General features: G+C 34.7%; 51 protein-coding genes and 1 pseudogene (1 of these 52 running past the window's edge). 33 read left to right on the top strand and 19 right to left on the bottom strand.

Going from position 1 to position 57,671, the window contains the following annotated elements:
* Positions 1 to 378 precede the first annotated feature (378 nt).
* The 7 genes from PSA_RS13425 to cyoA are packed head-to-tail and all read right to left on the bottom strand — an operon-like array spanning position 379 to position 6,221.
* Positions 379 to 879, bottom strand: coding sequence for a hypothetical protein (locus PSA_RS13425; protein ID WP_052380203.1), 501 nt, complete (start codon positions 877 to 879; stop codon positions 379 to 381).
* A complete protein-coding gene (locus PSA_RS13420) occupies positions 876 to 1,475 on the bottom strand; it encodes an SCO family protein (RefSeq protein WP_042150885.1) in 600 nt (199 codons plus the stop codon). The genes PSA_RS13425 and PSA_RS13420 overlap by 4 nt, the downstream gene beginning before the upstream one ends.
* 3 nt (positions 1,476 to 1,478) lie before the next feature.
* Positions 1,479 to 2,360, bottom strand: coding sequence for a heme o synthase (cyoE, locus tag PSA_RS13415; RefSeq protein ID WP_042150883.1), 882 nt, complete (start codon positions 2,358 to 2,360; stop codon positions 1,479 to 1,481).
* 1 nt (position 2,361) lies between these two features.
* Positions 2,362 to 2,709, bottom strand: a complete 348-nt coding sequence (gene cyoD / locus PSA_RS13410) for a cytochrome o ubiquinol oxidase subunit IV (protein WP_042150881.1) — start codon at positions 2,707 to 2,709, stop codon at positions 2,362 to 2,364.
* Complete coding sequence (cyoC, locus tag PSA_RS13405) at positions 2,709 to 3,323, bottom strand: cytochrome o ubiquinol oxidase subunit III (protein ID WP_042150879.1); 615 nt, start codon at positions 3,321 to 3,323, stop codon at positions 2,709 to 2,711. The genes cyoD and cyoC overlap by 1 nt, the downstream gene beginning before the upstream one ends.
* 17 nt (positions 3,324 to 3,340) lie before the next feature.
* A complete protein-coding gene (cyoB, locus tag PSA_RS13400; RefSeq protein ID WP_042150877.1) occupies positions 3,341 to 5,383 on the bottom strand; it encodes a cytochrome o ubiquinol oxidase subunit I in 2,043 nt (680 codons plus the stop codon).
* The gene (gene cyoA / locus PSA_RS13395; RefSeq protein ID WP_042150875.1) at positions 5,373 to 6,221 is read right to left on the bottom strand and encodes a ubiquinol oxidase subunit II; all 849 of its coding nucleotides are present in this window, start codon (positions 6,219 to 6,221) and stop codon (positions 5,373 to 5,375) included. The genes cyoB and cyoA overlap by 11 nt, the downstream gene beginning before the upstream one ends.
* Before the next feature lie 374 nt (positions 6,222 to 6,595).
* On the opposite strand from cyoA, the gene PSA_RS13390 reads away from it, so the two are divergent.
* Entirely contained in the window at positions 6,596 to 7,111 is a 516-nt protein-coding gene (locus tag PSA_RS13390; RefSeq protein ID WP_042150873.1) for a hypothetical protein, read from the top strand.
* Positions 7,112 to 7,495: 384 nt separating this feature from the next.
* Here the strand turns inward: PSA_RS13390 and PSA_RS13385 are convergent, their stop codons facing one another.
* The 3 genes from PSA_RS13385 to PSA_RS13375 all read right to left on the bottom strand — a co-directional run bounded on the left by PSA_RS13385 (position 7,496) and on the right by PSA_RS13375 (position 8,857).
* A complete protein-coding gene (locus tag PSA_RS13385; RefSeq protein WP_042150871.1) occupies positions 7,496 to 7,678 on the bottom strand; it encodes a hypothetical protein in 183 nt (60 codons plus the stop codon).
* 376 nt (positions 7,679 to 8,054) lie between these two features.
* Positions 8,055 to 8,390 (bottom strand): hypothetical protein, encoded by a 336-nt coding sequence (locus tag PSA_RS13380; protein WP_042150870.1) that lies wholly within the window; start codon positions 8,388 to 8,390, stop codon positions 8,055 to 8,057.
* A 191-nt stretch (positions 8,391 to 8,581) separates the two neighbouring features.
* Positions 8,582 to 8,857 (bottom strand): hypothetical protein, encoded by a 276-nt coding sequence (locus PSA_RS13375; RefSeq protein ID WP_042150868.1) that lies wholly within the window; start codon positions 8,855 to 8,857, stop codon positions 8,582 to 8,584.
* 262 nt (positions 8,858 to 9,119) lie between these two features.
* Between PSA_RS13375 and PSA_RS13370 the strand changes: the two genes are divergently transcribed.
* A complete protein-coding gene (locus tag PSA_RS13370) occupies positions 9,120 to 9,518 on the top strand; it encodes a cytochrome c peroxidase (protein WP_042150866.1) in 399 nt (132 codons plus the stop codon).
* Positions 9,519 to 9,946: 428 nt separating this feature from the next.
* Positions 9,947 to 11,080 (top strand): CsgG/HfaB family protein, encoded by a 1,134-nt coding sequence (locus PSA_RS13365; RefSeq protein ID WP_042150864.1) that lies wholly within the window; start codon positions 9,947 to 9,949, stop codon positions 11,078 to 11,080.
* Positions 11,081 to 11,134: 54 nt separating this feature from the next.
* Here PSA_RS13365 and PSA_RS13360 read toward each other — a convergent pair whose 3' ends face one another.
* Entirely contained in the window at positions 11,135 to 12,301 is a 1,167-nt protein-coding gene (locus PSA_RS13360) for an acyltransferase family protein (protein WP_042150862.1), read from the bottom strand.
* Positions 12,302 to 12,484: 183 nt separating this feature from the next.
* Between PSA_RS13360 and PSA_RS13355 the strand changes: the two genes are divergently transcribed.
* The 3 genes from PSA_RS13355 to PSA_RS26365 are packed head-to-tail and all read left to right on the top strand — an operon-like array spanning position 12,485 to position 14,238.
* Positions 12,485 to 13,627 (top strand): sensor histidine kinase, encoded by a 1,143-nt coding sequence (locus PSA_RS13355; protein WP_042150860.1) that lies wholly within the window; start codon positions 12,485 to 12,487, stop codon positions 13,625 to 13,627.
* Entirely contained in the window at positions 13,624 to 14,070 is a 447-nt protein-coding gene (locus PSA_RS13350) for a response regulator transcription factor (protein ID WP_231665256.1), read from the top strand. The genes PSA_RS13355 and PSA_RS13350 overlap by 4 nt, the downstream gene beginning before the upstream one ends.
* 3 nt (positions 14,071 to 14,073) lie before the next feature.
* Complete coding sequence (locus tag PSA_RS26365; RefSeq protein WP_231665255.1) at positions 14,074 to 14,238, top strand: response regulator transcription factor; 165 nt, start codon at positions 14,074 to 14,076, stop codon at positions 14,236 to 14,238.
* 45 nt (positions 14,239 to 14,283) lie between these two features.
* Here the strand turns inward: PSA_RS26365 and PSA_RS25295 are convergent, their stop codons facing one another.
* Complete coding sequence (locus PSA_RS25295; protein WP_157575781.1) at positions 14,284 to 14,424, bottom strand: hypothetical protein; 141 nt, start codon at positions 14,422 to 14,424, stop codon at positions 14,284 to 14,286.
* A gap of 549 nt (positions 14,425 to 14,973) precedes the next feature.
* On the opposite strand from PSA_RS25295, the gene PSA_RS24625 reads away from it, so the two are divergent.
* From PSA_RS24625 to PSA_RS25290, 3 genes are all read left to right on the top strand, one after another.
* Positions 14,974 to 15,216: an ATP-binding protein gene (locus PSA_RS24625; protein ID WP_082305729.1), complete on the top strand. Its 243-nt coding sequence runs from the start codon at positions 14,974 to 14,976 to the stop codon at positions 15,214 to 15,216.
* Between the two features lie 83 nt (positions 15,217 to 15,299).
* The gene (locus PSA_RS13345; protein WP_042150858.1) at positions 15,300 to 16,169 is read left to right on the top strand and encodes a DMT family transporter; all 870 of its coding nucleotides are present in this window, start codon (positions 15,300 to 15,302) and stop codon (positions 16,167 to 16,169) included.
* 161 nt (positions 16,170 to 16,330) lie between these two features.
* A complete protein-coding gene (locus tag PSA_RS25290) occupies positions 16,331 to 16,519 on the top strand; it encodes a hypothetical protein (protein WP_157575780.1) in 189 nt (62 codons plus the stop codon).
* Between the two features lie 159 nt (positions 16,520 to 16,678).
* Here PSA_RS25290 and PSA_RS13335 read toward each other — a convergent pair whose 3' ends face one another.
* On the bottom strand, positions 16,679 to 16,858 hold the full coding sequence (locus PSA_RS13335) for a hypothetical protein (protein ID WP_052380202.1): 180 nt from the start codon (positions 16,856 to 16,858) through the stop codon (positions 16,679 to 16,681).
* Between the two features lie 228 nt (positions 16,859 to 17,086).
* Positions 17,087 to 17,518 (bottom strand): CBS domain-containing protein, encoded by a 432-nt coding sequence (locus PSA_RS13330; protein WP_042150855.1) that lies wholly within the window; start codon positions 17,516 to 17,518, stop codon positions 17,087 to 17,089.
* 430 nt (positions 17,519 to 17,948) lie between these two features.
* Here PSA_RS13330 and nagK point away from each other — a divergent pair, with 430 nt between their 5' ends.
* From nagK to PSA_RS13295, 7 genes are all read left to right on the top strand, one after another.
* Complete coding sequence (gene nagK / locus PSA_RS13325) at positions 17,949 to 18,845, top strand: N-acetylglucosamine kinase (RefSeq protein WP_042150852.1); 897 nt, start codon at positions 17,949 to 17,951, stop codon at positions 18,843 to 18,845.
* A gap of 95 nt (positions 18,846 to 18,940) precedes the next feature.
* Entirely contained in the window at positions 18,941 to 20,071 is a 1,131-nt protein-coding gene (gene nagA / locus PSA_RS13320) for an N-acetylglucosamine-6-phosphate deacetylase (RefSeq protein ID WP_042150850.1), read from the top strand.
* A 99-nt stretch (positions 20,072 to 20,170) separates the two neighbouring features.
* Positions 20,171 to 21,298 (top strand): transmembrane glucosamine N-acetyltransferase NagX, encoded by a 1,128-nt coding sequence (gene nagX, locus PSA_RS13315; protein ID WP_042150848.1) that lies wholly within the window; start codon positions 20,171 to 20,173, stop codon positions 21,296 to 21,298.
* Between the two features lie 282 nt (positions 21,299 to 21,580).
* Positions 21,581 to 22,378, top strand: coding sequence for a glucosamine-6-phosphate deaminase (nagB, locus tag PSA_RS13310; protein WP_042150846.1), 798 nt, complete (start codon positions 21,581 to 21,583; stop codon positions 22,376 to 22,378).
* Positions 22,379 to 22,868: 490 nt separating this feature from the next.
* Positions 22,869 to 23,225, top strand: a complete 357-nt coding sequence (locus PSA_RS13305) for a helix-turn-helix domain-containing protein (protein WP_042150835.1) — start codon at positions 22,869 to 22,871, stop codon at positions 23,223 to 23,225.
* Positions 23,218 to 24,153, top strand: coding sequence for an NAD(+) diphosphatase (gene nudC, locus PSA_RS13300; protein ID WP_042150833.1), 936 nt, complete (start codon positions 23,218 to 23,220; stop codon positions 24,151 to 24,153). Before PSA_RS13305 ends, nudC begins: the two co-directional genes overlap by 8 nt.
* Before the next feature lie 172 nt (positions 24,154 to 24,325).
* Positions 24,326 to 25,495 carry a cystathionine beta-lyase gene (locus tag PSA_RS13295; RefSeq protein WP_042150831.1) on the top strand — a complete coding sequence of 390 codons (1,170 nt, stop codon included), beginning with the start codon at positions 24,326 to 24,328 and terminating at the stop codon, positions 25,493 to 25,495.
* Between the two features lie 46 nt (positions 25,496 to 25,541).
* On the opposite strand, the gene PSA_RS13290 is transcribed toward PSA_RS13295, so the two are convergent.
* Complete coding sequence (locus PSA_RS13290; protein WP_042150829.1) at positions 25,542 to 26,567, bottom strand: LacI family DNA-binding transcriptional regulator; 1,026 nt, start codon at positions 26,565 to 26,567, stop codon at positions 25,542 to 25,544.
* Between the two features lie 304 nt (positions 26,568 to 26,871).
* On the opposite strand from PSA_RS13290, the gene glk reads away from it, so the two are divergent.
* Together glk and PSA_RS13280 are read left to right on the top strand one after the other, a co-directional pair.
* Positions 26,872 to 27,855 carry a glucokinase gene (gene glk / locus PSA_RS13285; protein WP_042150827.1) on the top strand — a complete coding sequence of 328 codons (984 nt, stop codon included), beginning with the start codon at positions 26,872 to 26,874 and terminating at the stop codon, positions 27,853 to 27,855.
* A 30-nt stretch (positions 27,856 to 27,885) separates the two neighbouring features.
* Positions 27,886 to 28,908, top strand: coding sequence for a LacI family DNA-binding transcriptional regulator (locus PSA_RS13280; RefSeq protein ID WP_042150825.1), 1,023 nt, complete (start codon positions 27,886 to 27,888; stop codon positions 28,906 to 28,908).
* A 78-nt stretch (positions 28,909 to 28,986) separates the two neighbouring features.
* Here the strand turns inward: PSA_RS13280 and PSA_RS13275 are convergent, their stop codons facing one another.
* Positions 28,987 to 29,163 (bottom strand): DUF465 domain-containing protein, encoded by a 177-nt coding sequence (locus tag PSA_RS13275; RefSeq protein WP_082305727.1) that lies wholly within the window; start codon positions 29,161 to 29,163, stop codon positions 28,987 to 28,989.
* A 389-nt stretch (positions 29,164 to 29,552) separates the two neighbouring features.
* Between PSA_RS13275 and hrpA the strand changes: the two genes are divergently transcribed.
* Both hrpA and PSA_RS13260 read left to right on the top strand, forming a co-directional pair.
* Positions 29,553 to 33,491 (top strand): ATP-dependent RNA helicase HrpA, encoded by a 3,939-nt coding sequence (gene hrpA / locus PSA_RS13265; RefSeq protein WP_042150818.1) that lies wholly within the window; start codon positions 29,553 to 29,555, stop codon positions 33,489 to 33,491.
* A gap of 229 nt (positions 33,492 to 33,720) precedes the next feature.
* Positions 33,721 to 34,017 carry a PilZ domain-containing protein gene (locus PSA_RS13260; RefSeq protein WP_042150817.1) on the top strand — a complete coding sequence of 99 codons (297 nt, stop codon included), beginning with the start codon at positions 33,721 to 33,723 and terminating at the stop codon, positions 34,015 to 34,017.
* 159 nt (positions 34,018 to 34,176) lie between these two features.
* On the opposite strand, the gene PSA_RS13255 is transcribed toward PSA_RS13260, so the two are convergent.
* Positions 34,177 to 35,367 carry a class I SAM-dependent methyltransferase gene (locus PSA_RS13255; RefSeq protein WP_042150815.1) on the bottom strand — a complete coding sequence of 397 codons (1,191 nt, stop codon included), beginning with the start codon at positions 35,365 to 35,367 and terminating at the stop codon, positions 34,177 to 34,179.
* Positions 35,368 to 35,495: 128 nt separating this feature from the next.
* Between PSA_RS13255 and PSA_RS13250 the strand changes: the two genes are divergently transcribed.
* The 4 genes and pseudogenes from PSA_RS13250 (at position 35,496) to PSA_RS13235 (ending at position 38,764) form a co-directional block, all read left to right on the top strand.
* Positions 35,496 to 35,765, top strand: a complete 270-nt coding sequence (locus tag PSA_RS13250; protein WP_042150813.1) for an acylphosphatase — start codon at positions 35,496 to 35,498, stop codon at positions 35,763 to 35,765.
* Positions 35,766 to 35,930: 165 nt separating this feature from the next.
* A pseudogene (locus PSA_RS13245) lies at positions 35,931 to 36,170 on the top strand (YtfJ family protein); the annotation flags it as partial.
* A gap of 115 nt (positions 36,171 to 36,285) precedes the next feature.
* Positions 36,286 to 37,239 (top strand): ABC transporter substrate-binding protein, encoded by a 954-nt coding sequence (locus PSA_RS13240; protein WP_042150842.1) that lies wholly within the window; start codon positions 36,286 to 36,288, stop codon positions 37,237 to 37,239.
* Positions 37,232 to 38,764, top strand: a complete 1,533-nt coding sequence (locus PSA_RS13235) for an ATP-binding protein (protein WP_042150810.1) — start codon at positions 37,232 to 37,234, stop codon at positions 38,762 to 38,764. Before PSA_RS13240 ends, PSA_RS13235 begins: the two co-directional genes overlap by 8 nt.
* 49 nt (positions 38,765 to 38,813) lie before the next feature.
* Here the strand turns inward: PSA_RS13235 and PSA_RS13230 are convergent, their stop codons facing one another.
* On the bottom strand, positions 38,814 to 39,692 hold the full coding sequence (locus PSA_RS13230; RefSeq protein WP_042150808.1) for a LysR family transcriptional regulator: 879 nt from the start codon (positions 39,690 to 39,692) through the stop codon (positions 38,814 to 38,816).
* 99 nt (positions 39,693 to 39,791) lie between these two features.
* On the opposite strand from PSA_RS13230, the gene PSA_RS13225 reads away from it, so the two are divergent.
* The 5 genes from PSA_RS13225 to PSA_RS26360 all read left to right on the top strand — a co-directional run bounded on the left by PSA_RS13225 (position 39,792) and on the right by PSA_RS26360 (position 43,709).
* A complete protein-coding gene (locus PSA_RS13225; RefSeq protein ID WP_042150807.1) occupies positions 39,792 to 40,979 on the top strand; it encodes an MFS transporter in 1,188 nt (395 codons plus the stop codon).
* An 18-nt stretch (positions 40,980 to 40,997) separates the two neighbouring features.
* Complete coding sequence (locus PSA_RS13220; protein WP_052380200.1) at positions 40,998 to 41,537, top strand: GNAT family N-acetyltransferase; 540 nt, start codon at positions 40,998 to 41,000, stop codon at positions 41,535 to 41,537.
* Between the two features lie 24 nt (positions 41,538 to 41,561).
* The gene (locus PSA_RS13215) at positions 41,562 to 42,698 is read left to right on the top strand and encodes a hypothetical protein (protein WP_042150805.1); all 1,137 of its coding nucleotides are present in this window, start codon (positions 41,562 to 41,564) and stop codon (positions 42,696 to 42,698) included.
* 297 nt (positions 42,699 to 42,995) lie between these two features.
* Positions 42,996 to 43,439 (top strand): hypothetical protein, encoded by a 444-nt coding sequence (locus tag PSA_RS13210; RefSeq protein ID WP_042150804.1) that lies wholly within the window; start codon positions 42,996 to 42,998, stop codon positions 43,437 to 43,439.
* Positions 43,440 to 43,508: 69 nt separating this feature from the next.
* Positions 43,509 to 43,709, top strand: a complete 201-nt coding sequence (locus tag PSA_RS26360; protein ID WP_042150801.1) for a hypothetical protein — start codon at positions 43,509 to 43,511, stop codon at positions 43,707 to 43,709.
* A gap of 12 nt (positions 43,710 to 43,721) precedes the next feature.
* Here PSA_RS26360 and PSA_RS13200 read toward each other — a convergent pair whose 3' ends face one another.
* Positions 43,722 to 44,543, bottom strand: coding sequence for a 4'-phosphopantetheinyl transferase superfamily protein (locus tag PSA_RS13200; protein ID WP_042150799.1), 822 nt, complete (start codon positions 44,541 to 44,543; stop codon positions 43,722 to 43,724).
* Between the two features lie 388 nt (positions 44,544 to 44,931).
* On the opposite strand from PSA_RS13200, the gene PSA_RS13195 reads away from it, so the two are divergent.
* The 4 genes in view from PSA_RS13195 to PSA_RS13180 are tightly spaced (at most 16 nt apart) and all read left to right on the top strand, a layout consistent with a single transcriptional unit that may run on beyond the window.
* Positions 44,932 to 45,723, top strand: coding sequence for a transcriptional regulator (locus PSA_RS13195; RefSeq protein WP_042150797.1), 792 nt, complete (start codon positions 44,932 to 44,934; stop codon positions 45,721 to 45,723).
* 16 nt (positions 45,724 to 45,739) lie between these two features.
* Positions 45,740 to 53,746 carry a type I polyketide synthase gene (locus PSA_RS13190; RefSeq protein ID WP_042150795.1) on the top strand — a complete coding sequence of 2,669 codons (8,007 nt, stop codon included), beginning with the start codon at positions 45,740 to 45,742 and terminating at the stop codon, positions 53,744 to 53,746.
* Positions 53,739 to 56,138: a PfaB family protein gene (locus PSA_RS13185; RefSeq protein WP_042150793.1), complete on the top strand. Its 2,400-nt coding sequence runs from the start codon at positions 53,739 to 53,741 to the stop codon at positions 56,136 to 56,138. The genes PSA_RS13190 and PSA_RS13185 overlap by 8 nt, the downstream gene beginning before the upstream one ends.
* 10 nt (positions 56,139 to 56,148) lie before the next feature.
* Positions 56,149 to 57,671 carry the 5' portion of a beta-ketoacyl synthase N-terminal-like domain-containing protein gene (locus tag PSA_RS13180; RefSeq protein ID WP_042150791.1) on the top strand. Its footprint extends 4,288 nt past the window's final position, so only the first 1,523 of its 5,811 coding nucleotides appear in the window; its start codon is at positions 56,149 to 56,151; its stop codon lies beyond the right edge, outside the window.

Here is a 57,671-nt window from a genome sequence, read left to right as displayed (position 1 = left end):
GTCTTGACTTGCGTTCCAATCTAAATGATAATCATTATCAATAAAGGGCTGTACTCCACGATAGAACTTTATTAAGCAGTTAATCCCCTAAAAAGGAAAATCTGTGAAACATTAATACTTGCTACTTTGCTCATATCGGTTGATATGGATGCTCCAAAAAGCCCTTTACACCCTTAGAGGGCTTTTTTATCGATTTGTCTCATCCTGAAATGTGTTTACATAATTCATCTTTAGCTATCTTATTAATTCGAACTTTAAGATTGGCTGATTGTACTGTTATATATTAGAAGCTAATAATAAAATAATAAGAAGTATCCTTGACGAATGCTAAGAATACTTCGATTGATAGGGCGTCTAATAATAAAATGAATAGAAGATTTAAATATATATACTCTTTTTAATACTTACTAAACAATAAGCACTATCTGTAGCATTAGTTAAATAAGCCAACTTTTTATGATCTTTTTTGTTAACAAAAACCTGAGTATTGTTATTTAATTTACCTTTAAATGGCCACTTTTTAAAAACTTCCTCCCTTACTAGTATACAAGGTGATGCAAAAACAAAGCTTTCATTATAGCTGACATCGCATCCTGTGGAGTCTTTACCTGATGGACTAGCACTAAATACAATATGGCTTTGTCTGTCGCGATAATTTATAACCCCAGTTATTGTAACTAATCTGTGATTGGCTTGATTAGTTGCAAATACCGGGAGAAGTCTGTGCTCTTTAGTACCAATGACTTCTTCTGCAATTGTTGTAAGCTGATTAGCACATTGATTAAATTGGTATTTATTAACAATCAAATCCATTGAAGTACCAGCAAAGCATAAAAAAGATGTCAATAATAAAGGAGCAATTAATAATAATCGAATCATAATAACTCCTTAATCTGAGCTGCTAACTCATTAGGTGTTGTACTATGGCTCATTGCTGTGACTAATTCTCCTTGCTTATTGATGATATAAAAGCGAGAAGCATGATCTACAGAATAATCCATTATAGAGCCTTCTAATTCATCTGTATTATAATAAACACCAAATTTCTCACTAACGTTCGCTATTTGCTCTTTACTTCCTGTAACCCCAAGAATTTTTTTATGAAAATATCGCGTAAACTTTTCGATATCAATAGTATTGTCTCTATCTGGGTCAACACTTATGAAAATTGCCTGAGTATGTTTAATTTGACTCTCTGTTAACTTACTAAGTGCATTACTTATCACCGACATAGAAGTAGGGCATACATCAGCACATGACAAGTAACCAAAATATAAAACCACAACATGATTTGAATAATCACTTAAAGAGATATTACCTTGGTGACTTTCTAGTGTGAAATCACCACCTAGATCAGAGAAAGCTCTTTTTGACTGACCTAGATCTTTTGTCGTTGTAGATACATAAAAGATAATCAACACTGTGAGAATAAGCATACCAATAGTAGGAATAATCCATTTAAGAGCTGAGTGCATAAGTTACCTCATAACCATCAAATTGAGTGTATTTACATTAAAATCGAATGAGATTAAAACACTTAAAATAGTAATTGTTAAAATGGAGAATACAAATAAACGTTTTGCCCACATTTGGTTACTTAAACGATTAAAGTCAGCGATTGCTATGTACAGCCAATAAGCTCCCAATATACTCATAACAACAGCATAAATAATCCCAACGTAAGCTTGTTGAGATAGTAATAAAGAGACTAATGTGAATGCGGTAATATAAGCAATGATATGCATTCTGGCGGTCTTTATATCTTTACAAACAGGTAAAACAGGAATTTTTGCAGCTTGGTAATCTGTCATTCTATATATTGCAATTGCATATGAATGAGGTATCTGCCATAAGCAAAATGCGATTAAAATAATTGCAGCACCAATATCGAAATTACCTGTAATTGCACAATAGCCAATAACTGGAGGACAGGCACCAGATAAACTACCTACTAAAGTGCCATATATTGATTTACGTTTAAAATACAAACTGTAAAAGCCTACATATACGATAAAGCCTAATGCGCCAAAAAATAAAGAGGTAATATTAGTAAATACAAATAAAACTGTAAAACCAGCTAATCCAAGTATAAATGCATACACTAACGCACTATTTAGTGATATTAACTTTTTAACTAATACGCGATTACACGTTCTTTGCATTAATCCATCGATATCTCTATCAATGTAATTATTGAAAACACAACCAGATGCAATAATTAAGATTACACCACTACACATAGCTAAAAATAAAAACCAATCAATATTTCCCTGTGCAGCCAAAAAAAAACCAGCTGCAGCTGCGATTAAGTTACCAATAATAATGCCAGGTTTTGTTAACTGTAAAAAACTTTTTATCATATTAGTGACCCATCAGCATATTGTGGTTTAGGTGTTCCATAATCCAAATAGAACCTACTACCAAAATAGCGACTATTAAAACGATAAAAACAGCAGATGTTGTATTCCATAGCTGTTCTGATGATGAGTTCATATGTAAAAAGAAAATTAACTGAACAAATATCTGTGCTACAGCACAAAGCAGTATGATCATTAATGTAACTGGTCCAGTGAATAACTCGAACATTAATGACGCAAATGGCAGAGCTGTTAAAGCAATGGATAATAATAATCCAATTACGTACTCTCTTACGCTGCCATGAGCAGCGCCTCCATGACTGTGTTGTGTTTCTAAAACATGCGTGCTCATTACATGACTCCCATTAAGTAAACTACTGAAAATACACATACCCAGATAACATCTAAGAAATGCCAAAATAGACTTAAACAAGCAAGCCTAACTAGATTATCTTCATTTATCCCATCTCGTTTAAAGTGGGCGAATAACACTAGCATCCATATTAATCCTGCAAATACATGTAAGCCATGAGTTGCAATTAAGGCATAAAAAGCAGACCAATAAGCACTTGTTTGAGGTGTCGCTCCTTCGTTACTAAAATGATAGAACTCGTAAACTTCCATCACTAAAAAAGCAGAACCAAGTAAAAATGTGATAGAAAGCCATATAATCATGCCTTTCATTTGTTTTTTGTTGGCGTATAACATTGCCATACCAAAAGTGAAGCTACTTAATAAAAGTAATGCTGTTTCTCCTAAAACGAAGTTCAAATCAAATAGTTCTTTAGGTGTTATTTGACCAGCAAAACTTGTACTTAATACTGCATAAGTTGCAAAGAGTGTCGCAAATAATATGCAATCACTCATGATATAAATCCAAAAACCAAATACTGTATCGCCACCTGAATCGTGGTGATCATTGTCGTGATGCGTTTCTATCAACGCATCATGATGTGTAGCAGTCATTTTTTACTCCTGTGCAATTAAGATGACGTTTTAGAAATAGGGTGATGTTTAGCAATATCAGCTAAATGCACCGATTCTATTTGTTTTATTTCTGGTACTTGAACGTAATAATCTTTACTGCGCTCAAAAGAGTAAATAATCCAAGATGCAATCGCGCCAACAAAACCAAATATCGCCATCCACCAAATATGCCAAATAAAAGCAAACCCCATAACAAGAGAGAAACCACTTATTACAATGCCTGCCCAGGTGTTTTTAGGCATATGAATAGGGACATATTTCTCAGGTTTCTCATAAGCAATTTCATGCTCTTTTTTATAATAATGCTCATCTCGATCGTGGATCTTTGGCATAGTGGCAAAATTATAAAATGGAGGAGGAGATGATGTAGACCATTCAAGCGTGCGACCATTCCAAGGATCACCGGTTAAATCTTTATTTTTATGGCGATCACGTATGCTGATAAATATTTGATAAAGCTGTACTAAGATACCGCCAAGGATCACTATTGCACCAAAAGCAGCAATCCATAACATAGGTGCCCAATCAGGGTTATCGTAATAATTTAATCGACGTGTCATGCCATTAAAGCCAAGAATATATAAAGGCATAAATGCGATAAAGAAACCGATAGTCCAAAGCGCACAAGCAATTTTTCCGAGTTTTTCGTCTAAAGTGAAGCCCGTTGCTTTTGAGAACCAATAAGTAATGCCTGCAAAATATCCAAATACGGCACCACCTATGATTACATTGTGAAAATGAGCTATTAAAAATAAGCTGTTATGTAATACAAAATCTGCTGCTGGGATAGCGAGCATTACGCCAGTCATACCACCTATGGTAAAGGTGAATAAGAAACTACATGTCCACCACATGGATGCTGTAAATTCAACTCGACCTTTATACATAGTAAACAGCCAGTTAAATATTTTAACCCCTGTGGGTATTGAAATAATCATAGTTGCGATACCAAAGAAGGCATTTACACTGGCACCGGCACCCATAGTAAAGAAGTGGTGTAACCAAACAACCATAGCCAGTACCATAATAGCGGCTGTAGCCCATACTAAAGAGGTATAACCAAACAGGCGTTTACGTGAAAAAGTAGACGTTATTTCAGAGAAAATACCAAATGCAGGTAAGATTAAAATGTATACTTCTGGATGACCCCATGCCCAAATTAAATTGACATACATCATCTGATTACCACCTAAATCATTAGTAAAAAAATGAGTACCAAGATAACGATCTAGGGTTAACAAAGTTAAAGTAACGGTTAAAATTGGAAAAGAGGCAATGATTAATACATTTGCACACAATGAAGTCCATGTGAAAACCGGCATTTGCATTAATTTCATACCAGGAGCACGCATTCTTAAAATGGTCACAAAGAAGTTAACCCCAGTTAATAAGGTTCCTATACCTGATATTTGTAATGCCCAGAGCCAATAATCTACTCCTACCCAGGGACTGTATTCAATACCAGATAAAGGCGGGTAGGCAAGCCAGCCAGTTGCTGCAAATTCACCTAAAAATAGAGAAATATTTATTAAAATAGCACCAACTACAAATAACCAAAAACTGAGTGAATTTAGAAATGGGAAAGCAACATCTCTTGCACCAATTTGTAAGGGGACTATGATATTCATTAATCCTACTACGAGTGGCATAGCAACAAAGAAAATCATTATAACGCCATGAGCAGTGAAAATTTGATCATAGTGTTCAGGAGGTAAATAGCCTGCACCAACACTGTCTGCTGTTGCAAAAGCTTGTTGGGCACGCATCATAAGTGCATCAGAAAAGCCTCGTATTAGCATCACTATGGCAGCAATGATATACATAATCCCTATTTTTTTATGATCAACAGAGGTAAACCATTCATCCCATAAATATTGCCACTTTCCCATTTTAGTAATGACTATCAATAAGGCTAAACCACCTAATATCACAGCTATCATCACGGGCAGAATGACAGGGTCGTGTAATGGAATAGAATCCCAAGTGAGCTTACCTGTGAATGGATCCGGATCGGTAATAATTGTCGCTTTATTTGCCACTTTGTACTCCCGTATATTTTTCTATTGTCTTTTTAAAATGCAATGGATCAACATCATGGAAATGTTGCACAGCGTGGTCTTTAGTTTTCTTTGAAAGCATTTTATACATTTTTTCATCTAGTTTAAGTGGGGAGCGTTTAACTTTACTTATCCATTGCTCAAAACCGGCTTGGTCTAAAGCATGAGTTTTAAATTTCATACCCGAAAAACCAAAACCACTATAATTTGCCGACATACCGCGAAAAACACCTTGCTCACTCGCCATTAAATTCAAGCGGTTTTCCATTCCTGCCATAGCGTATATTTGGCTACCTAAGCGAGGAATAAAAAAAGAGTTCATTACAGTGTCAGATGTAATTAAAAATTCGATAGGTTTATTAACAGGTATGGCAATTTCGTTTACAGTCGCAATTTGTTGTTCTGGATATATAAATAACCACTTCCAATCCATTGCAACTACCTGAATTGTGACCGTATCTTCATTTTTTCCTAATGGTTTTCTGGGATCGAGTGAGTGTGAGGTTTGGTAAGTCACTGTAGCCAATACAATAATAATTAAACAAGGTATTAACCAAACAATGAGCTCGATTTTTGTTGAATGCTCCCAATGCGGCTTATACTCAGCATTTTTATTAGTCGACCTATATTTATAAGGAAAATAAAAAGTCATAAAAATTACAGGAATGATTACAATCAGCATTAAGCCGACGGAGATAAAAATAAGTAATTTTGCTTGCTCTCCAACAGGACCTTTTGGATCGAATAAAGCAAGTTCACAACCACTTAAAGAAATCATCAGAGTACAAAGTAGAGCTGTTTTAATGATTTTGTTTAACATTTAAAAACCTTTTAGGTAACGACCTGCAATGGCGTTTTATTTATCTAAATAACCAAACCAGATCAAAACCGATTAAACACAACGACAATTTATAAATTAATTACAAAGTTGAAAAATTCACATTAGATTTTAAGTTCAGAAAAGCATAGGTTAAAATTTGAACGTTAATGCGAATGATTATCATAATTAATAGCGCGCGAATATTAAATGTAATTACTTCTGATGACAAGAGAAAACTAAAGGAATTTCAAAAAAGGGATAGATAGAGCTATTAGTTTATGGTTTTTATAACCATATAATTACTATGGATTTGTAAATTTTTAAATAATCAAACTACACTAAGAGAATAAATAGAATTATTTGGCAGGTGTTGCATGAAGAGATTGTTTTATATTACCAATGATTTAGATGACGCGGAGCAAATTTCAAATGAAGTACATAATAATGGCATTGATGACCATCATTTTTATGTATTAAGTCGTGATAGCGAAGGAATAAAGACTCACCATTTACACGGAAGTCCCCAGTTAGAAAAAACTAATATAATTTCAGCTTCTAAGAGAGCAAATCTTTTATCTGCGTTATTATTAATTTTAATCGTTTTAGGATTAAATATATTTACAGATATATTCAATAGCTTATCGCATATGCCAATTTTACTGATAGTTTTAGTTGTCAGTTTCTCATTACTGTTATTAAAAATGACTGGAGGTTCATTTGATAGCTATTTTACTGATCTATTTGAGCAACATTTAGATGCCGGTGAAGTAGTTATTGTAATTGACGTAAGTAAAAAACAAATTAGTGAAGTAGAAAATATAATGAATTCTCATCCTAAAGCTAAATTTATTGCCGATAGTTCAAACTTAGCATCACCTATTCCAGAGTAATGTTAAATTGATTCACTGTCTTTGGAATTGATAGATCAATTGTGATAATGCAATAGGAAGTAAATGATCGAAAGCTGTTCATCATAGATGAATGGCATTCGATTTTAAATGATATCCTTGAATGATTGATGTGTATAGTCACTATAGTACGTTGAAATTGTCATAAATTATTTATCTGTAATATCAAACAACACCATATCACCTTTATATTATTTTTCTCCACAAATTCTCCTAACTTAGTCTTTAAACTGAAGCAGTACCTTAAAAGTTAAGAAGAGCGGTTTTTTCTTTACGCATATTTGAATTTAGGTACTTATAGGTAGGCTGCTATTATCAATAGAACAACATAAACAAACTTTAACTTAATTCATATTCACAGTGGCGCTATTGCCAGTCCCTACTTACATTTATTGAGTTGCGGTATCCGGTAAATGTATTGACATTACTTTCACCTGTTTGGTGAACTTCAGCATGTGATTGAAATGAATTGACATCTTGGTTCACATTAACATGATTATTTAAATTATCCTGATTAATCCAAGTATTATTCATCGTGCCTGATTGCATAATATAAGCGTGGTTTTCTCCAAGTTGATTGACCAGGGCACTGTTATCAACACCTGGTTGGTCAATTGTAACATCTTGAGCTGATACACTTGTTGTATATCCTAAAGTAGCAGTTAATAAAGCTGCTAGAATAGTTTTACGATTTAAAAAATAAAAACTTTAATTTTAATTACCTGAACTCATTTTATTGAATGTTAATTTCTTATTATTGCTGCCATATGGCTTCCCATTTGAGTAATACGATTAATCTGAGTGTTGCCCTGAATGTTTATAATGACTTGGTTGTAATTTCCAAATTGTTCAACAGTTGTAAGGGAGTCATTACTTTGTTGATGTATGTTTATATTATTTCCTTCACCAATCTGTTTTGTCTGGATTATATTTTTTTGCCAAAGATATTAATGTCAGCAATGTTGTTCGTTCCGGTTTGATAAATATCTATGGTGTTTTTAAAAGAGTAATGATTTAAGTGGGTTTGGTTGACAGAGGCACCTTGTTGAATATCTATCTCTGTGTTTGATGTAGAGAGTTCAGAGTGAGAAGTTTGGTTAAAATATTCAGCAAATTCGCTTTGGCTAATTAACAAGTCTAGCTCGTTATTTAATAAATCTTTGCAATAGGAAAAAGCAGTTAAAAATAGCAAAAATATAAATGTGATTGAACGCACATTTTGTTTGTTAAAAATGCCACTTGAATGCATTTGCATAAACATTATTAATCCTTTAATGAGTATTAAATGAGTTCCATTTATTGAATTTTGAGTCTAGTACTTGATTTGGCTAAATCAAAAAAACAATGATAATTTATTAGTTTTTTATATTGAATAATAGTCGGAGCTAAAGGGTAAGGAACATAGTGGAAAAGAGAGCTGAATATTAACTCTCTTATTTTTAAAAGAATTTACTAAGCAGTCTCTTCAGAAGAAGCGCTTTTTATTTTGCTTTTTAAAGATTTAGCAATAGAGCAGCCAAATAACTTAGCGCCGGCAGTTGTTAATTGAAAACAGCTTTTGTTATTACAAAAAATGAGATCTTGGTTCTGTAAAATACTTAAAACATCATTTCTGTCATCGCCTTCACCTGGTAGGTCTGATGCACCTAAAAATGTTGGAAAACTTTCAGCAAGTTTATTAAGTACAGGTAGTGCAAGTTCTTCAAAATTATTAAGATTAATGCTCATTCGAAATTGTTCCTTTTCGTGTTTTAACTGACATTACAGTAACAAGCCATAGGTAAAAATACAAACCTTCAATGCTTTATAGTGACATTTTTAAATATACGCCCAATGAAATAATTACAATTAATTTTATATTGGTGTCAACCAAATGCAGTTTAATACGTTCATCACAAAGATGTAGTGATACTTTTTGAGGTTAAGTATGAAAAATAGCAGTACAAATAAAATGAAATTTCAAATGTGTAATATCGTATTAATTTGAGCATTGAGTGTTTTTAATGCCGTTGCAAAGGAAAAGCCTAAACCTGGTGAAGGAGATGATAATAGACCAGTAAGACCAAATAGACCGCTATTAAATGAACTAGACAATACCCAGCAAAGATTAAAAGAATTATTGATCTCCCTTGAAATAACTTCAATAAATGAAACAGAGTTAAACTTACCAAAAATTGCGGATCAAATATCACAACTGGGTAAAAAATTATTTTTTGCAAAAAACTTAGGCGGTGAACAAAGTGTTGCCTGTGTTAGTTGTCATCATCCTATGCTAGGTGGTGGCGATGATGTTTCATTATCTGTTGGCGTATCTGCTGTTAATGAAATAGACCAAGCCAGCCATGACTTACTTGGACATGGCAGGTTTAATGGGCTGAACGATGTGTAAAAGATAGAAACTGTTTATCGCCTTGAATACTAGATGAAAATGAACAACTAGCTTTTCCAGATAACAACCCATTAAAGGCTCATGATAGGAATGTGAGTAGTTTATAGTTTTTAATTTGATATAAATAAAAGTACTAAAATTATTATTTAATTATTTAATTATTTAATTATTTAATTATTTAATTATTTAATTATTTAGTACTTTATCTTCATTTATTGAACTTAAATCAATTTCTTTGAACAAAAAAATTATTTACTTATAAATATCTGTACTTAAAATTCAAATTATGTATTGTTTTTAACCAGGTGATTTATATATACTATGAAGGAATAAGGAATTAATTTTAAATGCTTTAATATGTATTATTTGATTTATCAAATCAGTAAATACGATTCTAAGTATTTAATTATAATAAATATAGGATCAATATATTAACTCACACTCCAAAGCTGCTTATTTCAGCTTTAATCGCAGTAAACCTCTTAGCTTGTCAAACTACTTCAACAAAAGTGACATCTAATCAAAATGCAGCCAATATAAATGAGGTTGCAAAGCAAGATTACAATGGGCCTAAAGCACGTATTGCGGTTGCGCGTTTTACTGATAAATCGAATGATGCTCATTGGTGGCGTAAAGAGATTGGCGAAGGTATGGCCGATCAGCTAACAACTGCATTAGTAGGTACAAATCGGTTTATTGTTCTTGAACGCCAAGCTCTTGATGCTGTTTTATCTGAGCAAGACTTAGCTGTATCAGGTCGAGTGAGTGCAGATTCTGGGGCTGCATATGGTCAAATTGAAGGTGCAGAAATGGTTGTTGTTGCTTCAGTAACTGAATTTGATGATGATAGTTCAGGCACCAATGTTGGTGGCTCAGGTTTAATTGGTGATGTATTTAGTTCTGTTTCAGCAGGGTTTTCAAGTTCTCATATGGCAATCGATTTGCGTTTAATTGATACTCGCACTTCACGTATTTTGGCTGCTACAAGTATTGAAGGGGGCAGCAAAGACTTTGATTTTACAAGTGCTGCAACTAACTTTGGTGGTGCTTTAGTTGGCGGTAATATCAGCGGTTGGTCTAATACACCAAAAGAAAAAGCATTACGTGAAGTGATCATAAAAGCAGTGTCTTACTTAGAGACTAAAGTTCCTAAAACGTATTATCGCTACAATTCTGATAATTCTCTAGCTCAGGGTCATAAAGCACCTGCACCTTTGAAAGTAAGTACTAATACGACTAAAAAAACAGTAGCAGCACAACCAGTTAAAGTTGAAGTACCAAATAATCGCTTAACACATTATGAAAAAATGGATATTGCGATGTCGCGAATGAGCCTTATTTGCTTAGGGTATTTGAAGACGAAACCTGAATATGAAGAATTTGAAATCGCAGATCTGAAATACGATCAAAATACTGTAGTAGCATTACGAGAGTATCAAGGTGAAAATAAACTTAAAGTAACTGGTTTAGCTGATCCTGAAACAAAAAAATCACTCGGAGATACTGAATGCATTGCTAAAACCAATCGTTCAGCTTTAGAAAGCTTAGGTCGTATCTTTTAAAAATAAGAAATTACTAAAAAAACAGGCAAATTTGCCTGTTTTTTTGTTTTAAGCTTACACTGTTTGTGGTGTACGATTATGCTTTATGCCATTTAATAATTTACCAATAAAACTAAATCTTATAAATATGTGATAGCTTGCAAAACTTACGATTAATGTGATTGTTACCCCAATGATAAACTTTAAAAATATTGAGATATCAAGACTTAAGAGTGGCATTTGAATATAAAGTAAAACAGGCACATGAACTAAATAAACCCAATAGGAGGAATCAGTAATATAACGGGTGAATTTATTAGCATGATCTAAATATCTACTTGCAAATATTAAGGCTAATAAAGACCAATAAACAACAGAAATACTTTGAGCTAATACGTGCATTAAATGTTTAACGCCATATACTTTAATCGCACCATCTTGTGAGAACTTTATTACTTGTTCAATAGTTAGCGCTGGTGGCATAAGTTGCCAAAAAATAATGTAGCTGATAATTGCAGTTGCTAATAAATAGCGTGTAAAAGGAAAGAGTTGTTTTATTACAGTTTGGTTAATAAATATTCCCGCGCCGACTAAAAATAATATGCCATAAAATCCATAAGACCAAAATTGAGGTATAAATTTGTCAGGTGCAGGAAATGGTGCAAACTGACTATATAAAGCGGGTGTAATTAATAAGGGCAGAATGAACAATAAAAACCATTTGTTTGTTAAAGTTTTTAATACACTCAGCATAACCCTTCTAAAAAACATTAAAAAAGATAATAAAACACTGAAACCAAATAAATTCCATAAAAACCACAAATGCATGGTACTTGGCGGTAAATCTTTTACTTGTTCAAATAAGGTGAAAATAGGGGGTAAGGTTTCTGGAAATTGTGAACCCCATTTTAAAGCATGTAAAAATAGGCCTGCTAAAAGAGGAAAAAAAACAATGAAAGGTAATAAAACACGTTTTGTTCTGTGTTTTAAAAATGATTTAAGACCTTTATTTTCTATTAATAGATATGCAAAAAACCCCGCAATTATAAAAAATACCGGCATTCTGAATAAATGTAACCAGTGACCTAAAATATCAAAAATTGCGTTGTTATTTTGATCGGCAGTAAACCATAAGTTTGCCATAAAAGGGCTATAAGCCAAAGATGCATGGTAAATAACGCCAAGAATTAGTGCAACAGCCCTTAAATTATCCATATAGTGAAAACGTTCACGGGTTTTCATATTTTGTCCTTCTGATCTTGTTTCTAAATAAATTTGAAATTAGATTAAAGGCTTAACAATTTTCATAATAGTGTCATCACTCATAGCTTGAGGTATGACATATGTCACTGTTTTAATAATAGGATGTTTGTCATAATTACTTTTTACTATTTAAAATCAATAAAAAAGGCTGCTACCGAGTAAATGGAACATACAATAAGACATACAACAGATTGGACTTACTCGACCATTGCTTCTTGGTTAGGGGTCACAATTGCAAGCCTCTATTATGCAAATTCTAAGATGTTACTTATTGCTCAAATACCTGTGCATCTAACGATATTGGTTGTGTTGTGGTTTGTGTTAAAACGTCCAAATGATCATGTGAATTTTGTTTCAGTGAGCTATTTTTTATTAATATCTTGTTTGATTCAATTGACATCAACTACGTTAGTATTCATTCATTTAATTATGTTTACAGCAATATTTAGTGCCCATTTTAAGCCATTAAAGATGATTGTTTCTGTTATTGCTATTTTGGCTGTTTATTCGATTACAAACTTTGAAAGATGGCAAGGAGATATTCCTTGGATCACGCTTATTGTTTGGGCGTTCTTTTGCATGATGAATTGGTTTGTAAGCAGAAAAATAATTGAAAGTCTCAATGTGCATTATCAGTCACGACAAAACTATAAAGAGCTTAAAGCAACGCAAAGTATGATGAATGCAATGAGTGCAGAGCAAGAAAGATTAAATTTATCTCGAGAGTTACACGATACTTTAGGCCACAAATTAACAGCCTTAAGCATTAATCTTGATTTTGCAAAAAGAAAAGCGACACCTGAACTTGAAGAAACACTCTCTACTTGTCACAGCTTAAGTCAAGAGTTATTAGAAGAAGTAAGGTTTATAGTCTCAAATCAAAGGTCGGATCCATCATTATTAAAAACAAGTTTAGAGCAAGTATTTTTAGCGACGCCACAGCTCAAATGCCAATTGAATCTAAATGAGCAATTAAAGATGCTAAATCAGGATGATAGCTTATGCATAATACGTTTTTGCCAAGAAATGATAAGCAATACTTTAAAACATACGCAAGCTACAGAAATAACATTTGACGTATGCCTTCAATCTAAATTGATTGAAGTTGAAAGTCAGGTAATTGTCACAGCGATACATAATCAAAGTGAAGACGCTATCCCAAAACCTGGTAATGGCTTAACTGGGTTAAAAGAGCGTATGGCGTTAATTAAAGGGCAATTTAAACAAGATATAAAAGAACACAGACTGGTAAATGAAATCTCTTTTCCTATAAAAACAATGACAAATAACATGGTTATATCATGATCAAATGTTTATTAGCTGAAGATCAAACCCTTGTTCGTTTAGGCCTAAAAAACTTACTCGAATTAGATGATGAAATTGCTGAAGTTCACAGTGCTGAAAATGGTGCTGTGTGTTTAGATTTATTAGAACAACATAGCTTTGATTTAGTGCTGCTAGATATGCGCATGCCTGAAAAAACAGGTTTAGAAGTTTTACGAACGATGCAACAAGGTAAAGATACAACACCTGTATTGATTATTACCACATTTGAAGACTGTGATGTTTTAGTCAAAGCAATGAATTTGGGTGCGCGTGGTTATATTTTAAAAGATGCCCAATTAGAATGTTTAATTGACGCAATTAAAACAGTATATAAAGGACATCAAGTATTACAGCCGGCTTTGACTAATTACCTGCTATCTCACACTCAAATAAAAACTGAAAAGCTAACAGCTAAAGAATAAGAAGTGTTAAAATGTTTGTCTTTAGGTTTATCAAATAAAGCGATAGCCAAAACTTTAAATAACTCTGAAGGCACTATTCGAAATCATGTTTCTCAAGTTTTAGCTAAATTAAATGTCTCAGATAGAACACAGGCTGTAGTTAAAGCGATAAATGAATGTTTGATTTAATAATAGAAATGCCTAAAGTTTATAAAATCAACCTGTAAGCATTTCTTACGGTATGATCCGATAAATCGTAAATTTAGAGGCCATAGAATTTAATTGGCTTGCCATATTATAAACCTCAATACTCGCTGTTCTTGCTTGTTTAGTTATTTCTTTGGTTTCATCTAGTTTATCTTTAATAGCGGACATATTATCGGTTATTTCTGCTATTTCTGCTATTTCAGCGCTATTATTAGATTCTACGATTACCTATTTTACACAAGCATTAAAAATAGATATAAAACTTGGGGATCCTAGACATATAGCAAGTAACCATAGTAAATTAGCGTAAGTTAATTTGTCTTTAAATAAGCTTGAAATTGCTTATGAACATGCTAATAAAGCAGTGAAAATAGCGAATAAAACAGGCGCGCCTAGTGAAGTGAGTTGGGCACAAACTAATTTAGCAAAATAGATCAGCTCAACAACCTTATCGAAGATCTTTATCAGTCATCACAGTTTGATAAACAAGAACTTGTTTTAAATAAAGTAAATATTAACCTCGATCATCTTATATCAATGGCTTGTAATGACTCTACGGCATTAGCAGAGTCTAAAGGCATCACTATCAGTTTTAAAAAAACTAACTAAAGGTAAAATTACTTACGATATCGATGCTTAGCGGACTAATCAAGTTATTGGTAACTTAATTAAAAATAGTATTAATTACACTGATCCCGGTGGCGCCATAATAGCTTCATTAAAGCAAGCCGACGAAGTAATATATATGTATATGATACTAGCCCAAGCATAGAGTCAGATGAATTTGAAAAAGTATTTGATCGTCATTATCGTGGTGATAAAAGCATGACTCAAGATAAAACAGGTTCAGGTTTAACTATTTGCCAACAAATCATTTCCGCATATGGTGCTGAGATCAGTGTATCTAAAAGTGAACTGGGTGGCGTGAGGGTTAAAATCATTTTTCCTTTACAAACTTAATATTGAATTTTAAATTATAAAAATATGTTTTAGCTATTATCTTTTGTTTACAATAAACCAAAATAATTAAAGTCGTGTGTTTAATGCCATATCTTATTTCGGTCACTGTATTATGGGCCTTTTCGTTTAGTTTAATTGGAGTGTACTTAGCTGGGCAGGTTGATGCTTGGTTTTCAGTATTTATTAGAATTGGTTTAGCGATGTTAGTGTTTTTACCTTTTATAAAGTTATCGCATATACCTAAATCGACGGCTTTAAAACTTATGGGCATAGGCGCGATTCAATTAGGTTTGATGTATGTCTTTTATTATCAGTCATTTTTGTACTTGTCGGTGCCTGAAGTTTTATTGTTTACTGTGATGACGCCTATTTATATCACGCTGTTAAATGATGCTTTTGAACAAAAATTTCATCTGAATTTTATGCTAACAGCGCTTTTAGCTACTTCTGGGGCAATCTCTATACGTTATAACGGTATCAATGCTAACTTCATATTCGGCTTTGTGTTAGTCCAAGGCGCTAATGTATGTTTTGCCACAGGGCAAGTATGTTACAAGCGTCTGATGGCAGCGCAGGAGCATAATAAAAGCTTAGATCAAAAAGCGATATTTGGTTGGTTTTTCATAGGCGCATTTTGTGTCGCAAGTGTGTGTTATGTAATATTTGGCGATACAACAAAACTACCGACTTCAAATTTACAATGGGGAGTTTTAGCTTACTTAGGCATAGTGGCATCAGGTTTAGGATATTTTGCTTGGAATAAAGGGGCAACTTTAGTGAATGTAGGCGCTTTAGCTATTATTAATAACTTACTGATCCCAGCAGGAATTATCGTTAATTTGGTGATTTGGAATCGTGACGCTGATGTTCTTCGCTTAGTATTTGGAGGCTTGTTGATTGTTATATCATTAGTGCTCAATCAGTGGCTAGAAAAACGTAGAAAGATTGTTTGATTAGCTACTCTGTGATCTTAAATATGAGATTCCCGATAAAACACTTCGGGAATGACTGGGGTAGTTAAGTGTTAGCTAAGCTGTTACCACGATCCCAAATAAACCAACAATATTCACAGCTGTCAGATCCCGCATTTACAAAGCGTGGTCTGGGAATAATAATGGGGGTTTTATTTGCTGCAGGCAATTTCACTTTATTAAAGATAGCGTCAGTACCACGACATGGCTCTAAAAAAATATCATTAGGTTTAAAAGTTAAACTCTCCAGTAGGCTATTTACTACGAGATCTGCTGTCGGATATAGTTCTCTGGCTAAAGTTTTTCCATTGGTTGAACTTATAGTACTTTAGATGTTTCCTAAATGTCATAAGCATTGAAAAGGGCGATGGTGTAAGGTAATTAAAGACAAGGATATAGGTTTTATTGTTTTAATTAGTGGCTTTGTGTAGAGCAGCAAACTCGTTAAGGATCTTACATAAATGACGAATCACCTTTACAGCTAGGTTTAATTAAATATCATTTATTTCAAAAGGGATCCCCCACTGCTGAGATGTTTTAATATCTTTAATTTCATCACCAGAAAACTCTACAATAGCGCCATTTTGTCGATATTTTTCTGTTAGGTTAGTGGGTAAAAACTTTAAATTATTATCAGTTACTATGCCATAGAATCCTCCTTCAAATGACATAAATTTAATCGTGCCTTTATATCGGGTAATTATACTCAATATGATTTTCTCCATTTTTGTTTATCATTAATTTTATCTTGCTAGAAATATTAGAGTACCTCTATGCTAAAGTTTAAAGATAGTTTAACTTTTACAGACAAATTATCGGTGACAAATTTTATGAATAATGTAATAAAAAAGCGATGAAGAATGATTTGTTATATAGTTTCAATCGCTTGGTTACTGATATTAAACTATGCGATCATGACCGTTTTCGTAAAATGAACGCAGATGAATATCGATTGCTTTTAAAATGTCACTGCGTGTAATAATGCCTAATAAACGTTTGTTTTTGTCTACAACAGGATAGATTTTGGGTTTGTTTCCTTGTATTTGTTGTGCTAAATCAAGAATAGAATCATCCATACTGACAGTTAAAACATCCTCTTGCATCATAGTTGCTACGGTCGTATGAGGGTCACTTAAATAAGTATCTTCTAACAGTCCCGATAGGCACTCTTGTTCTGATACGAAACCGATAACATGCATATAAACATCTACTACAGGACCTCCTATTTGATGGGAACGAATTAATTTTTCAGAGGCTTCAGCAACTGTCATATCAACATTAAAGGTGACAGGGCGTTTGTTCATATAATCCGCAACTCGAATGGATTTCATTTATTTCTCCTGAGCTATTTTTATTTTATTGAAGCTAGTGTTTATATTAATAAGCGTAGTTATGTTTTAATATTTTGCACTAAATACTGTAAAATTAAACTATTACAACGAAACTGAAATTGTGATTTAAATACCTTATATTTATTGCTAATATTCCTAATTAACTATAATTTCATGTAGTGATAATTAACTTTAATATAATTAACTTTAATATAATTAACTTTAATATAATTAACTTTAATATAATTAACTTTAATATTATTAACTTATAAAGTTATATTGTTTTTTTGTAGCTTTTTTAAAAAAATTAATGACAACGCTGTCATTAATTGTGTAACATTAATTCAACATGAGTTGGGAATTAAATACTTGTTAACCGTTAAACCACAAGTAAATAAAGAGAAAAAAATAAAAGACTAAGGGTCATTTGATGATTGAGATCAGTGAAAAAGAAAATCAGTTATATATAGGAATTGACGGCGGTGGTACTAAATGTCGCGCAACTGTGTTTTCTACTAAAGATGGAGTAGTAGGTACTGGATTAGGTGGTCCTGCAAATCCACTTCATGGTCTTGAACGCACCTTAGAGTCGATTATGGTCTCAACTCAACTTGCAATGACAGATGCAGGTCTTGGCTCAAATGATGTTAAGCAAGTCGTTGCTGGATTAGGCTTAGCTGGTGTTAATCTTCCTGGTTTATATCAAAAAATAAATGAATGGCATCATCCATTTAAGGAAATGTTCCTAACAACAGATTTACATACTGCATGTATTGGCGCCCATAAAGGCGAAGACGGTGCAGTGATTATTACTGGCACTGGATCGTGCGGATTCTCTGTGGTTAACGGTCAAAGTACTATTTTAGGTGGGCATGGCTTTTCACAAGGTGATAAAGGCAGTGGCTCTTGGATGGGTTTAGAAGCCGTAAAAGCATGTTTACTTGATTTAGATGGATTAGGTCCACAAACTATGATGTCACAGTTAATGTTAAAGCATTTTGAAGTTAAAGATGCCATGAGTATAGCTGAAAAAATGGCAGGAAAACCTTCAAGTGCCTATGCACAATTAGCACGTATTGTATTTTCTTGTTCAGATAAAGGTGATTTAATTGCTTCAGTGATAGTACGCGATGGTGCGTCTTATATTAGTGATTTAGCACGTAAATTATTAGAGCAAAATCCACCGCGTTTATCTATGATAGGTGGATTAGTAGAACCTTTACATAAATGGTTAGATAAAGACATTGCCGGTATTGTAAAGCCTCCGATTCAGCCACCAGAAATGGGCGCTGTTTATTATGCACAACAATCGCTATTAAGTAATTAATTTGATACCTGGATAAGTTCGTTTATCCTTAGCTTAGTTTATATATTTAGTAATTGATTTTTTTAATATTATTTCGTAATTAAGGCAAAATAAAAATGGCACAGTTTTTTCAGGTAGAACGCGTTTTTACAGGTACCGAATTTCTTGAGAACGTGACTTTAAAAATTGAGCAAGGAAAAATTACCGAACTTGGTCATGATATCGTTGAGTCAGCACATAAATTAAATGGCTTATTAGTACCAGGTTTTATTGATGTACAAGTTAACGGGGGTGGTGGTGCATTTTTTAATGCACAACAGTCGCCAGAGTGTTTGCATAAAATAGCGTATTCACATTGTCAATTTGGTACGACTGTGGTTATGCCTACTTTAATTACGGATAGCATTGATGTAATGAATAAAGCTGCAGATGCTGTCGCTCAAGCAATTAATGACAAGGTACCTGGTGTTTTGGGTGTTCATTTTGAAGGCCCACACTTATCATTACCAAAGAAAGGTACTCACAGTGAAAAATTCATTCGTGGTATTTCTGAAGCTGAATTTGCAGTGTATGCCCGCCAAGATTTAGGCCTTAAAATGGTGACCTTAGCACCTGAAAATGTATCAATAGATGATATTAAGCGCTTAGTCGATTATGGTGTAAAAGTATGTTTAGGTCATACTAATGCTGACTTTGATACTGCTATGGCTGCACTTGAGGCTGGTGCCGATGGTTTTACACATTTGTTTAATGCAATGTCTGCTTTCACATCAAGAGAGCCTGGTGTTGTCGGTGCTGCGCTTTGGCATCAAACCAGTTGGTGTGGATTAATTGTTGATGGTCATCATGTTCATCCAGCTTCTGCAAAACTAGCAATTAGCACTAAGCCTAAAGGTAAAATCATGTTAGTGACAGATGCGATGCCACCGGTCGGTACAGATGATACCGAATTTGATTTTTTTGATGGACGTACTGTTATCCGTACAGGAGATCGACTCAACTCTTCAACAGGCGAATTAGCGGGAAGCGTATTAGATATGGCTTCTGCAGTTCGAAATACAGTGAATACATTAGATATTAGCTTAGATGAAGCACTTAGAATGGCTTCTACTTATCCGGCTGAATATCTAGGGTTAGAAAAATCTAAAGGGAAAATAGACGTTGGTTTTGATGCTGACTTTGTATTGTTGGATAATAATCAAAATGCATTAGCAACTTATGTTTTAGGTAATAATATTACTGACTAAAAAATTATTTAAGTAAGCCCTGGACAAAACTCGCTCCTACAAGCGGGTTTTTTTTTAGTTTTTAGACTTATTTAAATTTTGCAGTTAAAAGGGTAAAAAATGACAATAAATGATAAAAAAAAGCGGTTAGCTTCATTAGATGCACTGCGTGGTATGGATATGTTTTGGATTTTAGGTGGTGAAAAATTATTCGCTGCCTTATTTTTTTTAACAGGTTGGGCAGGTTGGCAAGTAGCGCATGCACAAACATTGCATAGCCAATGGCATGGGTTTACCTTTTATGATTTAATTTTCCCTTTATTTATCTTTCTTTCCGGTGTGGTAATGGGGTTATCACCAAAAAGAATCGATCATTTACCTTTATCAGAACGTTTACCTTTATATAAAAAAGCGTTTAAAAGATTACTATTATTATGTGTTTTAGGCATATTTTACAATCATGGTTGGGGCACAGGTATTCCGGCCAGTTTAGATGAAATCAGATACGCCAGTGTATTAGGGCGAATCGCTGTCGCTTGGTTTTTTGCAGTGATGTTAATTTGGCATACCTCTTTAAGATTTCAAATGCTCACAGCGTTTAGTATCTTAATTGGTTACTGGATTTGGTTAAGTTTTATTCCAGTACCAGGCGGTAGTGCAGGAGTATTAACGATGCAAGGAAGTTGGAATGCTTGGATAGACCAACACCTTTTACCAGGTATTACTTATCAAAATCGCGAGACAGATCCAGAAGGGTTATTATCTAACTTACCTGCAATCGTAAATGCTATTTTAGGTATATTTGCTGGTCGTTTAATTGCCAAAGCGCCAGACTTAGGCGAATGGAAAACTGTGGGTATTTTATTTGCTTCAGGGCTGATTTTTTTAGCACTCGGTTGGACTTGGAATCTAGTATTTCCTGTTAATAAAGATTTATGGACTAGCTCATTTGTACTCGTCACATCTGGCTGGAGTGCCATTTTATTAGCGGTATTTTATGCATTTGTGGATGTATTAAACTTTAGAAAAGCGGTTTACCCATTTGTTATAATTGGCGCAAACTCAATTATGATTTATTTAGCATCTAGTTTATTAAACTGGGAATATACAGCAAAAAGCGTCTTTGGTGGTTTATTGGTTGCGGGTTCTGAAAGTTGGCAACCTCTTTTGAGTGTATTTGCACTATTAGGTGTACAACTACTTGTTTTACATTGGATGTATAAACGAAAAATATTAGTGAGCGTTTAGAGTTAATTATACATTAGGCTGCTTTATACCAATTGTTGATATTAAAATGATCAGTTAATTAGCCCAAATAGTATAAGTAATAACAATAATTACTTAAAATAATTCACTTTTACTTTACAAGTTAAAAATTAAGAGTAATAATGACAGCGTTGTCAGTTATGGTTTAAACCTAAAATTTGTCGTATCCCGATTAGGTTTTTTGACCTATGGTTATAATATCTTGCACGGGTTGTTAGCCATAGGTCCCATTTTCTTTTTCTTCTTTTTATAAGAGTTTTTCATATGCAAATCGTTATTTTAAAAGATGCCGCTCAAGTTGCCGAATATGGTGCTAATATATTTATTGAGCAAATTAAAAATAAAGCGAACTCTGTAATTGGTTTGGCAACAGGTTCAACTCCGGTTGCACTTTATCAAGAACTTATTAAAAAAAATCATCAAAATAAAGTGTCTTTTGCTGATGTAACTAGCTTTAACTTAGATGAATATTTAGGTTTGAAAGGGGATCACCCACAAAGCTACCGTCACTTTATGGGTGAGCAATTATTTAATCATATTGATATCGATGTAAATAATACACATGTTCCTCCAGGTGATGCTAAAAATCCATTAACTGCATGTAATGACTATGAAGATAAAATTACTAAAGCAGGTGGTATTGATGTACAGCTGCTAGGTATAGGTAGAAATGCTCATATCGGTTTTAATGAGCCTTCATCAGGTTTAACATCTCGTACGCGTGTAAAAACATTAACACAAGCAACGATTGACGATAATGCACGTTTTTTTGCTGAAGACGAATATCAGCCACATCTATCTATCACTATGGGGATCGGCACTATTTTAGATTCTAAGAAAGTAGTGCTACTTGCAACAGGCGAAGGTAAAGCTGATGCAATTAAAGATATGGTCGAAGGTCCTCTTGCTGCAATTTGTCCTGCATCAGCACTACAATTACACCGTGATGCAGTGATCGTAATCGATGAAGCAGCAGCCTCAAAATTAGCAGATACAGAATTTTATAAGCATATCGAAGAAGAAAATCAAAAATTAATCGCGCACTTAGCTAATTTAAAGTAATTAATCTCTGAAAAAGGTTAATGAACAAGAATATTGCTTTAATAAATTTCACATACTTTGTTCAAAAAGACTCTTAATCGGGTCTTTTTTTGTTTAAGGTGCTACATATTGTGTAGCGTTAGTGTTATGGTCAACTTAGATGTAAAAACAATCGCTTTTTTAATGATAAGTTATGACACTGCCAATTCCAGGTTCTCCGGTTCGAGGGTCATCATTAGGAAAACTGAATTATTGCGCTTTATTTGATTTTACAATTATATAATTTTTAAGGATAAGTTATGGCACTGCCAATTCCAGGTTCTCCGGTTCGAGGGTCATCATTAGGAAAACTGAATTATTGCGCTTTATTTGATTTTACAATTATATAATTTTTAAGGATAAGTTATGGCACTGCCAATTCTAGGTTCTCCGGTTCGAGGGTCATCATTAGGAAAACTGAATTATTGCGCTTTATTTGATTTTACAATTATATAATTTTTAAGGATAAGTTATGACACTGCCAATTCCAGGTTCTCCGGTTCGAGGGTCATCAAGTGGAAAACCGATCATGGCCCTTTTTGATTTATTAGGTCGCACTTGGTGTTTAGGCATAGTGTGGCAATTAAGTTTTGGTGATACCACTTTTAGAGAATTGCAAAGACGATGTGAAGATATCTCTCCGACGTTATTAAACAATAGGTTAAAAGAGTTAATGCAACTGAATATAGTTGAGAAAAATTCACAAGGTTATGGTTTAACCATTCAGGCAAAAGAATTGGCTAACTTAATAAAACCTATGGGTGATTGGTCACAAACTTGGGCTGAAAACTATTTAAATAATAATGATGTAAGTGATGATAATGCTTAGATACTGTGAAATGAACTTAGATCGCGCATCAAATTTTAGAAAAGATAATACTTGGCTAGAAACTAAAAAAAATAACAATAGCAGATGGCTGGTCATGTTTGATGATAAAAACTTATTTTGTGACGATAAAAACGAGCCAATATTTTTATCATTTGATGAACTCTCATCTCTAAATATGGATGCACTCGAAAATGCTATTTTTTTAGGGCTAGAAGGAGAGGTATCATATTTTGCGCTAGATCTGACAAAGTCAAATGAGCAAATATTAAATAATGCGAACCAAATGGGAGAGTTTTATGATGTTCGTCAGTTTTGTCCTAATATTGAAAACCAAGTTGCTTCAATATTAATATTAGCGCGCGCTTTATGCCATTGGCATAGAACACATAAATTTTGTGGGCGATGCGGTAGCGTTAATAAATTAGTAGAAGCAGGACATAGCCGAACTTGTACTAATCTTGATTGTTCGCATCAAACATTTCCAAGAACAGATCCCGCAGTGATTATGTTAGTTGAAAAAACATTCCCAGATGGCATTGAACGCTGTTTATTGGGACGTCAATCAAGTTGGCCACAAGGTGTGTATTCAACTTTAGCCGGGTTTGTAGATCCTGGTGAAACACTTGAAAAAGCAGTGCAAAGGGAAGTGTTAGAAGAGGCGGGTATTGAAGTTGAAAATGTAGAATATATAGCCTCTCAGCCTTGGCCTTTTCCATCATCTATTATGCTAGGATTTACTTCAACGGCAGTCAGTAGCTCAATTGAAGTTGATCAAGATGAATTAGAGCAAGCAAAATGGTTTACTAGAGAAGAGCTGAAAACTTTTTCTAATTGGGGAGATGAAGATGAGGGACTTAAATTACCACGCAAAGATTCTATTTCGCGATTCTTGATTGATTATTGGATAGAAACATCAAAACAACCGTAAACGCAGATATTATGATTATATATTTATAAAGATGATGAAAATTACTCAACAGGAATATATGCCAAATTCTGTCACAATAGCGATATGAGGTTATTCAAACTTTATTGTGAAGCCTTTTAATGAAAATGCTTTAATTTCACAATAATAGATAATTTGTATGGAATAAATTAAAATGAAAAATGACACTAAAATTGTAGCCGCAGGAAGAAAAAAAGAATTTACACAAGGCGTTGTAAACCCAGTTGTTCAAAGAGCATCAACAGTGGTATTTGATTCAGTTGCAGATATGAAACATGCAGTTAAAAATCGTGCTAATGAAACTTTATTTTATGGTCGTCGCGGCACCACTACCCATTTTGCCTTTCAAGATGCTATTACACAATTAGAAAATGGCGCTGGATGTGCGTTATACCCTTGTGGTGCTGCAGCAATTACACAGGCAATTTTGTCTTTTGTAAAAACAGGCGATCATATTTTAATGGTGGATAATGCGTATGAACCAACACGTGATTTTTGCGATAAAATTTTAATTAATATGGGCGTTGAAACGACGTATTATGATCCTATGATAGGTGCAGGTATTGAAGATTTAATTCAAGACAATACCAGTATTTTATTTTTAGAGTCCCCAGGTTCTTTAACCATGGAAGTACAAGATGTACCTACATTAGCCAAAATTGCGCATCAACATAATATGATTGTCATGTTAGATAATACTTGGGGAAATGGTTTTCATTATAAACCACTTGATTTTGGCGTGGATATTTCTATCCAAGCTGCCACTAAATATATCGTTGGTCATTCAGATGTTATGATGGGCGTTGCTATCGCCAACGAAAAACATTGGGATCAGTTAAGAGAACATTCCTATTTATTAGGCCAATGTACTTCACCCGATGATGCTTACCTAGCGCTACGTGGTTTAAGAACCATGCCAGTTAGATTAAAACAACATGAAACAAGTGCGATTAAAGTAGCAAAGTGGCTAGAAAAACATCCCTTAGTAGATCATATTCGTCATCCAGCTTTTGAGTCATGTCCTGGGCATGAGTTTTTCCAACGTGATTTTTCAGGCAGTAATGGTTTGTTTTCATTTGTAATGAAAGCAGGTAATCAAAAAGCCATTACAGCGATGCTTGATGGTATGCATCATTTTAAAATGGGATTCTCATGGGGCGGATTTGAGAGTTTAATTACGGCGAGTCTTTCAATTAAACATTTACGTTCTGCCACTGGTTGGGATAAAGGTGCATTAATTCGTTTACATGTCGGTCTTGAAGATGTTGAAGATTTATTAGAAGATTTAGAAGCGGGGCTTAACAGATATCAAGCCCAACTTTAAAGAATTATTAAAAACCCCAAAATAGGCAATTTGGGGTTTTTAATGTTTAGTGTGTTTTTGTAGAACCTCGAACAATGAGCTCGGGTAATAACGAGTTTACAGTTATATCTTCATCGTTAATCATTTTAAGCAAATTAGTCACTAACATTTCACCCGCTTTAGAGGTATCTTGTTGCACAGTTGTTAAAGGTGGATTAGTAAAGCTTGAAATTGGAATATCATCAAAGCCAACTACAGCAACATCTTCAGGTACTTGTATCCCAGCCTCAGTTAATGCTTTTATCGCACCTATCGCAATTAAATCACTGGCAGCAAATAAAGCATCAAATTTTATATTATTACTGATCAAAGATTTTGTAGCTTGAAAACCAGATTCATCTGTAGAAATCGCATTCGCTATTTTTCTAGAATCAATACTGAGATTCTTTTTGGTAAATTCGTCATTAAATCCATTAAAACGTGCAAAAAATTCAGGGCTATGTTCTGAAGCATCACCAATAAAAGCACAGTTTGTTCGCTGTATATCAATTAAATGTTTAGCGGCGAGTTGTCCACCATGATAATTATCGCAGCTAATAGATAAATTAGGGCTTTGTGTAACCTTTGCACCCCAACATACAAACTTAGTGCCTTGAGCTAGCAACTTATCTAGCTTTTCTTGATAATCAATAAAGTCACCATAACCAAGTAAAATAATGCCATCAGCTCTATGGCTATCTTCATAATCGGCATGCCAATCCTTGCTTGCTTGTTGAAACGAAATAAGTAAATCATATCCAACATTGGCACAGGCACGTGTAATAGAGCCTAACATAGCTAGAAAAAAAGGATTTATTTGGGAGTCATCTTTGGTTGGATCTTCAAATAACAATAACGCTAAGGTATTACTTTGTTGAGTTCGTAAATTACTGGCGTTTTTATCTACTTTATAATTAAGTTCTTTAGCAACTTCATGTACCTTTTTTCGTGTTTCTTCATTCACTAATGGGCTATTTCTTAAAGCACGAGAAACTGTAGATTGAGATACTCCCGCATAATGCGCGATATCAAATGACGTTGCTTTGCCTTTCATTTTTATTCCCGTGAACGTTTTTTATAGATACTTTTGTTCTAACAGAATAAATGTTTTTTAAGATTATTATCAAACTATTTTTAAAGATATGTCTTTTTTATAGTAAAAATGACATGACACCGGTGTCACAATGAAGGTATGATAATGTTTAGAAATTTTTTGGCGTATTTTACATTGCTTACAAAAGATATAAACAAAAACTTAAAGCATGTTAACAATAACCATTAAATTATCGAGGAATGAGGCTATTAACTGTGATTAACCAAATATGGTTTTTCAGAAAATATATAAAAGAGAGAATGATATGCATCACAACAATGCATTTGAACCTATTGTAGTTGCTGATATTGGTGGTACTAACGCACGATTTGCATTAGTAACTGACTTTGATGAAAGCACAATGAAATTTAAAATTGAGCAATCACAAACATATCCAAGTGCTAATTATTCCTCTTTAGAAAGTGTTTTGACCCAGTACTTGGAATTTGTATCATCTTTTGCACCAAAATATGCCTGCTTAGCAGTGGCAGGTCCAATTAAAGGTGAGTCAGTAAGATTGACAAACTTAGGCTGGAATTTTGTTGTTAGCGATATTAAACGCGAATTTGGTTTTGAAAAACTAAGTGTTATCAATGATTTTGCCGCTTTTGCTTATGCTTCACCTTATTTAGATAAAAATGATAATGTGAAAATTAAAAATGGGGTTAGCGCAGAGAAAAATAATATCGCTGTGATTGGACCGGGTACTGGTTTTGGTGCTGCAGCTTTAGTTATAAATAACTGCCAACAAGCTGTATTAAGTTGTGAAGCTGGTCATATTAGTTTGGCTGCAGTTACACCACTGCAAATATCTTTATTGGCAGAATTAAAAGCTGAATTTGACCATGTTTCAGTTGAAACTGTATTTTCTGGCATAGGTTTAACCCGTTTATATAAAGCGATGGCATTAGTTAATAAAGTTGATGCTGAAAATTTAGACCCTGCACAAATCACACAAAAAGCATTGGATGGCAGTTGTGATATTTGTATGAAAACATTAGCAGAGTTTTGTTCTTGGCTTGGCTGTGTTGCGGGCGACTTAGCCCTTACATTTGGTGCCAGAGGCGGAGTATTTATAGGTGGTGGCATTTTACCTAGAATGCAACAGGTATTATTAGAGAGTCACTTTGCAGATAACTTCAATAAAAAAGGCATTATGACTAATTTTGTACAAGATATTCCGGTGACATTAGTTGTACAAGATAATATCCCTTTAATTGGTGCAGCGGCCTGTATCGTAAATCAATAATTATGATTAAAAATTTAAAAAGAGAATTAAATGAGTAAAGCAACGATAAACAGTGTTGCAAAATATGCAGGTGTATCTAAAAAAACGGTATCTCGCGTATTAAATGAAGAGCCGAACGTGAGTAGTGCGACTCGAGAAAAAGTGCAACAGGCATTTAAAGATTTGGATTATAGACCAAATCCAATCGCACGTGGCCTTGCCCATAATAGAAGTTTTATCATTGGCTGTATCTACGATAATCCAAGTAAAAGCTATATTACACGTGTTCAAACGGGTGCATTATCTGCCTGTCACGAGAAAAATTACAACCTATTAATACATCCATGCGAATTAAGAGGCCAAGCATTATTAGATAATATTGATGCTTTGATCCGCCGTACTAGACTAGACGGCATAGTACTTACGCCTCCGTTTTGTGACAAAACGGAAGTACTTGAGTATTTAAAAAGTAAAAATATTCCCTACGCTAGGGTTGCGCCAGGTACATTAGATGATAATTCAATTTCTGTACGAAGTAATGATGAACAAGCTGCATTTGAAATTACAGAGCTGTTGATTTCATTAGGCCATAAAGATATTGCTTTTATCAAAGGACACCCAGATCATAGCTCAACTACATTGCGCTTTAGTGGTTATTTAAATGCATTGAAAAAGAATAGTATTGAGTTTAAACCTGAACTTGTAGATGAAGGTAACTTTAGTTATCACTCAGGTGAAGACAGTGCGCGAAAAATATTAAGCTTATCACCTAGACCTTCAGCCGTATTTGCATCAAATGACTATATGGCTGCGGCAGTTTTAAAAGTGGCTTCACAGCTTTCTTTAAAGGTGCCTGAGGAAATGTCGATAGCGGGCTTTGATAATGCACCAATCGCACGTCATATTTGGCCTGGGTTGACCACAATAGCGCAACCCGTAGAACAAATGACATATACAGCCTTAAGTAAATTAATTGAGCAGTTTACAGGGCAAGATGATGAGCTACCTCTTCATCAGGAAACGCTTGAAGCGCAATTAATCATTAGAGAATCAACGGATAAAGTTAAAAACTAATTATTATAATACCGGAGAATATTCTCCGGTATTATTCGTTTAGACAAAATAAAAGCGCAACTTAGCGTACTTTAAAGGTTACGATGCATGTTGCTTTAACATTGTATATAGCTCATGTTTTAAAGCTAATCTTTTCAACTTTAAGTTATCTAAATATTGATCAGAGGTATTTTCAACACCTTCTTCTATTCTTATCACTTCATGATCTAGCTCATGATAATCTTTAAATAACCTATAAAAATGCGCATTATCCATTTTTAAATCTCTGATCTCTACTTTAAACTCTTGAAATTCATGGTGAATTCCATTAGAACAATCGCTACATCCCCGTACTGATCATTTGCTAATTTACGAATAGCTTCATTAACGAGTTGCAGTTCACTTTTAGCTTTATTGCGAATTTCGTCTAATACTTGATCATTTTCGGTTTGTTTTTCATAAAACTTATCAATAATAAAATCGATGCTATCTTCAATTAGCACTTTATTTTAAGGTCTGTCCTAAAGTCGTTATATTTATCAATATATTAAGAACCAATTAAAATATTTAGCTGAAAATTATGACGGAGTTGAAAATACGCTATTCGATAAAAGTATTTTTTGGTAAAATCAGCATCCTTTTTTAGATTGAAAGCTGAAGTTTGTATGTCGTCTGAGCAACAAAAAATAAATAATAAAGATTTATACAAAAAATTAAATGAATGTCTCAAGAAAGATCAATTCTTTTTTAGGCGCCGTATTGATGGTGTTAAAAAAATAAATGACGAAACTAAACAGCAAGATGCACTAAATAAAATACACCAATCTATTGAAGAAAGTATTTTAAGCCGCGAAATTCGCGCACAAAATATTCCTAAAATTACATATCCAGAAAATTTACCTGTTAGTCAAAAGAAAGATGAAATTAAAGAAGCCATTGCAAATAATCAGGTTGTTATTTTAGCCGGTGAAACAGGTTCAGGTAAAACCACTCAGTTACCTAAAATATGTTTAGAGTTAGGTCGGGGTATTGCTGGTTATATCGGTCATACACAGCCAAGGCGATTAGCGGCAAGAAGTGTGGGTACACGTATTGCGCAAGAGCTTAATACTGAGTTTGGCAAACAAGTAGGTTATAAAATCCGTTTCAGTGATCAAGTCACAGAACAAACTTATATAAAATTGATGACTGATGGTATTTTACTTGCTGAAATACAGCAAGATAAATTCTTAAATCAATACGATACCATCATTATTGATGAAGCTCATGAGCGCAGTTTAAATATAGATTTTATATTAGGTTATTTAAAAGAATTGTTACCAAGGCGTCCTGATTTAAAAGTGATCATAACGTCAGCAACAATTGATCCCGAAAAATTCTCTAAGCATTTTGATGATGCACCTATTATCCAAGTATCGGGTCGCACATATCCAGTAGAAGTAAGATATAACCCAATATCTGATTACAGCATAAAAGATAATGATAAAAAATCTGAAGGTGAGGGCGATCAACTTCAAGGTATTTTTGATGCAGTAGACGAGTTAATGAACGAAGGACCGGGTGACATTCTTATTTTTATGAATGGTGAACGAGAAATTCGAGATACTGCAGATGCATTAACTAAACGTAATTTACGCCATACTGAAGTCTTGCCTCTATATGCGCGTCTATCTAATGCTGAGCAAAATCGAATTTTTGCCAGTCATAGTGGAAGGCGTATTGTACTAAGTACCAATGTAGCAGAAACATCTTTAACTGTACCGGGCATTCGCTATGTAATCGATCCGGGCACGGCACGCATAAGTAGATATAGTGCACGTACAAAAGTGCAAAGATTACCAATCGAAGCGATTTCTCAAGCAAGTGCTAATCAACGTAAAGGTCGTTGTGGACGTGTTGAAGCGGGTGTCTGTATTCGATTATATTCAGAAGAAGATTTTAATGGTCGTCCTGAATTCACCGACCCTGAAATATTACGTACAAATTTAGCTTCAGTAATTTTAAAAATGATTTCTCTTGGCTTAGGCGACATGGAAAAATTTCCATTTGTTCAAGCGCCAGATAGCCGAAATATCAATGATGGTTTAACGCTTTTACAAGAATTAAAAGCCATTTCAAATAAAAAACAGCGTCATGCTAAACATGGCAATGTAACAAAGCTAACTAAGAGTGGTCGTGATTTAAGTCGTTTACCTGTTGATCCGCGTTTAGCTAAAATGGTGTTAACAGCGGCACATGAAGGCGGTTTGTTTGAAGTGATTGTCATAGTTGCTGCTATGTCTATTCAAGATCCAAGAGAGCGTCCTTCAGATAAAAAACAAGCCAGTGATGAAAAACACAATAGATTTAGTGATCCTGATTCAGATTTTGTGGCATTTTTAAACTTGTGGCGTTATTTAGATGAACAACAACAAGATTTAAACCGCAATCAATTTAGACGTTTATGTCAAAAAGAGTTTTTAGCCTATATGCGTGTGCGTGAATGGCAGGATATTGTTTATCAATTAGTGACTATCTGTCAGGAAATGGGTTTTAAAGTCAATCAAACAAATGCCGATGGTGAAGTGATACACAAAGCTTTGTTATCAGGTATGTTGAGTCATATTGGTTTTAAAGATGAAGACAGACAATTTTTAGGTGCGAGAAACTCTAAGTTTTATGTATTCCCTGGCTCAAGTCTATTTAAAAAGAGCCCGAAATGGTTAATGTCAGCCGAGCTTGTTGAAACTTCAAAATTATATGCACGTATAAATGCCAAAATTGATGTGAAATGGTTAGAGTCATTAGCATCCCATTTAGTAAAACACAGCTATAGCGAACCGCATTATGAGAAAAAGCCAGGCTGTGTTATGGCTTTTGAACAACAGACTTTATATGGCTTAGTAATAGTTAATAAGCGCCGTTGTGTTTATAGTAAAATTGATCCTAAAGTGAGCCGTGATTTATTTATTCGCACTGCTTTAGTAGAGCAAGAATTAGGTCAAAATGAAGGCTTTTTACAGTATAATCAAAACTTAATTGAAGATATTCAAAGTCTTGAAAATAAAGCGCGTCGCCGTGATATCTTAGTTGATGAACAAACGCTTTATGAATTTTATGTAGAACGACTTCCTGAGCATATTAATAACCGAACTGATTTTAATACGTGGTGGAAAAAACAAAAGCAAGCTGATAAACGCTTTTTACATATGACACGCGAATACTTGATGCAGCATCAGGCAGAGCATATAACAGATGCTGAACATCCAGATACTTGGCAGCAAAATAATATTATTTTACCACTTAGCTATCATTTTGATCCGGGAAAAGATATTGATGGTGTTGCTGTGCAAATTCCATTGGCTTTATTGAACCAAGTAGAAGAAACTGGTTTTGATTGGCATATACCTGCGTTTCGCCATGAGTTAGTGTGTGCTTTGCTTAAGTCATTACCAAAAACAATAAGACGTAACTTTGTGCCAGTACCTAACTATGCAGATGCGGTAATGAGTGCCATAGAGCCGATGCAAGGCAGTTTTATTGAAGCCATTTCTAAACACTTATTACGAATGAGTGGAACGCGAATAGACCCTCAAGCATGGGATTATTCAGCTTTAGCTACGCACCTTAGAATGCAATTTGAAGTACGCGGCGATAAAGATAAGCTTTTAGGTCGAGGTACTGATTTAGAAAAACTTAAACGAGATTTACAAGGTAAAGTAACAGATACCTTATCTAAAGTGGCTGATAAAGGCATAGAGCAAACTGATATTACTACTTGGGATTTTGGTGAATTACCTAAAGCTTATGTTAAAAAGCAAGGTAATTATGAAATCAAAGCTTTCCCTGCCTTAGTAGATAAAAAAAATAGCGCTGCGATTGAGTTATTTGATTCAGAAGAAAAAGCAATTACAGCGCATAATGAGGGCTTGCGCCGTTTAGTTTTACTAAATGTGCCTTCGCCAATCAAATATTTACAACAGAAATTACCGAATAAAGCAAAACTAGGTTTGTACTTTAATCCATTTGGTAAAGTGAATGAATTAATTGATGATTGCATTGCAGCTGGCGTAGATAAATTATGTCAGGATATGAGCAGTGAAGTTGATATACGAAACGCTGATGACTTTGAAAAAATTAAAGAGCATGTACGCGCTAACTTAGATGATGCTGTGGTTAAAATTGCCATAGATGTTGAGCAAGTTTTAAGGCTAGCACATGGTGTCAATAAACGTCTAAAAGGGCGCGTTGATTTATCTATGATCAATGCCCATGGTGATATTAAATCTCAATTAGAAAGCCTGATTTTTAAAGGCTTTATTAGCAGTTTTGGTGCTCAAAAAATTAAAGATTTAATCCGTTACTTTAATGCCGTAGACCACAGGCTAGAAAAACTACGTATTGATCCTAATCGAGATAGATTATGTATTTTAGAGCTAGATAAAGTTGAGCAGCTATATAAAGCTGAAGTTAAAAAGGTGCCTAAAGGCGTAAAAATGCCGCAAGCTTTAGAAGATATTTTTTGGATGCAACAAGAGTTGAGAGTATCATTCTTTGCGCAAACTTTAGGAACACCATATCCGGTTTCTGCTAAACGTGTGATCAATGCGATAAAGGAGTTATAAGTTAATTTTATTGAAATAACAAGCGCCACTATAGTTACCTTTGATTTTTTTAATATGAGGTAAACCTTTAGAATTACTATGTAAAATCTTGTATTTAGCGTTTCAGTAACCTTTGATTAAATAAAATGCAGGCATTATTTTAATATATTAGCTTGCATTTTTTTTACATCTCATTACTTTATAGGTATCGCAGTAAGTAAATTTCAAGATAACAGGAGCATGGAGCAGTATGTTACACGAAGATAAGCGTAATTTTTTTAGAATGATGGTAAATGCACAAGCAGTATTAGTTTTGCTTGATTCAGAGTCTGGGCGTGAGATAGATGGCGTGTGTCGTGATTTAAGTGCCACAGGTATGTCAGTTGAATTAGATGAACCATTAGAAGTGAATACTGAGCTTAAGGTGAAAGTTGGCTCAACAAACAACGGCGTACCCTCTCTGGATGCTATCGCAAAGATAATACGTTGTTCAAGCCTTGAGACACAAGAGTATCTTGTTGGGCTGGAGTTTATTGAAGTAAACTAATAAAACTTGCTACGCAAATTTTATTGATGCCCACTACGTGGCGAAAAGATAAGAATACAAAACTAAAAAAATACTTAGAGGGATTTATTGTATATACCTTTAAGTATTTATGTTCTGCGGCGCAGCGGCTTTTAATAAAACTGCGCAGCTGATTTATTTTTAGAAGACTTTACAGATCAAGCCTTTTAAGTAAAAACCTTCTGGATAAAATCCTGCTATAGGATGATCCGAAGCTTGATTTAATCTTTCCATAAACAGTATATCTTTACCTGCATCTAATGCTGCGTCAGCCACCACTTTTTGGAATAAGTTCTGTTCCATCAAACCTGAGCAAGAGAAAGTCAATAATGTTCCACCTGGTTTTAATATTTGCATAGCAATCATATTAATATCTTTATAACCACGACATGCACCTGTTAATTGTGCTTTATTATCAGCAAATTTAGGTGGATCCATCACGATAGTATCGAACTTTTTACCTTCTTCACGGTATTGACGCAACAGCTTAAATACATCTTGTTTTTCAAAGTTTGCTTTATTTAAATCAAGTTCGTTTAATTCAACATTACGTTTAGCGGTATCTAATGCAGGTTGAGAAACATCAACATTGGTGACTTTTTTACAGCCGCCGCGTAGTGCATACAAGCTAAATGTACCAGTGTAAGAGAAACAGTTTAAAACTTCTTTATCTTTAACAAAGCGCTCTAATGCTGCACGGCTATCTCTTTGATCTAAATAGAAACCAGTTTTATGACCTGATTTAATATTAACTTCCAGTTTTAAACCATTTTCTTCAATAATGACTACTTCTGGCGGCTCTACACCCCAAAGCACACCTGTGATAGGCTCTAAACCTTCTTTTTTTCGTACTTCAACGTCTGAGCGTTCATAAATATTACAGTCAGGGAAAACGTTACGAAGCGCTTGTACTATTTCACCTTTATGACGTTCTGCACCGGCACTTAAAAATTGGCCTACCAGGTAATTACCAAATTTATCTATGGTAACACCAGGAATCGAATCTGATTCAGCAGCAATTAAACGAAAACCTGTTAAACCACCTTGAGCAATAGTATCTTCTCTGGCAAAAAGTGCGCGGCGAATACGTTTTTCAAAAAAGGCAGTATCTATCGTTTCATTTTGGTCAAAAGTCCAAATACGTGCACGAATTTGAGAGTGTGGGCTATAAGCTGCTGTTGCTAAGTAGTTACCATTTGAGTCATGAACTTCAACACAATCACCTAAGCCTGGCTTACCTTTTATCTTTTTAATACCTTTTGAAAAAATCCAAGGGTGTTTGCGTTTTAAAGACTTTTCACGGCCAGCTTGTAAAAATAGGATTGACGACATATGGTTTCCAAATACTGAGACTAAAATTCAGTGTTTTATCTGCTATAAATTAAGGCGCTAATTTTAGTGTGCAATCAATAATTAATAAAGTAAAAAACCTTTATACGTTAAATATAAAAAGAGAAATCATGAAGAAAACAATTAAAGCTGAAGTATCAGGTAAGGTTCAAGGTGTTTGGTTTAGAGCCTCAACTAAAGAAACTGCTGATAAATTAAAGCTTACCGGTTATGCAAAAAACTTAACTAACGGTAACGTAGAAATAATGGCTACAGGAGAGCAAGATAAAATCGAAATATTGATCACATACTTGTCATCTGGCCCTAAATTGGCTGTAGTTAAAGATTTACAATGGCAGTGGGTTTATCCTGAAATCTTTATTAATTTTGAGACTCTGTAAGTTAGATAACAATTAATCAAAAATAGGCATATTTAATTACACTCAATATTTAATAAAAGCATTACGTTAAGTTAATTAAAATTTTGGAGTATAAATAATGAAAAAACGCTTTTTAGCTTTATGTTTTGCACCAAGTTTATGTTTTTCTCATAATATCAAACTACTACGATTATTAATCAAGATGATGGGATGTGGGGTACGGGTAGTTTTGTAAAGTCATCCGCTGAAGATAGTAAAAAAGAATTTAGTTGGTCATCTTTAGTGTTAGATAAAAATGGCGTAGCCTCAAAAGCTTGGCAATTAGAACCACAAAGCTCAATTATCATTATTTTAAATAAATCTTCAAAAGTTGTATTTGTGAACGAAGGCGTTTTATCTGCTGACAAAATTAAAAATCATCTTTAACCTTTCTTTAGTTGATATATTTTAATTTCCTTTAAATGAAGGTTCAGTGCTTATTTGATATGTATTGAATAAGTGCTTTACTTAAATAGAATTTACTCATTTTATGACATTAAATATGATAAATAAGCTGGCTATCACTTTTTTTATTTTTTTATTTTGTTGTCGTTTTTGTTTTGCACAATCTAGCAAAAATCAAGAACCAATCAGTATTATTAATGATTGGAGCAGTCAAATTGTTTTGGCACATATCACAGGTAATATATTAAATTCAGTTGGCTATAAAACAAAATATTCATTTTCTACTATCAATGAACAATGGGGATCACTTTCTCAAGGTATAGATCATGTCCAAATTGAAGTTTGGGAAGGTACTATGGCGACAATGTTTGAACGTGTTATTAAATCAGGGTATGTAATCGATGCTGGGAGTCACCAAGCAACAACAAGGGAGGAGTGGAGGTATCCAACTTATGTAGAGCAACTATGCCCTGGACTACCGGATTGGCGTGCATTAAAAAAATGTTCCGCTTTGTTTTCAATTGATGGTTCTAATACTGGACGCTATGTTGCAGGACCTTGGGAAAAATCTGAAGCTGCTCGTATTCGTACATTAGGTCTTAATTTTGAGATAGATACAGTTAAACAAGCAGATGATTTATGGTTAGAGCTTAAAAGTGCGATTAAGCAAAATAGTGCAATTGTATTGTTTAATAGGAGCCCAAATTGGGTGGAAGCAGTATATGAAGGTAAGTTCGTAGAATTCCCTGAATATCATATTGATTGTGAAATAGATCCTAAATGGGGAATTAACCCCGAATTTCATTATGATTGTGGTAATCCTAAAAATTGCTATTTAAAAAAAGCAGTGTGGAGTGGTTTAGAGGATAAATGGCTATGTGCATTTGAAATTATTAAAAATATTAATTTTGATAATCAAAATATCTCAAAAGTTGATTATAAAAAGCTGGGCTATGATGAAGCTGCTAAACAATGGTTGAACGAAAATAGAAGTACTTGGCACCAATGGATCCCTGCCAGGTGTAAAGTAGGGAACAAGCTTCATGGGTGATAACTTCTTTTCAAAACAGAACTCTATTGCAAAAAAACTAATTAATTTTGTTTTTTCGATCTATTGTGTCATTGCTGTTGTTATCACTATTGTCCAAATAGCTATTGAATATAATCATACACAACAAACAGTTGAGAGTGAACTCAAAATAAACCAACAAATTTTTGAGCCTGTTTTAAGTGCAGGTGTGTGGAATTTAGATAAAGAGCAAGTAAAAAACACACTGAATGGCATGTTAGCAATCCCGATTGTAATGGGCGTAAAAATAGAGCAAAAAGGAAAGATCTTTACAGGTATCGGTACTATCAAGTCGAATAAAGGCGAGTTGTTAAAGTTTAACGATCAAGGACAAGCGATCCCTTTAAAGAGGGGAGATTTCAACAATGTATTCTCTTACGAGTTTCCAATCAATTACATATTTAGAGATAAATCAAGAAAAGTGGGTACTGCTACTTTGTATTCTAATTCTTCAGCTATTATTCAAAGGGTACAGTTTGGTGTGATTTTAATCATAATTAATGCCATTATAAAAACGGCTGCATTATGGTATTTGTTTGTGTGGGTTGGTAATAAGTTTCTCATTAAACCACTATTAAAATTAGTTCATGCAATTGAAACTGTAGATTTTAACGAATTAGATGAATTTGAAATTAGCCTAGATAATAAAAGAAAAAATGAATTAACAATCATAGAGAGTGCATTTTCTGATATGGTTAAAAATTTGGCTGATGCCAGAATTGAAATCATTAAATCCCATCTTTTGCTTGAAGATAAAGTAAAGGCGCGAACAAAAGATCTGTTTGAAGCTAAAGTTGAAGCTGAGCATGCTAATAAAGCGAAATCTGATTTTTTATCCCGTATTAGCCATGAACTCAATACCCCCTTAAATGCCATTGTTGGTGGAGCGCAACTACTGCAATATAACATGACAAAAGATGGTAGCGAAAATTCTATTTTGTTAAAACATATCAATACGGCAGGGCTGCATTTATCTATGTTGGTAAAAGATATCATGGATTTTGTGTATTCTAATAAAGATGATTTTGAAGTTAATTGGCAGCAGTGCAATTTAAATGAGATCATTATATCAAGTATTGTTATGGTGCAACCTTTTACTCAAGCTCACAATATAACTATAGATTATGAGCAAAAAGAACATTTTGTGTATGCTGATCCTGGTAGGATCCGTCAGATTTTAGTGAACTTGCTCAACAATGCGATTAAATATAATAAAAAGAATGGCTTTATAGAGGTCTACACCTCAGTTAGTATTGAGGGGGAGGTTGAAATACACATTAAAGATTCTGGAATCGGTATTGATAGCGCAGACCAAGCATTAATATTTGAACCATTTTTAAGATTAGACTATGCCAAAGATAACTGTATAGATGGTATAGGTATCGGTTTATCTTTGGTCAAAAGCCTGGCTGATAGAATGCATGCGACTGTTCATGTTAATAGTAAAATAAATATAGGCTCTACCTTTACAGTTGTATTTAAAGCTAAAAATTCACCAGATTTATAATACAAACAGTTTATGTTTAGTATTATTTATATTTAGCATGTATTTATGGCTAGATCATTTGAGACTTTAAATGGTCAATAAACAGCCGAGTTTTTAAAGGCGTAAATTCCGTATTTGGATAGAATATCCATAACTGCTTACTTGCCGATTTTATATTAGGTAATATTGGCACTAATTGCTTTTTTGTTAACTCGCGTTTTATATAAGTCGGTGAAATAAAAATTAGCCCCATGCCTTGCTTTGCTGCAATTAAAATCGCTTCTAGATGATCAGTTACAAAATTGAAGTTTGTGAACTCAAAAAACTCTCCATTATCTAACTCTAAGCTGCCTTGCTTTTTATAAAAATTACTTAAGATCATTTTATGGTTATTTAAATCTGCTAAAGAATGAATTTCACTGTGGGTTGATATATATTCTGGAGAACCAAATAAGCTCATTTGATAATCAATTAATTTAGTACCTTTATGGGCCGTAGAGTCAAACTCTTCATGCTTACGTGTTAAAACGAGATCATGTTCTAAGTCTGGTAATTCGCCTGGCGTTAAAACATTAAGCTGAATTTTTACATGAGGATGAATCGCTAAAAATGTCTCTATATGTGGCATTAAAACAGTGCTGCCTACAGCCAATGTCGCTGCTATTTTTAATATGCCACTAGGGTGAGATGCTTCTTGCTGGGTATCTGTGATCATAATATTAAATTGATTTAAAAAGCTTTTGGCACGTGGAATAAAGCTAATACCGGCTTCAGTTAAATTCACTTGGCGTGTGGTCCTTATAAACAAGCTTAAACCAAGCTCTTTTTCTAACCAGTCGATTCTTTTGCTGATAGCTGAGGGGGTTACATCTGTTGCTTGGGCCGCTTTTGTAAAACTCTTGTGTTCTACTAAAGCGCAAAAACTGTTTGTAGCGGTTAACCAATCCATAAATTCATTCCAGTTAGGAAATAATGTTTTGCCTATTACATCATTTTTATTCCTGTAGTTAAATAATATAGTAGTGTTTTACTTTTTAGGAGAAAACATGTGCCGCTAGTTTTAGCTATTTTATTTTTATCTTGTTCACAATTAGCGAGCCAAATATTTTTACCAGCTATGCCGGATATCGCTTTGTCACTTGATATCACTAAAGGGCAATTACAACAAATTATGATGTATTATTTTATCTGTTTAGGATTATCTCAATTAGTTGTGGGTCCTTTATGTGATCATTTAGGAAACAGAACTGTTTTTTTATTCTGCCAATTATTGTTTATTTTAGGCACTTTGATTGCGGGTTTTGCGCATAATGAAACGTTGTTTTCATTAGGAAGAATATTCCAAGGTCTAGGAGCTGCAGCACCTTTATTGATCAGCAGAACATTATTAGCAGTCAATCTTGAAGGAAAAACATTAAAAAGCGCAACTGCAACTCTATCAATTGCTGCGAGCTTAGTTGCTGTAATGGCACCTTGGTTAGGCGGTGTCATTGCGACACAGTTTAATTGGCAAATCCTTTTTATAGTCGTTACTGTATATTTTTTATCTATTTGGTTTATTGGCTTTTTCTTTTTATCTAACAATTGCGCGGAAACAGCTTCTCAAAAGTTGAATTTTATAAATATGTTTCATCAGTATAAGCATTTACTAATTCAATCAAAGTTTTTGTCTATTGCCGCATTTAAATGGATACCAACATTTTTGTATTTAACGTCTCAAATCTATTATCCATTTGAGTTACAGGAAAAATTTAATTTATCAGCTGCTCAATATGGTACAGCTATGATGATCCCAACATTAGGCTTAGTATTGGGTACTGTATTGGCAAAAGTATTACAAAAGAAACTTTCATTCAAAGCGCTGTTACTTATATTTTGGCCTCTTATTTTTCTTTCAGGGCTAACACTATATATTTTGCCATTTTCACTATTTTCAAGTTTATTTAGCTATAGTTTATTAATGATTGCATTTGGCACATATTATCCATGTTGTATCCATTTAATCGTGACTTCGTTTAAACAATCAGCGGCAACGGCAAGTGCGTTAGTCGGTGCGGTAGAGCTATTGTGTTTTTCATTAATAGCCATGTTGATGTGCAAATATTTGATCACAAACTATGTTTCTTTGTCACTTTTATACCTAGCCTCATCTCTTGTGCTTTTATTCAGCTGGTTTGTGATGAATATAAAGTTGAACCCTAGACAAAAAAATACAACGATAAACGTCGTTTCATAATTAAAACAGGATTTAAATATGATACTTATAGAAACTCCAAGATTAATCATTCGCTGTATGAAAATGAGCGATTTGTCTGATAGCTTTGAACATAGGAGTTGCGCTGATGTAAATAAATTTATAACAGTACCTCTGACATATGAGCAGACAAAAGTAAGATTAGAACAAGCAGTAAAGCCTTGGTATGCCAATGAAAATGAAAAGCTCGGCCTTGCAATAGAGCTTAAAAAAGAAAAGAAACTGATTGGCGAGCTGATGTTTAAATATACAAACTTAGCAAGCAGTGTTGGTGAAGTCGGTTATCGTTTAAATAACCAGTATCAAAAATGTGGATATGCATTTGAAGCTGTGCATGCTTTATATTCGCACTTATTTCAACAGATGAATGTGCATAAACTAACAGCTCAGTGCCTAGTTGATAATGATGCTTCTTGGAAGTTAATGGAAAAACTGGGTATGAAAAAAGAAGGTACTCTTAGAGCACATTATAAAATATCTGAAAAATGGTTTGACGGGTTTTGTTATGGCATATTAAATAAAGAGTTTAATTTTAAATAGATTATCTAGATATAAGGCACTTAATTGAATCATAAAAAGTTACTCATTTTTGGGGTTTTATTATTTTTGTTAATGTTTTTTTGGTTATCACTAAAGCAAGATAACCAGACTTATATTCAACAAGTAAACCCGACTAAAACTGTGATAAGTGATACAGCAGTATCTGTTGACACAAACCAACAGAATATAAAAGATGAAAGTGTTGAAGTTACTTTATCCGATAAACAACAAGACTATATTCTTGAATGCAGCCCAAAAACAAAAGAAGTTGATTTAACCAAATATGCAGATCAAAGTATGGGAGAAATTAATAAAAAATTAAAAAACTCAGGTAGTAGTTTTGATTTATTAGCTTTTAATTTAATGCAAGACTTTAAAGTTTCAAAAACGAATAGTGAAAAACAAGCTCAAATAAATTTTGATTGGTTATTAGAGTATTCACAAAGTAATGAGTCTAATAATCTTGTGTTATTTAGTTTATTACAAGCTTGTGCTGCTAATATTAAATTACTAGGATGTGAAGAAGTAGAAATAAAGGCAAAATCTACATTAGTAGAAAATGCAGCTATGTGGCAAGTAATAGCCAGTAAATATATTAAACAAGGAAATGAAAAAGAAGCAATAAATGCAATAAAAAACGCTGGTAAATCTACTTTTTATGCCAATTATAATTTTGAATTTGAAGATTTGTATCGTGAAAGTTTACTCGCAAATGGTTTTGCTAACGACTATAACCAATCAATTATATTAGCAAAAGGCTATTCAATGGCTCGACCTGTGACAGATTTGAATGATATATATAAATCGTGTAAAGATAATCTAAACACGATGAAAAATGCTTGTTTAGATATGGCTTTAGTGATGAAAGATAAAAGCACAAGTACTTTTATCAGTGTTGTTGGCGCTAATTTATTAAAAGAAATATATAAAGTAACTAATAATGTTGATGAAATCAAAAAATTGGATAAATATATTAAAGAAATTTATCCTGAAAATAGTGAAAGGCAATTCAAAATATCAAATTTGATGACATATGATGAATCATTAACTATTAATTTTATTGAAAATTGGCGTAACCATGGAGAGATAATTGCTAATAAGCTGCTGACCCAAGAGGCTATCGATAAATCTAAAAATCCAAGTTATAACCCATGTATTTAAACATTTTATCAATGAAATAGAGCTAAAAATGAAACAAGGTTTTAGGCAGGCGAATATTTAAATGAAACTGGCTCAAAAAAGGGAAACTGGTTTTTAAATCGTTTAGATTATTTTGAGTTTCATCAATATCCGGGATATAAAAAACATTTAATTGGCAGTTTTACTTTGTTTATTTTTTCAATCGTAATGATAATAGAGTTAATGCTGAATCACTTTTTTATATCTCTTATATTTTGTTATTTAGCATATTTTCTTGCCTGACCTTAATCATTTTAAAACGTAAAATATGCAAGTTTGATGGTTACATCTTTTCACTCAAAGGAGTTTATAGTAGGTGTAGAAAATATTAATTATTATCCTCACTATGATTTTACCAATAAAAAACAATCAGGCTATATCTATGACTTACTGGAGTTATTTTCAAAAACCAATAATCATAAATTCACTTTTGTTGTCTTACCTATAAAACGTTTGAGAAAACAGTTACTAGAAACTAATGAAATAAACTTTATGTATTCAGATAATCCGATTTGGGAGCAGTTTCATAGCAAGTTAGATAACAAAGTATACAGTGACGCCATTGTGTTTGCTTTAGGTGGCACGCTAGTTAAAACAGAAAATCTTGGCAAAGGCAGCTATTATGTAAAATCGTTAAGTATGCCTCATGGTTTTACTCCAACTGAATGGCTAAAAATTAAAAAACAGCGCAGTTTAAAAATTATGGCTGTTAAAAATGCCTAAGCAGCATTAGCGCTTGTAATTAAGGGGAGACTAGATGCGGCCGATGTAGAATTCAATGTAGCACAACAGTTGCTTGAAAAACTAGGTAGTCAAAACGCGGTAAAACTAGATCCAGATTTACCTTTTATTAATGTTGCTTTTAAATTATCAACAGTAAACCACATTAGCACTATAAATGAATTCAATATATTTTTGAGTGAACATAAAAATGAAATTAAGCGATTAAAACAAAAATATAATCTGATTGAGTCGGTAGCTAGTATTCAATAATACTTTAATTGGTTATACATCCTTTCCTATGTTGATTTCTTTGTAGCCGATTAAAGGTAAGCTACTAAAGAATTTTAATTGATAATCTACATCCTGATTATTCTTTTTCGCTCGTACTGATATTGCGATTCTATGTGATTCATTAGGATAAATTAACCAACTGCGCCATATTTGTGGTACATCTTGCCTATGCTGGGCGAAACTTAATTTTATATTATTATTAAGCTGTTCGTTTTGTGACGATGAAATATTAAAACTAAAATCAGCTAATGGAATAGATAAGCCTAGTCCCCATGCCTTGATATAGGACTCTTTTAATGTCCAATAATCAAAAAATCTGCTGCGCTGTTTATTTTCAGATAACGCAAATAATTCAGCAACTTCACTCGGTGAAAAAAAACGTTCGGCGATAAGAAGGGGATCTGTATTTCTATTAATATTTTCTACGTCACATCCAATATCATCATTAAGCATTACTGCGCAGATAATCAGCTTATCTGTATGACTAATATTAAATCTAAGTGGAAGCGGGGGGTCTATAATTTCTGGTTTGTCTTTTTCACCTTTACTAAAGCGCCAGTCATTAGGTTTTACATCAGCATAATATGAGAGCAAGTCTCTGACAAAAGCACGGGTTATAAGTGCACTATGCTTGTCTTTATCAAAACGATATCTTTGCTGTTTTATTACCTCGTCTTCAGTTAGCAAATCTTTATATTTTTCAATTAAACACTCAGATGTAATGTGTGTCGGATCAATTGACCAAAGGTGAATTTCATTCTCAATAATTTTAATTTTTAATTTAGAGGCTGTAACTTCATTTTTATTCTTCATAAAAGTATCACTATATTGTATCGGTTTTAAGCTAAAGATTGAGAATGATGACTAAAGGTTAAGTTTAACACGGTAGAAAAGGATAACTCAGTGATTATTGTATGAAATGTTACTAAATCAAGCTAAAACAATAGAATGTAGAGCATCGACTCTAATGTTGGGCTTTTATTTAGAACCGAAAACTATTATTTATAGTAAATTTGTTTTACATCATAAATTAAAGTATCGGGAGATTGTACTGGGTTTGAAACCTGTGTATATTAGCGCGATAAAGTTTTATCTAATATCGTAAATTAAAGTAATTTTTTAATCAGCGAATAATGGAAGTGATTAATCAAAGTAATCTTTGATTAACTTTAGCAAGCGATAACATGGAACGCTTTTTATAATGACAAAACAACATGCAAATGCAACAACAACGCTGGAAATGCGTGCATTTATCCATGAATCTGATTTACCCACCGCTGTTTTAGCGCGTTTACTTAAAATATCTGAATCTACTGTTCGTAAGTGGCGTAAACGTGACACTGTAGATGATGAGTCTCATACACCTAAACAACTCAATACAACTTTAAGCCCAGCGCAAGAATATGTTGTGGTTGAATTAAGAACCCGTCTTTTGCTTTCACTAGATGAATTACTTGCCGTGAGCAAAGAATTTATTAATGCGAAAACATCAAGAGCAGGTTTGCAAAGATGTTTAAAGCGCCACGGAGTATCACGATTAGCAGATATGGATCAAAGTGGGGAAGCAACTGATGCTGATAGCCCCGATAATGCAGCAATTCAAGTACCGATACAAAATTTACAAGAAAAGAATATTGTTTTATCTGATGTATCCCCAGAAGCAATGCGAGAAGTGTTAAATCAAACACAATCTTTATCAGAAGATGAAGTAGTGCAAGTAAAGGTTACGCAACTACCTGAGTTTGATGATGAAACAACAAAACGCCGTTTGTTAATTGCAAATGATCCCGCATCGGGATGGGTTTATGTAGATATTTATGATGGTGATGAAAAAGCCGCAGCCAGCCGTTATATGAGCCATGTACTTACTAAAGCTCCATTTCATATCCGTCGTATTTTGGCTGGAAACTATACCGAATTTTTAAGCCGTTTTCGTATGTTGGATGCAGAACTCGATTCTGATACTAACGAACAAAACGCAACAGAATCTTAATTGGAGTAATAATAGAATGTCGAATAAAAGTCAGGCAAAACCTGCTTTAGCAAAAACGATTAAAGATGTTGATGCACTAGTTGATGAACAGCAATTTAATTCCCGTTTACAAGAATGCCCAATTGCCATCGTTGGCATGGCATCAGTATTTGCTGATGCAACAAACTTAGATCAATACTGGGATAATATCTTTGCGTCTGTTGATTCAATAAAAGATGTACCTGCGGATCGCTGGGCGATTGACGATTATTACTCTGAAGATAAATTTGTAGCCGATAAAACTTATTGTAAACGTGGTGGTTTTTTACCTGAAATTGATTTTGACCCTATGGAATTTGGTCTTCCGCCAAATATTTTAGAATTAACAGATATTGCCCAATTATTATCATTAGTTGTTGCCCGTGATGTACTCAATGATGCTGGTATAGGTGAAGGTTCAGGATATGATCGTGATAAAGTCGGTATCACTTTAGGTGTTGGTGGCGGTCAAAAGCAAATTTCTCCACTGACATCACGATTACAAGGTCCTGTCCTTGAAAAGGTATTAAAAGCCTCAGGCGTAGATGCTGAAGATCGCGCTATGATCATTGAAAAGTTTAAAAAAGCTTATATCGGTTGGGAAGAAAATTCATTCCCAGGCATGTTAGGCAATGTAATTTCAGGTCGTATTGCGAATCGCTTTGATTTTGGAGGCACTAACTGTGTTGTTGATGCTGCATGTGCTAGCTCTTTAGCGGCTGTTAAATTAGCAATTTCAGATTTATTAGAACATAGATCAGAAGTGATGATCTCAGGTGGTGTATGTTGTGATAACTCACCATTTATGTATATGTCATTCTCTAAAACACCTGCGTTTACAACCAATGATGATATTCGCCCATTTGACGATGATTCAAAAGGCATGATGATAGGTGAAGGTATCGGCATGATGGCGTTTAAACGTCTTGAAGATGCTGAGCGTGATGGCGATAAAGTATATGCTGTACTTAAAGGTATTGGTACTTCTTCAGATGGTCGCTTTAAGTCTATTTATGCGCCACGTCCAGATGGTCAAGCTAAAGCATTAAAACGTGCTTATGACGATGCTGGATGGGATCCAAAAACATGTGGTTTAATTGAAGCTCATGGTACAGGTACTAAAGCGGGTGATGCTGCTGAATTTGCGGGATTAACGAAACATTTTGGTGCAGATAATGATAAAACGCAGCATATTGCGTTAGGTTCAGTCAAATCACAAGTTGGTCATACTAAAGCAGCTGCGGGTTCGGCGGGCATGATCAAAGCGATTCTTGCATTACATCATAAAGTATTGCCAGGTACACTGCATATTGATCAACCAAATGTCAATCTTGATATAGAAAACAGCCCATTATACCTCAATAGCCAAACTAGACCTTGGATGCCAAGAGAAGATGGTCTACCTCGTAGAGCGGGTGTAAGCTCATTTGGTTTTGGTGGTACTAATTACCATATGGTATTGGAAGAATATCAACCTAAAGCGCAAGGTGAATACCGTATTACGGCAGTACCACAGTCTATTTTTATGACTGCTGAAAATGAAGCTGGCATTGTTGCACAATTAAATGATCATCTTACACAGTTATCAGTTGATGCAGATGCACAAGTTTTTGCATTTAATCGGTTAGTGACACAAAGTGTTGCGACTAAACCGGCTAAAGAATTAGCCCGTTGTGGTTTTATTGCAAAAAATGCAAGTCAAGCTATTGATATGATCAACGCTGCGCTTAAGCAATTTAAGGCTAAAACGGGTGAAGTTGAATGGTCAGTACCAACGGGTATTTACTATCGTCAATCAGGTATTGATGCTAAAGGTAAAGTGGTTGCATTATTCTCAGGCCAAGGTTCACAATATGTGAATATGGGCAATGACTTAGCATGTAATTTTCCAAGTGTCATGCAAAGTGCTGCAGATATGGATGCACAATTTACATCAGCAGGTTTATCTCATTTATCAAATGTTACTTTCCCAATTCCAGTATTTAATGATGCTGATCGTAAAGCACAAGATGAAGCATTACGTTTAACACAACATGCACAACCGGCAATAGGCTGTTTTAGTGTTGGTTTATACAATACATTTAAACAAGCTGGTTTCTCGGCTGACTTCACTGCAGGTCATAGTTTTGGTGAGTTAACCGCTTTGTGGGCTGCTGGCGTATTAAATGATACAGACTACATGATGTTAGCGCGCAGTCGCGGACAAGCGATGGCTGCACCGGGCGATGAAAACTTTGATGCCGGTACTATGATCGCGGTTGTAGGCGACCCTGTAAAAGTAGCTGATGATATTAAAGACATCAAAGATATCTCAATTGCGAATTACAATTCAAATAATCAAGTTGTTGTAGCGGGTGTAACAAGCCAAATTGAAATTGCAATGATCGAACTAAAAACTAAAGGCTATAAAGTAGTACCTTTACCTGTTTCTGCTGCATTTCATACGCCGCTTGTTGGTCATGCACAAAAACCATTTGCTAAAGCAATTGATAGCGCTAAATTTACTAAGCCTAGCATTCCTGTATTTGCTAATGGCACAGGTAAAGCACATCCAAATAAAGCAGCTGAGATTAAAAAGAGCTTAAAAAATCATATTTTAGAATCAGTTCATTTTAATGAAGAAATTGATAATTTATATGATGCGGGCGGTCGAATCTTTATCGAGTTTGGTCCTAAAAATGTGTTAACTAAACTAGTTGAAAACATTTTGACTGAAAAATCGGATGTGACGGCAATTGCCATAAATGCAAATCCTAAAAAGTCTGCAGATGTACAAATGCGTCAAGCTGCCATGCAGATGTTGGTATTAGGTCTAGATTTAAATGAAATTGACCCATATTCAGCAATAAAACGCCCATTAGAAGCAGCTAAGAAATCACCTTTAGCAATGAAGTTAACGGGTGCATCTTACGTCAGCCCTAAAACTAAAAAAGCATTTGATGATGCTTTAACTGATGGTTGGACAATTAAACAAGCTAAAACACAACCAGTCGCAGTGCCACAACCTAAAGTTGTCGAAAAAATAGTAGAAAAGATTGTTGAAGTAGAAAAAGTAGTTGAGAAAATCGTTTACGTACAAGCTGATGGTAGCCACACAAGTACACCAAACGCTGTAAATTCAGCATCTAATGCTGATGAATTAGCGTCTAGCATTGAGCGCAGTGTAGGCCAGTTTGTTGAGCATCAACAACAACTATTGAATGTGCATGAACAATATATGCAAGGGCCACAAGGCTACGCTAAGACTTTCCAAAATGTGCTTGAAGCACAAACAGGTAACGAGTTACCTGAAAGCTTAGAGCGTACTTTAGGTATGTATCATGAGTTCCAATCAGAAACATTACGTGTTCATGAGCAATATCTAAATAATCAAACTGACAATATGTCAGCAATGCTAAATGATGTGCAAGCAGCACCACCTGTTTCAGTAGATACTAAGCAAACAGTAACGCCAGCTGTTGTTGAGTCGGTAAAATCTAAACCTGTCACTGAAACACCAGTTACTTCTTCACCGGTTAAAACCGTAGCAAAAACGATTACGCCAGTACAAACAGCTGCCACCGCAGTTGCTATCGCGCCTGAAGTTGTAACAGCTGCTCCAGTCGTTCAGCCTCAAGTAGAAAAAGTTGCTTCTTTTGATTTAAATAAAGTCAATACTGTTATGCTTGAAGTGGTAGCCGATAAAACGGGTTACCCAGCTGAGATGTTAGAACTTGAAATGGATATGGAAGCCGATTTAGGGATCGACTCGATTAAACGTGTTGAGATTTTAGGTTCAGTTCAAGAAATGATCCCTGATTTACCAGATTTAAATCCTGAAGATTTAGCTGAATTACGTACTTTAGGCGAAATCGTTGACTACATGAAGTCAAAGGCAAAAGCTGCTACACCAACTACAGCATCAAGCTCACCTGATTTACATTTAGTTGAGTCAAACACAAATACAGCACCAAGTATTGATTTAAACCACATTCAGTCTGTGATGATGAGCGTCGTAGCAGATAAAACAGGTTACCCTGTTGAAATGCTAGAACTTGAAATGGATATGGAAGCTGATTTAGGCATAGATTCTATCAAACGTGTTGAAATTTTAGGTTCTGTACAAGAGACAATTACTGACTTACCAGATTTAAACCCAGAAGACTTAGCTGAGCTACGCACTTTAGGTGAAATAGTTTCTTATATGCAGTCTAAAGTATCAGTTGCTCCTGCTGTTATTTCAGCGCCTGTAGTACAAGCAGCACCAAGCATTGATTTAGGTCACATCCAATCAGTAATGATGAGCGTCGTAGCAGATAAAACAGGTTACCCTGTTGAAATGCTAGAGCTTGAAATGGATATGGAAGCAGACTTAGGCATAGACTCTATCAAACGTGTTGAAATCTTAGGTTCTGTTCAAGAGACAATTACAGACTTACCAGATTTAAACCCTGAAGATTTAGCTGAGCTTCGTACTTTAGGTGAAATCGTTTCTTACATGCAGTCAAAAGTATCAGTTGAACCTGTAACTGTATCAGAAGTTGTTTCAGCAGAAGTGACACAAGCTGCACCTAGCATTGATTTAAACCACATCCAATCTGTGATGATGACAGTGGTAGCAGAAAAAACAGGTTACCCTGTTGAAATGCTAGAACTTGAAATGGATATGGAAGCTGACTTAGGTATCGACTCTATTAAACGTGTTGAAATCTTAGGCTCTGTTCAAGAAACAATTACAGATTTACCAGATTTAAATCCAGAAGACTTAGCAGAGCTACGTACTTTAGGTGAAATCGTAACGCATATGCAATCTAAAGTAGCAGCACCAGTTGTAACAGCAGAAGTTGTTTCAGCGCCAGTCGAACAAGAAGCACAAGCTACACCAAGCATTGACTTAAATCCCCTTTCTTTGGGTAAAGTGCAGTCTGTAATGATGACGGTAGTAGCAGATAAAACAGGTTACCCTGTTGATATGCTAGAGCTTGAAATGGATATGGAAGCTGATTTAGGCATAGATTCTATTAAACGAGTTGAGATTTTAGGTGCGGTACAAGAGACTATTTCTGACTTACCAGATTTAAATCCAGAAGACTTAGCAGAACTTCGTACTTTAGGTGAAATTGTATCGCATATGCAATCTAAAGTTTCAGCGCCAGTTGCAGGTTCAGAAGCTGTTTCAGCTGAAGTTACAAACGCTGCATCTAGCATTGATTTGAACCACATTCAATCTGTGATGATGACAGTGGTAGCAGAGAAAACGGGTTATCCTGTAGATATGTTAGAACTTGAAATGGATATGGAAGCTGATTTAGGGATAGACTCTATTAAACGTGTTGAAATTTTAGGTGCGGTTCAAGAAACAATCACAGATTTACCAGATTTAAACCCAGAAGATTTAGCAGAGCTACGTACTTTAGGTGAAATCGTCACGCATATGAAGAGTAAGGCAAGCGGTGAGCAAGTAACTACAACAGAATTAAATCATGTAGCGATTAGTGAAACTATTACTGAAGAAGTTAAAAATGCGCCTAGTGCAACAGTGGCGATTTCACGTTTAGCAGCAGTAACAAAAATTAACCAAGATACAAAAGGTGCAAATGCACTGGTTGTGAATGATGGCAGTGATGCAGCAGTTGAGCTAAGCGAAAATTTAATTAACAGTGGTTGGAATGTGACCGTTATCAATCCTAGCTGGGTTGCGGCACAAGCAAGTAAAACACTGCCAAATACGGTAAATGAAATTGCAATTTCAAGTGTTGATGAAGCTCAGATCAGTGAGATTATTACGAAAAATGCGCAATTAGATTCTGTTATTTATTTACACCCAGAATCAACAATTGACAATATTGTTTACCCACAAGCGTCAAAACAAGGCTTAGAGTTAGCATTTATCTTAGCGAAATTATGTAATGTAAAAGCTGCAAAAGTAGCACGTGCTACATTTATGGTGATAACACACCAAGGTGGACAAATTGGTTTTGAATCAAATGATGTGTCAGTAGATTTAGTTCAAGGTGGTTTAAACGGTTTAGTTAAAACTTTATCACATGAGTGGGCTGACTTTGGTGTATTCTGTCGCGCAATTGATGTAGCATCAAGCTTATCAGCAACTCAAATTGCAAACATTATTACGGATGAACTAGCTGATGTGGATACAGAACTAAGTGAAGTGGGTTACGATGAAACTGGCCGTTTAACTTTAATCGGTGAAGTAACAGATAGCTATTCACTGACTTCTGGCAACAGCATAGATAAGGAATCTGTCTTTTTAGTCAGCGGTGGTGCAAAGGGCGTAACAGCACATTGTGTGATTGAAATTGCAAAACAGTATCAAGCTAAATTTGTTTTATTAGGACGTTCATCTTTTGATGCAAATGAGCCTAGCTGGGCGACAGGTATTAATGATGAAGTCGCACTAAAAAAAGCAGCGATGCAAGCATTAATCGCTATGGGTGAGAAACCAACTCCGGTTAAAGTATCTCAGTTTATTCGCCCTGTATTGGCAAATCGTGAAATTGCGCAAACATTAACTGCAATTGAAGCCGCTGGTGGTCAAGCACAATATGTTTCTGCTGATGTGACTAATAGCGAAAGCGTACAAACTGCTGTAAAACCAGTTCTTGCTGAGTTTGGGACTGTTACGGGTATTATTCACGGTGCGGGAGTACTTGCTGATAAATTTATAGAGCAAAAAACATTAGCTGAATTTGATGCGGTATATCGTACAAAAATTGATGGTTTAACTTCATTATTATCTGTCACCGAACAATCAAATATTAAACATTTAGTTTTGTTCTCTTCAGCTGCGGGTTTTTATGGAAATCCAGGGCAGTCTGATTATTCAATTGCTAACGATATCTTAAATAAAACAGCTTATCGTTTTAAAGCCTTAAACCCACAAGCACAAGTATTAAGTTTTAACTGGGGTCCTTGGGATGGTGGCATGGTAACACCTGAACTCAAACGTATGTTTGATGCCAGAGGTGTATATATCATACCGTTAGATGCTGGAGCACAATTATTAGTAAGCGAACTGGCTGCAACAGATAACCGTTGTGCACAAATTCTTGTTGGTAATGACTTATCGAAAGATCAAGCTGAAGGTACAGATGTAAAAAAGCCACAAGTTAGTCGTTTAACAAAAGCATTAAAAACGACTAACGGTACTTTTACTAATGCATTTCTAGCTGATCACGTTATAGGTGGCAATCAAGTATTGCCAACTGTATGTGCTATTGCTTGGATGAGTGACGCTGCGATATCACTTTATACTGGTTACCATTATCAAGGCCTTGAAAACTATAAATTATTTAAAGGCATCGTATTTGATGGTACGCAAGCTGATGAAGTTAACATTGATTTTAAAGTATTAGCCGACAACGCTGATACTTTAAAGCTTGATGCAAAAATATCGAGCACTGTTTCTAATGTCAGTTCAAATGGTAAAACAGTATTTCATTATGGCGCTGAGCTAATTTTAACGCGAAGCCATAATGAGGCACCTGTATCAGCTTTATCACTACCTGTATTGAAAACTGATATTTCAGATGAAGCTAAAGCACTTTACAAAAATGGCACTTTATTTCATGGCGAAAGTTTGCAAGGGATCACTGATGTGATCTCATGTAATGAATCATCGTTATTATTAGGGTGTAAAGTGCCAAGCATTGCGCAATCTAAACAGGGAGAGTTTTTACTTCCTGTAAAGGCAGGCTTTACAAGTCACAATATATTTGCAAATGATTTAGTGTATCAGGCGATGTTAGTTTGGGTACGTAAGCAGCTTGGAATGGGCAGTTTACCTTCTAAAACATTAGCTTGGCAGATTAACCGTGAAGTAATGTTAGGTGAAGGGTTTTACATTGATTTAAAAGTGGTTGAACAAACCGCATCTAAGTTAGTGGCAGATATCGCTTTAATTTCAGAAAAAAAGCAGATTTTAGCACACGTAAAATCTGCTGAAGTGACGATCAGCGAAAACTTGAATAACCTTTTTACAAAAACTAACGAGGATAAAAATGCTTAATACAAATTTATCCATCGTTGGCTTAGATGCCAATTTTGGCAGTTATTCAAATATTGATTTAGTTGAACGTGCTTTTTATCAAGGGACTGCTGCTAAGCAAGTGAATTTACCGAAAAGTTCAGTTAAATCTGAACTTGTCGCAGCATCTGTAGCACGTTTAGCAAATGCGAATAAGTTAAATGTTGATAAACTTAATATAATAGAGCTGTCAAAAACCACTGATTTATCGTCTGCTTTAAAACAAACCCAAGATTTTGTTAATGCTAATAAACTTGTTGTATTAGTTGGGGTTAATTTATTAACCTCACCTATTGAACAAGACAATACACCAGCAACAATCGGTTTTGATGAAAGCTTTAGTCATTACAATCAAGCTGAAGGTATTGTGAGTATTTTGATTGCATCAAGTGAGTGTGCAATTAACAATACTTTATATACTTACGCCAACATAAAAAGTTTTGCTACGGGTGCTGATATTGCTCAAACAACCGCGCAAGCGCTTGAACAAGCAAATATTACCACTGAGCAAGTACATTTACTTGAAGTCTCTGCCAATGCAGATAAAGCGTTAGCAAGTATTGAAGAGCAAGGTTTATTACAGGCTTATCAAACTGAAACAAAATTAAATACCGCAATAAGCTGTGCTAAAAGTGTGACAGGTGAGGGCGATGCGTTCTCACAATTAGCGGGTTTGTTAAAATGTATTATTTCACTGCAACAAAGATATATTCCTGCGATCAGTGATTGGCAAAATGTTCAGCCTGATGTGTTATCTCAATATCAAGACTCTGCTTTTTATGTACCAACAGAGTCTCGTCCTTGGTATCCAAATTCAGATGGCAGTGCACATATCGCAGCTTATAGTTGTCAAACAGCAAATAACTATTGTCATATTGTATTAGAAGAAAACTTGTTAATGGCTACGACATTAACAGCGGGTGAGCGTTTTCCTGCTGAAGATGTACGTAATAATGGTTTTATTGCAAATAGCGATTTATCAGTATTTTTATTATCGGCTGATGATGAAAAGTCATTGTTAGATAAAGTAGCGAGTTTAAATAGCCAAACATCTGTGCAGATAAATGAACTTGCTAAGTCATGTTTTGCGCAGTTTGATGCGCATAAGCAATTTTCTGTTGTATTACTTGCTGAATCTTTCGATGAGTTAAGCAAGGAAATCGCATTAGCTGAGCATGGCATATCAAAAGCATTCTTAAATAACAGTGATTGGAAAACACCTAAGGGCAGCTACTTTACTGCTAACCCTGTTGGGGCAGGTGAGAATATCTCTTTTATGTATCCAGGCATAGGTGCAACTTATGTGGGCTTAGGCCGTGATTTATTTCATATATTCCCACAAATTTATCAAGGTGTTGCCGCTCTTGCTGATGATATTGCGATTACACTAAAAGATACATTACTGAATCCTCGAAGTATTAATCGTTTAGGCTTTAAAGAACTGAAACAAAAAGATTTAGCGCTTAGAGGCAGCTTAGCTGATATTGCTGAAGCGGGTGTAGGTTATGCTTGTGTATTTACAAAAATATTTGAAAATGTATTTAATGTAAAAGCCGACTTTGCTACTGGTTATAGTATGGGTGAAGTAAGCATGTATGCAGCACTAGGCTGTTGGCAACAACCTGGCTTAATGAGTGCACGGTTAGCTGCATCAGATACTTTTAATAATAAATTGTGTGGTGATTTACTTACTCTACGTGACCAATGGAATATGCCAAAAACGTCTTCTGAAACAGAAGTGATTTGGGAAACTTATACCATTAAAGCCACAGTTGAAGAGTTTGAGTTAGCAAGTATTGATGAGCCTCAAGTTTTCTGCACCATAGTGAATACACCAGACAGCTTATTAGTGGCGGGTTATCCGCCAGCGTGTCAAAAAGTGATTAAAAAACTAGGTGTACGTGCAATGGCTCTTAATATGGCTAATGCAATACATAGTGCACCAGCGAATTCTGAATATGATGCTATGACAGGCCTGTATACGATGGATGTGACAGAACGCATCAAAACCAAAATGTATTCAAGTTCATGTTATTTACCTATTCCACAACGTAGCAAAGCAATTGCAACCAGCATAGCTAAATGCTTGTGTGATCGCGTTGATTTTCCACGTTTAGTAAATACCTTGCACAATAAAGGTGCGCAAGTATTTATTGAAATGGGACCTGGGCGTTCATTATCTAGTTGGGTGGATAAAATTTTAGATACCGATGTTACTCAAAATGCAGATTCAAATCATTTATCAGTGCCAGTCAATGCAAAAGGCACAAGTGATGAACTAACGTATATGCGCGCTGTAGCTAAGTTGATAAGTCATGGTGTGATCATGGAGCTAAGTCATTTGTTCCATGGTTCTATCGTGATCGAAAAATAAGAGAATAACAATGGAAAATATTGCAGTAGTAGGTATTGCTAATTTATTCCCAGGTTCACAAGCACCTGAAGAATTTTGGCAAAAGCTGCTAGAACAACAAGATTGTCGCTCTAAAGCAAATAGCGAACAAATGGGTGTAGACCCAGCAAAATATTATGGTAACAAAGGCGATACAGATAAGTTCTATTGTATTCATGGCGGTTACATACGTGACTTTAATTTTGATGCAGATGATGTATTACAAGAAAACAGCCCACTTAGCCCGCAATATTTAGAACAATTAGACGACTTAAACCAATGGTCACTTTATGTAACCAAACAAGCATTAAAAGATGCGGGTTATTGGGGCAGTAATGTACTTGAAAACTGTGGTTTGATTTTAGGAAACTTATCTTTTCCAACGAAATCATCAAATCATTTATTTATGCCGTTATATCATCAAGTAGTTGATAACGCGTTAAAACAAACAGTACATAAAGATTTTTCACTGAGTCACTTTACCCAACCAAAAGCTGATGTGCATCCAGATAATGCATTAGTTGCGGGTTATCCTGCCGCGTTATTAGCGCAAGCTGCGGGCCTAGGGGGCTCACACTTCGCACTTGATGCAGCATGTGCTTCTTCATGTTATTCAGTAAAACTGGCGTGTGATTATTTACATACAGGCAAAGCTGACATGATGTTAGCGGGCGCAGTATCAGGCTCCGATCCTATGTTTGTAAATATGGGGTTTTCTATATTTCAGGCATATCCGGCTAATAACATACATGCACCGTTTGATAAAAATTCACAAGGCTTATTTGCTGGTGAAGGCGCGGGCATGATGGTATTAAAACGTCATAGTGATGCGGTACGTGATGGCGATAAAATTCACGCCATTATTAAAGGCGGTGGTTTATCAAACGATGGTAAAGGGGAGTTTGTTTTAAGCCCTAATACCAAAGGCCAAGTGTTAGTATATGAACGCGCATATCAAAATGCCGACGTTAACCCAAAAGATGTTGATTACATTGAATGTCACGCAACGGGCACACCAAAAGGTGACAAAGTTGAATTAGGCTCAATGGATACATTTTTTAGTCGTTATGATAATAAACCGCTGTTAGGTTCTGTTAAATCTAATTTGGGCCATTTATTAACGGCTGCAGGTATGCCGGGCATGACCAAAGCAATTTGGGCGCTTAATAAAAAGCAAATTCCTGCCACAATCAATTTAAATGAACCACTTAGCTCTAAAAATGGTTATTTAACTGGCGAACAGATGCCAAGTGAATTAACGCCTTGGCCAGATACGCTGGTCAATGGTGCACAAAAGCCAAGAACAGCGGGTGTCAGTGTATTTGGTTTTGGTGGTGCAAATGCCCACTTAGTTTTACAAGAGCCCACTCAAGTTTTAGAGGCTATTAACGAGGTCGCTAAAAAGAGTGAGCCATTAGCCATTGTTGGTATGGATGCACATTTTGGTCATGCTCAAAATCTAACTGAATTTAGAAAAGTCATTGAATCTAAGAGCAATACATTTAGAGAATTACC

The sequence above is a fragment of the Pseudoalteromonas sp. '520P1 No. 423' genome (genome assembly GCF_001269985.1).
Lineage (GTDB): Bacteria > Pseudomonadota > Gammaproteobacteria > Enterobacterales > Alteromonadaceae > Pseudoalteromonas.
The sequence above is the reverse complement of the archived record's forward strand: the minus strand, read 5'-3'. Positions and strand labels throughout refer to the sequence as shown.

Coding starts and splice junctions, on each gene's coding strand:
- PSA_RS13240 (WP_042150842.1), top strand. CDS start 36,286: ATGATAAATAAGCTGGCTATCACTTTTTTTATTTTTTTATTTTGTTGT.
- nagX (WP_042150848.1), top strand. CDS start 20,171: ATGACAATAAATGATAAAAAAAAGCGGTTAGCTTCATTAGATGCACTG.
- PSA_RS13275 (WP_082305727.1), bottom strand. CDS start 29,163: ATGGATAATGCGCATTTTTATAGGTTATTTAAAGATTATCATGAGCTA.
- PSA_RS25290 (WP_157575780.1), top strand. CDS start 16,331: ATGGGGGTTTTATTTGCTGCAGGCAATTTCACTTTATTAAAGATAGCG.
- PSA_RS13290 (WP_042150829.1), bottom strand. CDS start 26,567: ATGAAAGGCAAAGCAACGTCATTTGATATCGCGCATTATGCGGGAGTA.
- PSA_RS13335 (WP_052380202.1), bottom strand. CDS start 16,858: ATGTCATTTGAAGGAGGATTCTATGGCATAGTAACTGATAATAATTTA.
- PSA_RS13420 (WP_042150885.1), bottom strand. CDS start 1,475: ATGCACTCAGCTCTTAAATGGATTATTCCTACTATTGGTATGCTTATT.
- cyoD (WP_042150881.1), bottom strand. CDS start 2,709: ATGAGCACGCATGTTTTAGAAACACAACACAGTCATGGAGGCGCTGCT.
- PSA_RS13210 (WP_042150804.1), top strand. CDS start 42,996: ATGGTTACATCTTTTCACTCAAAGGAGTTTATAGTAGGTGTAGAAAAT.
- PSA_RS13250 (WP_042150813.1), top strand. CDS start 35,496: ATGAAGAAAACAATTAAAGCTGAAGTATCAGGTAAGGTTCAAGGTGTT.
- PSA_RS13385 (WP_042150871.1), bottom strand. CDS start 7,678: ATGCAATCAGGCACGATGAATAATACTTGGATTAATCAGGATAATTTA.
- PSA_RS13375 (WP_042150868.1), bottom strand. CDS start 8,857: ATGAGCATTAATCTTAATAATTTTGAAGAACTTGCACTACCTGTACTT.
- PSA_RS13355 (WP_042150860.1), top strand. CDS start 12,485: ATGGAACATACAATAAGACATACAACAGATTGGACTTACTCGACCATT.
- nagK (WP_042150852.1), top strand. CDS start 17,949: ATGATTGAGATCAGTGAAAAAGAAAATCAGTTATATATAGGAATTGAC.
- glk (WP_042150827.1), top strand. CDS start 26,872: ATGCATCACAACAATGCATTTGAACCTATTGTAGTTGCTGATATTGGT.
- PSA_RS13200 (WP_042150799.1), bottom strand. CDS start 44,543: ATGAAGAATAAAAATGAAGTTACAGCCTCTAAATTAAAAATTAAAATT.
- PSA_RS13185 (WP_042150793.1), top strand. CDS start 53,739: ATGCTTAATACAAATTTATCCATCGTTGGCTTAGATGCCAATTTTGGC.
- PSA_RS13330 (WP_042150855.1), bottom strand. CDS start 17,518: ATGAAATCCATTCGAGTTGCGGATTATATGAACAAACGCCCTGTCACC.
- PSA_RS13350 (WP_231665256.1), top strand. CDS start 13,624: ATGATCAAATGTTTATTAGCTGAAGATCAAACCCTTGTTCGTTTAGGC.
- PSA_RS25295 (WP_157575781.1), bottom strand. CDS start 14,424: ATGTCCGCTATTAAAGATAAACTAGATGAAACCAAAGAAATAACTAAA.
- PSA_RS13390 (WP_042150873.1), top strand. CDS start 6,596: ATGAAGAGATTGTTTTATATTACCAATGATTTAGATGACGCGGAGCAA.
- nagB (WP_042150846.1), top strand. CDS start 21,581: ATGCAAATCGTTATTTTAAAAGATGCCGCTCAAGTTGCCGAATATGGT.
- cyoE (WP_042150883.1), bottom strand. CDS start 2,360: ATGATAAAAAGTTTTTTACAGTTAACAAAACCTGGCATTATTATTGGT.
- PSA_RS13295 (WP_042150831.1), top strand. CDS start 24,326: ATGAAAAATGACACTAAAATTGTAGCCGCAGGAAGAAAAAAAGAATTT.
- PSA_RS13305 (WP_042150835.1), top strand. CDS start 22,869: ATGACACTGCCAATTCCAGGTTCTCCGGTTCGAGGGTCATCAAGTGGA.
- cyoC (WP_042150879.1), bottom strand. CDS start 3,323: ATGACTGCTACACATCATGATGCGTTGATAGAAACGCATCACGACAAT.
- PSA_RS13425 (WP_052380203.1), bottom strand. CDS start 879: ATGATTCGATTATTATTAATTGCTCCTTTATTATTGACATCTTTTTTA.
- PSA_RS13255 (WP_042150815.1), bottom strand. CDS start 35,367: ATGTCGTCAATCCTATTTTTACAAGCTGGCCGTGAAAAGTCTTTAAAA.
- PSA_RS13360 (WP_042150862.1), bottom strand. CDS start 12,301: ATGAAAACCCGTGAACGTTTTCACTATATGGATAATTTAAGGGCTGTT.
- PSA_RS13345 (WP_042150858.1), top strand. CDS start 15,300: ATGCCATATCTTATTTCGGTCACTGTATTATGGGCCTTTTCGTTTAGT.
- nudC (WP_042150833.1), top strand. CDS start 23,218: ATGCTTAGATACTGTGAAATGAACTTAGATCGCGCATCAAATTTTAGA.
- PSA_RS13260 (WP_042150817.1), top strand. CDS start 33,721: ATGTTACACGAAGATAAGCGTAATTTTTTTAGAATGATGGTAAATGCA.
- PSA_RS13235 (WP_042150810.1), top strand. CDS start 37,232: ATGGGTGATAACTTCTTTTCAAAACAGAACTCTATTGCAAAAAAACTA.
- PSA_RS13230 (WP_042150808.1), bottom strand. CDS start 39,692: ATGGATTGGTTAACCGCTACAAACAGTTTTTGCGCTTTAGTAGAACAC.
- PSA_RS13280 (WP_042150825.1), top strand. CDS start 27,886: ATGAGTAAAGCAACGATAAACAGTGTTGCAAAATATGCAGGTGTATCT.
- hrpA (WP_042150818.1), top strand. CDS start 29,553: ATGTCGTCTGAGCAACAAAAAATAAATAATAAAGATTTATACAAAAAA.
- PSA_RS13190 (WP_042150795.1), top strand. CDS start 45,740: ATGTCGAATAAAAGTCAGGCAAAACCTGCTTTAGCAAAAACGATTAAA.
- PSA_RS13220 (WP_052380200.1), top strand. CDS start 40,998: ATGATACTTATAGAAACTCCAAGATTAATCATTCGCTGTATGAAAATG.
- cyoA (WP_042150875.1), bottom strand. CDS start 6,221: ATGTTAAACAAAATCATTAAAACAGCTCTACTTTGTACTCTGATGATT.
- PSA_RS13380 (WP_042150870.1), bottom strand. CDS start 8,390: ATGTTTATGCAAATGCATTCAAGTGGCATTTTTAACAAACAAAATGTG.
- PSA_RS13195 (WP_042150797.1), top strand. CDS start 44,932: ATGACAAAACAACATGCAAATGCAACAACAACGCTGGAAATGCGTGCA.
- nagA (WP_042150850.1), top strand. CDS start 18,941: ATGGCACAGTTTTTTCAGGTAGAACGCGTTTTTACAGGTACCGAATTT.